Origin of the sequence: Nonomuraea sp. NPDC049649, assembly GCF_040675175.1 — a bacterium.
Taxonomy (GTDB): Bacteria; Actinomycetota; Actinomycetes; order Streptosporangiales; family Streptosporangiaceae; genus Nonomuraea.
In genome coordinates this window covers 1-56,070 of record NZ_JBFAOH010000028.1, presented here as the reverse complement: position 1 = coordinate 56,070, position 56,070 = coordinate 1, and the positions used below count along the sequence as shown (strand labels likewise).

51 protein-coding genes and 1 riboswitch (1 of these 52 only partly in view) are annotated in these 56,070 nt (G+C 72.6%); of the genes, 21 read left to right on the top strand and 30 right to left on the bottom strand.

Annotated elements, in window-relative coordinates; all coding sequences use genetic code 11:
• A protein-coding gene (locus AB0J42_RS27825; protein ID WP_364299437.1) for a hypothetical protein crosses the window boundary here: on the top strand, window positions 1-129 show its final stretch. The gene continues 168 nt to the left of window position 1, outside the view; the window shows 129 of its 297 coding nt (coding positions 169-297); its start codon lies off the left edge, out of view; the stop codon is at window positions 127-129.
• Between the two features lie 89 nt (window positions 130-218).
• On the opposite strand, the gene AB0J42_RS27820 is transcribed toward AB0J42_RS27825, so the two are convergent.
• From AB0J42_RS27820 to AB0J42_RS27810, 3 genes are all read right to left on the bottom strand, one after another.
• Window positions 219-818 (bottom strand): TetR/AcrR family transcriptional regulator, encoded by a 600-nt coding sequence (locus AB0J42_RS27820; protein ID WP_364299435.1) that lies wholly within the window; start codon window positions 816-818, stop codon window positions 219-221.
• Window positions 819-825: 7 nt separating this feature from the next.
• Entirely contained in the window at window positions 826-2,376 is a 1,551-nt protein-coding gene (locus AB0J42_RS27815; protein WP_364299433.1) for an MFS transporter, read from the bottom strand.
• A gap of 90 nt (window positions 2,377-2,466) precedes the next feature.
• The gene (locus AB0J42_RS27810) at window positions 2,467-3,675 is read right to left on the bottom strand and encodes an MFS transporter (protein ID WP_364299431.1); all 1,209 of its coding nucleotides are present in this window, start codon (window positions 3,673-3,675) and stop codon (window positions 2,467-2,469) included.
• 148 nt (window positions 3,676-3,823) lie between these two features.
• Here AB0J42_RS27810 and panB point away from each other — a divergent pair, with 148 nt between their 5' ends.
• Both panB and AB0J42_RS27800 read left to right on the top strand, forming a co-directional pair.
• On the top strand, window positions 3,824-4,651 hold the full coding sequence (gene panB / locus AB0J42_RS27805; RefSeq protein ID WP_364299429.1) for a 3-methyl-2-oxobutanoate hydroxymethyltransferase: 828 nt from the start codon (window positions 3,824-3,826) through the stop codon (window positions 4,649-4,651).
• An 18-nt stretch (window positions 4,652-4,669) separates the two neighbouring features.
• Window positions 4,670-5,455, top strand: coding sequence for a hypothetical protein (locus AB0J42_RS27800; RefSeq protein ID WP_364299427.1), 786 nt, complete (start codon window positions 4,670-4,672; stop codon window positions 5,453-5,455).
• 150 nt (window positions 5,456-5,605) lie between these two features.
• Here the strand turns inward: AB0J42_RS27800 and AB0J42_RS27795 are convergent, their stop codons facing one another.
• Entirely contained in the window at window positions 5,606-6,574 is a 969-nt protein-coding gene (locus tag AB0J42_RS27795) for a threonine/serine dehydratase (protein ID WP_364299425.1), read from the bottom strand.
• 37 nt (window positions 6,575-6,611) lie between these two features.
• Window positions 6,612-7,784 (bottom strand): aminotransferase class I/II-fold pyridoxal phosphate-dependent enzyme, encoded by a 1,173-nt coding sequence (locus AB0J42_RS27790; protein WP_364299423.1) that lies wholly within the window; start codon window positions 7,782-7,784, stop codon window positions 6,612-6,614.
• A gap of 60 nt (window positions 7,785-7,844) precedes the next feature.
• On the opposite strand from AB0J42_RS27790, the gene AB0J42_RS27785 reads away from it, so the two are divergent.
• The 6 genes from AB0J42_RS27785 to AB0J42_RS27760 all read left to right on the top strand — a co-directional run bounded on the left by AB0J42_RS27785 (window position 7,845) and on the right by AB0J42_RS27760 (window position 13,507).
• On the top strand, window positions 7,845-9,389 hold the full coding sequence (locus tag AB0J42_RS27785; protein WP_364299421.1) for a PLP-dependent aminotransferase family protein: 1,545 nt from the start codon (window positions 7,845-7,847) through the stop codon (window positions 9,387-9,389).
• Between the two features lie 72 nt (window positions 9,390-9,461).
• Entirely contained in the window at window positions 9,462-10,151 is a 690-nt protein-coding gene (locus AB0J42_RS27780) for an alpha/beta hydrolase (protein WP_364299419.1), read from the top strand.
• 45 nt (window positions 10,152-10,196) lie between these two features.
• Window positions 10,197-11,084, top strand: coding sequence for an ABC transporter ATP-binding protein (locus AB0J42_RS27775; protein ID WP_364299417.1), 888 nt, complete (start codon window positions 10,197-10,199; stop codon window positions 11,082-11,084).
• Window positions 11,081-11,800: an ABC transporter permease gene (locus tag AB0J42_RS27770; RefSeq protein WP_364299415.1), complete on the top strand. Its 720-nt coding sequence runs from the start codon at window positions 11,081-11,083 to the stop codon at window positions 11,798-11,800. Before AB0J42_RS27775 ends, AB0J42_RS27770 begins: the two co-directional genes overlap by 4 nt.
• A gap of 7 nt (window positions 11,801-11,807) precedes the next feature.
• Window positions 11,808-12,899 carry a sensor histidine kinase gene (locus AB0J42_RS27765; RefSeq protein WP_364299413.1) on the top strand — a complete coding sequence of 364 codons (1,092 nt, stop codon included), beginning with the start codon at window positions 11,808-11,810 and terminating at the stop codon, window positions 12,897-12,899.
• A 2-nt stretch (window positions 12,900-12,901) separates the two neighbouring features.
• A complete protein-coding gene (locus AB0J42_RS27760; RefSeq protein WP_364299483.1) occupies window positions 12,902-13,507 on the top strand; it encodes a response regulator transcription factor in 606 nt (201 codons plus the stop codon).
• Between the two features lie 193 nt (window positions 13,508-13,700).
• Here the strand turns inward: AB0J42_RS27760 and AB0J42_RS27755 are convergent, their stop codons facing one another.
• Window positions 13,701-14,408 carry a MerR family DNA-binding transcriptional regulator gene (locus tag AB0J42_RS27755; RefSeq protein WP_364299411.1) on the bottom strand — a complete coding sequence of 236 codons (708 nt, stop codon included), beginning with the start codon at window positions 14,406-14,408 and terminating at the stop codon, window positions 13,701-13,703.
• Window positions 14,409-14,434: 26 nt separating this feature from the next.
• Window positions 14,435-15,088 (bottom strand): NADPH-dependent F420 reductase, encoded by a 654-nt coding sequence (gene npdG, locus AB0J42_RS27750; RefSeq protein ID WP_364299409.1) that lies wholly within the window; start codon window positions 15,086-15,088, stop codon window positions 14,435-14,437.
• Between the two features lie 143 nt (window positions 15,089-15,231).
• Here npdG and AB0J42_RS27745 point away from each other — a divergent pair, with 143 nt between their 5' ends.
• A complete protein-coding gene (locus AB0J42_RS27745) occupies window positions 15,232-15,810 on the top strand; it encodes a hypothetical protein (protein ID WP_364299407.1) in 579 nt (192 codons plus the stop codon).
• Here the strand turns inward: AB0J42_RS27745 and AB0J42_RS27740 are convergent.
• On the bottom strand, window positions 15,807-16,766 hold the full coding sequence (locus tag AB0J42_RS27740) for a LysR family transcriptional regulator (protein WP_364299405.1): 960 nt from the start codon (window positions 16,764-16,766) through the stop codon (window positions 15,807-15,809). The genes AB0J42_RS27745 and AB0J42_RS27740 overlap by 4 nt on opposite strands.
• Window positions 16,767-16,856: 90 nt before the next feature.
• On the bottom strand, window positions 16,857-17,045 hold the full coding sequence (locus tag AB0J42_RS27735) for a hypothetical protein (RefSeq protein WP_364299403.1): 189 nt from the start codon (window positions 17,043-17,045) through the stop codon (window positions 16,857-16,859).
• Window positions 17,046-17,068: 23 nt separating this feature from the next.
• Here AB0J42_RS27735 and map point away from each other — a divergent pair, with 23 nt between their 5' ends.
• Window positions 17,069-17,917, top strand: a complete 849-nt coding sequence (gene map, locus AB0J42_RS27730) for a type I methionyl aminopeptidase (protein ID WP_364299401.1) — start codon at window positions 17,069-17,071, stop codon at window positions 17,915-17,917.
• Here map and AB0J42_RS27725 read toward each other — a convergent pair.
• The 4 genes from AB0J42_RS27725 to AB0J42_RS27710 form a co-directional block, all read right to left on the bottom strand.
• Window positions 17,904-18,308: an ATP-binding protein gene (locus AB0J42_RS27725; protein WP_364299399.1), complete on the bottom strand. Its 405-nt coding sequence runs from the start codon at window positions 18,306-18,308 to the stop codon at window positions 17,904-17,906. The genes map and AB0J42_RS27725 overlap by 14 nt on opposite strands.
• A 165-nt stretch (window positions 18,309-18,473) precedes the next feature.
• Window positions 18,474-20,444, bottom strand: coding sequence for a bifunctional copper resistance protein CopD/cytochrome c oxidase assembly protein (locus tag AB0J42_RS27720; protein ID WP_364299397.1), 1,971 nt, complete (start codon window positions 20,442-20,444; stop codon window positions 18,474-18,476).
• Window positions 20,441-21,049 carry a copper resistance CopC family protein gene (locus AB0J42_RS27715; RefSeq protein ID WP_364299395.1) on the bottom strand — a complete coding sequence of 203 codons (609 nt, stop codon included), beginning with the start codon at window positions 21,047-21,049 and terminating at the stop codon, window positions 20,441-20,443. The genes AB0J42_RS27720 and AB0J42_RS27715 overlap by 4 nt, the downstream gene beginning before the upstream one ends.
• Window positions 21,050-21,134: 85 nt before the next feature.
• Window positions 21,135-22,418, bottom strand: coding sequence for a helix-turn-helix transcriptional regulator (locus AB0J42_RS27710; protein ID WP_364299393.1), 1,284 nt, complete (start codon window positions 22,416-22,418; stop codon window positions 21,135-21,137).
• 476 nt (window positions 22,419-22,894) lie between these two features.
• On the opposite strand from AB0J42_RS27710, the gene AB0J42_RS27705 reads away from it, so the two are divergent.
• A complete protein-coding gene (locus AB0J42_RS27705) occupies window positions 22,895-25,708 on the top strand; it encodes a BTAD domain-containing putative transcriptional regulator (protein WP_364299391.1) in 2,814 nt (937 codons plus the stop codon).
• Window positions 25,709-25,716: 8 nt separating this feature from the next.
• Here the strand turns inward: AB0J42_RS27705 and AB0J42_RS27700 are convergent, their stop codons facing one another.
• Window positions 25,717-27,426, bottom strand: a complete 1,710-nt coding sequence (locus AB0J42_RS27700) for a helix-turn-helix domain-containing protein (RefSeq protein WP_364299389.1) — start codon at window positions 27,424-27,426, stop codon at window positions 25,717-25,719.
• Window positions 27,427-27,520: 94 nt separating this feature from the next.
• Here AB0J42_RS27700 and AB0J42_RS27695 point away from each other — a divergent pair, with 94 nt between their 5' ends.
• Genes AB0J42_RS27695 through AB0J42_RS27685 form a run of 3 tightly spaced genes read left to right on the top strand, consistent with a single transcriptional unit; the run spans window position 27,521 to window position 31,381 of the window.
• On the top strand, window positions 27,521-29,689 hold the full coding sequence (locus AB0J42_RS27695) for a molybdopterin cofactor-binding domain-containing protein (RefSeq protein WP_364299387.1): 2,169 nt from the start codon (window positions 27,521-27,523) through the stop codon (window positions 29,687-29,689).
• A gap of 19 nt (window positions 29,690-29,708) precedes the next feature.
• Window positions 29,709-29,942 carry an EF-hand domain-containing protein gene (locus AB0J42_RS27690; RefSeq protein WP_364299386.1) on the top strand — a complete coding sequence of 78 codons (234 nt, stop codon included), beginning with the start codon at window positions 29,709-29,711 and terminating at the stop codon, window positions 29,940-29,942.
• A 59-nt stretch (window positions 29,943-30,001) separates the two neighbouring features.
• Window positions 30,002-31,381, top strand: coding sequence for an NCS2 family permease (locus AB0J42_RS27685; RefSeq protein ID WP_364299384.1), 1,380 nt, complete (start codon window positions 30,002-30,004; stop codon window positions 31,379-31,381).
• On the opposite strand, the gene AB0J42_RS27680 is transcribed toward AB0J42_RS27685, so the two are convergent.
• Window positions 31,378-32,307, bottom strand: a complete 930-nt coding sequence (locus AB0J42_RS27680) for an excalibur calcium-binding domain-containing protein (protein WP_364299382.1) — start codon at window positions 32,305-32,307, stop codon at window positions 31,378-31,380. The two genes, AB0J42_RS27685 and AB0J42_RS27680, sit on opposite strands and share 4 nt — an antisense overlap.
• Before the next feature lie 160 nt (window positions 32,308-32,467).
• Here AB0J42_RS27680 and ald point away from each other — a divergent pair, with 160 nt between their 5' ends.
• Complete coding sequence (gene ald, locus AB0J42_RS27675) at window positions 32,468-33,583, top strand: alanine dehydrogenase (RefSeq protein WP_364299380.1); 1,116 nt, start codon at window positions 32,468-32,470, stop codon at window positions 33,581-33,583.
• Here ald and AB0J42_RS27670 read toward each other — a convergent pair.
• Both AB0J42_RS27670 and AB0J42_RS27665 read right to left on the bottom strand, forming a co-directional pair.
• Window positions 33,580-34,035, bottom strand: a complete 456-nt coding sequence (locus AB0J42_RS27670) for an SRPBCC family protein (RefSeq protein WP_364299378.1) — start codon at window positions 34,033-34,035, stop codon at window positions 33,580-33,582. The genes ald and AB0J42_RS27670 overlap by 4 nt on opposite strands.
• Window positions 34,036-34,168: 133 nt before the next feature.
• Complete coding sequence (locus tag AB0J42_RS27665; protein WP_364299376.1) at window positions 34,169-34,879, bottom strand: DUF3105 domain-containing protein; 711 nt, start codon at window positions 34,877-34,879, stop codon at window positions 34,169-34,171.
• A 111-nt stretch (window positions 34,880-34,990) separates the two neighbouring features.
• On the opposite strand from AB0J42_RS27665, the gene AB0J42_RS27660 reads away from it, so the two are divergent.
• Both AB0J42_RS27660 and AB0J42_RS27655 read left to right on the top strand, forming a co-directional pair.
• Entirely contained in the window at window positions 34,991-35,629 is a 639-nt protein-coding gene (locus AB0J42_RS27660) for a DUF305 domain-containing protein (RefSeq protein WP_364299374.1), read from the top strand.
• A gap of 240 nt (window positions 35,630-35,869) precedes the next feature.
• Window positions 35,870-37,267, top strand: coding sequence for an NAD(P)/FAD-dependent oxidoreductase (locus AB0J42_RS27655; RefSeq protein ID WP_364299372.1), 1,398 nt, complete (start codon window positions 35,870-35,872; stop codon window positions 37,265-37,267).
• 92 nt (window positions 37,268-37,359) lie between these two features.
• Here the strand turns inward: AB0J42_RS27655 and AB0J42_RS27650 are convergent, their stop codons facing one another.
• From AB0J42_RS27650 to AB0J42_RS27600, 11 genes are all read right to left on the bottom strand, one after another.
• The gene (locus AB0J42_RS27650) at window positions 37,360-38,412 is read right to left on the bottom strand and encodes a low specificity L-threonine aldolase (protein WP_364299371.1); all 1,053 of its coding nucleotides are present in this window, start codon (window positions 38,410-38,412) and stop codon (window positions 37,360-37,362) included.
• A complete protein-coding gene (locus tag AB0J42_RS27645) occupies window positions 38,409-39,038 on the bottom strand; it encodes an SDR family NAD(P)-dependent oxidoreductase (protein WP_364299369.1) in 630 nt (209 codons plus the stop codon). The genes AB0J42_RS27650 and AB0J42_RS27645 overlap by 4 nt, the downstream gene beginning before the upstream one ends.
• Window positions 39,035-41,095: a DUF6421 family protein gene (locus AB0J42_RS27640; RefSeq protein WP_364299367.1), complete on the bottom strand. Its 2,061-nt coding sequence runs from the start codon at window positions 41,093-41,095 to the stop codon at window positions 39,035-39,037. Before AB0J42_RS27640 ends, AB0J42_RS27645 begins: the two co-directional genes overlap by 4 nt.
• A 108-nt stretch (window positions 41,096-41,203) precedes the next feature.
• Window positions 41,204-43,096, bottom strand: coding sequence for a serine/threonine-protein kinase (locus tag AB0J42_RS27635; RefSeq protein WP_364299365.1), 1,893 nt, complete (start codon window positions 43,094-43,096; stop codon window positions 41,204-41,206).
• Window positions 43,096-44,568, bottom strand: coding sequence for a S1C family serine protease (locus AB0J42_RS27630; protein WP_364299363.1), 1,473 nt, complete (start codon window positions 44,566-44,568; stop codon window positions 43,096-43,098). Before AB0J42_RS27630 ends, AB0J42_RS27635 begins: the two co-directional genes overlap by 1 nt.
• Window positions 44,569-44,728: 160 nt before the next feature.
• Entirely contained in the window at window positions 44,729-45,301 is a 573-nt protein-coding gene (locus AB0J42_RS27625) for a Uma2 family endonuclease (RefSeq protein WP_364299361.1), read from the bottom strand.
• Between the two features lie 63 nt (window positions 45,302-45,364).
• Complete coding sequence (locus AB0J42_RS27620) at window positions 45,365-46,000, bottom strand: adenosylcobinamide amidohydrolase (protein WP_364299359.1); 636 nt, start codon at window positions 45,998-46,000, stop codon at window positions 45,365-45,367.
• On the bottom strand, window positions 45,997-46,770 hold the full coding sequence (locus AB0J42_RS27615; protein ID WP_364299357.1) for an ABC transporter ATP-binding protein: 774 nt from the start codon (window positions 46,768-46,770) through the stop codon (window positions 45,997-45,999). Before AB0J42_RS27615 ends, AB0J42_RS27620 begins: the two co-directional genes overlap by 4 nt.
• A complete protein-coding gene (locus AB0J42_RS27610) occupies window positions 46,767-47,798 on the bottom strand; it encodes an iron ABC transporter permease (protein WP_364299481.1) in 1,032 nt (343 codons plus the stop codon). The genes AB0J42_RS27615 and AB0J42_RS27610 overlap by 4 nt, the downstream gene beginning before the upstream one ends.
• 38 nt (window positions 47,799-47,836) lie before the next feature.
• A complete protein-coding gene (locus AB0J42_RS27605; RefSeq protein WP_364299355.1) occupies window positions 47,837-48,790 on the bottom strand; it encodes an ABC transporter substrate-binding protein in 954 nt (317 codons plus the stop codon).
• Between the two features lie 71 nt (window positions 48,791-48,861).
• Window positions 48,862-48,985, bottom strand: a riboswitch (cobalamin riboswitch).
• A gap of 4 nt (window positions 48,986-48,989) precedes the next feature.
• Window positions 48,990-49,844: a Gfo/Idh/MocA family oxidoreductase gene (locus AB0J42_RS27600; RefSeq protein WP_364299353.1), complete on the bottom strand. Its 855-nt coding sequence runs from the start codon at window positions 49,842-49,844 to the stop codon at window positions 48,990-48,992.
• 72 nt (window positions 49,845-49,916) lie between these two features.
• Between AB0J42_RS27600 and AB0J42_RS27595 the strand changes: the two genes are divergently transcribed.
• Window positions 49,917-51,110 carry a hypothetical protein gene (locus tag AB0J42_RS27595; RefSeq protein ID WP_364299351.1) on the top strand — a complete coding sequence of 398 codons (1,194 nt, stop codon included), beginning with the start codon at window positions 49,917-49,919 and terminating at the stop codon, window positions 51,108-51,110.
• 82 nt (window positions 51,111-51,192) lie between these two features.
• Window positions 51,193-51,777, top strand: a complete 585-nt coding sequence (locus AB0J42_RS27590; protein WP_364299349.1) for a histidine phosphatase family protein — start codon at window positions 51,193-51,195, stop codon at window positions 51,775-51,777.
• A gap of 127 nt (window positions 51,778-51,904) precedes the next feature.
• On the opposite strand, the gene AB0J42_RS27585 is transcribed toward AB0J42_RS27590, so the two are convergent.
• Together AB0J42_RS27585 and AB0J42_RS27580 are read right to left on the bottom strand one after the other, a co-directional pair.
• Window positions 51,905-54,310, bottom strand: coding sequence for a helicase-associated domain-containing protein (locus AB0J42_RS27585; protein WP_364299347.1), 2,406 nt, complete (start codon window positions 54,308-54,310; stop codon window positions 51,905-51,907).
• Between the two features lie 78 nt (window positions 54,311-54,388).
• On the bottom strand, window positions 54,389-54,892 hold the full coding sequence (locus AB0J42_RS27580; protein WP_364299345.1) for an ATP-binding protein: 504 nt from the start codon (window positions 54,890-54,892) through the stop codon (window positions 54,389-54,391).
• Between the two features lie 222 nt (window positions 54,893-55,114).
• On the opposite strand from AB0J42_RS27580, the gene AB0J42_RS27575 reads away from it, so the two are divergent.
• On the top strand, window positions 55,115-55,936 hold the full coding sequence (locus tag AB0J42_RS27575; protein ID WP_364299479.1) for a helix-turn-helix transcriptional regulator: 822 nt from the start codon (window positions 55,115-55,117) through the stop codon (window positions 55,934-55,936).
• Window positions 55,937-56,070: the final 134 nt, after the last annotated feature.

Genomic DNA, 56,070 nt, shown 5'->3' with positions numbered 1-56,070 from the left:
CAGGTCGTCGGCGAGGACAGCGCCATGGGTCATCAGTGGGAGAACTCCTACGTCGAGCTCAAGAAGTACGTGATCCATCTCGAGGCGTGTTCGTCACGGCGGAGCGCTTCGAGGACTTGGGCTACGTGAGCGACGAACTGCGCAAGGCCGCCGAGGCGGCGGGGGTGCCGCCGGACACGGTGGTGCTGGTCACCGCTTCTTACGGCTGAACGAGGGGCCTAGGCGCGGCGGGCGATGCCTTCCAGGGCGTGGTCGACGATGCGCTCGGCCAGGTCTTCCGGCAGGTCGCCTTCGGGGCCCCACCTGCCGAACCAGATCAGGGCGCCCGACAGGAGCGCCAGGCCCATGTCGATGTCAAGGTCGGGGTCGAGCTCGCCGTTGGCGCGGCCGCGGCTGAGCACCCGCCTGATGGCCGTCAGCCGCGGCTCCATCGCCTGCTTGAAGAAGCGCTTGCCGACGCTCTTGGGGCTGTCGGCCTCGCTCATCGCGACGTTGATCACGCAGCGGGCCCGGCGGTGGCCGACCTCGCGGCGTACGACGTCGAGCAGGGCGATGAGGTCGTCGCGGACCGACTCGCCCGCCAGCGGCGGGAGCGGCTCGCGCATGGTGGCCAGCGCGTCGACGACCAGGTCTTCCTTGTTGGCCCAGCGCCGGTAGATCGTGGTCTTGCCCACACCGGCGCGGGCCGCGATCGCCTCGATGGTCAGCTCGGCGACGCCCAGGCCTTCGGCGATCAGGTCGAGGGTGGCCTCGATGATCGCCTTCTCGGCCTTCTCACTGCGAGGACGGCCCGCGCGGGCCTGGGGCTGGGTGGTCATTGCGATCTCAGACTACCGCTGGTTTCTGCTGGTCCGGCTGCGGGAGGGGGCGTGGCTTGCCGGGCATCCAGCGGGCGACGACGCCGGCGCCGAAGAGGGCGATGACGGCCGCGGACAGCGCGGTGACGTGCATGCCGTGCACGAAGGCGTCGTTGGCCAGGTCCATGAGCGGCGCGCCGCGCTCGCCGAGGGAGCGCGCCACCTCGGCCGTCGCCATGATGGATTCGCCGCCGGCGTGCTGGACGTGCGCGGGCAGCCCTTCCAGGGCGGGCGCGATCTGGCTGCGGTAGCTGGACGACAGGACCGAGCCGAGCACGGCGACGCCGAGCGCGCCGGCGACCTGGCGGACGGTGTTGCTCATGGCGGAGCCGACCCCGGCCTTCTCGCGGGGCAGCGCCTCCATGATGGCGGTGGTGGCGGGCGGCATGATGTTGGCCATCGCGACGCCCTGGACGAAGAACATGGCCAGCATCACCGGGATCGGGGTGTGCAGGCCGAAGAACGTGTAGCCGAGCAGGACCGCGGCCAGCACCAGGAGGCTGACGGTGGCCGACAGCTTGGCCCCGAACCGCTGGTTCACCCGCTGGCTGAGCGGCGCGAAGATGAGCTGCGCGACCGCGATCGGCAGTGTGAGCGCCCCCGCCTGCACCGGGCTGAACCCCAGCGCCGCCTGCAGGTAGAAGGTGAGGAAGAACATCCCGCCCATCATCGCGAAGAAGACGATGCCGATCGTGGCGATGGCCGAGGTGAACCGGACGTCGCCGAAGTAGCGCACGTCGAAGGCCGGGTGGTCGATACGCCGCTCCCACCAGACGAACGCGGCCAGCACCGCCGCGCCGGCGATCACCGGCAGGACCACCTCGGGGGCGGTGACGCTGGCCAGCTCGCCGCCGCGGATGATGCCGTAGACGAGGGAGACCAGGCCGACGATCGACAGCACCACGCCCACCGGGTCGAGCCGCGACGGCTTGGGGTCGCGCGACTCGGGCACGATGGGCCCGATCAGCGCCATGCTGACGAGCACGATCGGCACGTTGATCAGGAAGACAGACCCCCACCAGAAGTGCTCCAGGAGCAGCCCGCCGGTGATGGGGCCGATGGCGATGGCCAGGCCGACGCCCGCCGCCCACACTCCGATCGCCTTCCCGCGCTCCCGTGCCGGGAAGACGTTGGAGATGATGGCGAGCGTGGCCGGCATGATCGCCGCGCCGCCGATGCCCATCGCCGCCCGTGCCAGGATGAGCTGGGCGGGGTCCTGGGCGTAGGCGCTGGCCAGGGACGACAGGCCGAACAGCACCATGCCGATGAAGAGCATGCGCTTGCGGCCGGTGCGGTCGCCGATCACGCCGAAGGTGAACAGCAGGCCGGCGAAGACCAGCGTGTAGGAGTTGATCGCCCATTCCAGCTCGCTCTGGGTGGCGCCCAGCCCGGCGACCGGGTCGGCGATCGTCTTCATCGCCACGTTGAGGATCGTGTTGTCGAGCACGACCGCGAGCAGGCTGAACACCAGCACGCCGAGGATCGCCCACCGGCGTGGATGTCCCGCGTTCTCGTCCATGAGCACACCTTAATTTCGATACGTTCGAGTTTCGCTACGCGAACGTATCGCATCATGTTTCGATACGCAACGGTATCGTTTCGTATCGGCTCAGGCAGAGAGCCCTTCCGGCACCTTCCCGGGCTCCGGCGCGGCCTGCGCGTCACGACGCCAGAACGGCAGCGCCACCAGCACCATCACCACCCCCGCCGCACCGGCCGCCACGAACGCCCAGGACGGCCCGTACAGGTCGATGACCTTGCCGGCGATCGGCGCGGAGATCGCGCCGCCGATCAGCAGCGCGGTGCCGTGCAGGCCCATCGCCTCGCCGCGCGCGCCCGCCGGCACCCAGCGGGTGAGGGTCTCGACGGTGGACGAGAGCGCGGGCGCGCAGAGCAGCCCGGACGGCAGCAGCGCCAGCACCAGCCACCACCAGCCGCCGGAGACCAGCGCCACCGGCACGGTCAGCAACCCCATCGCGGCGATCAGCGCCAGCGGCGAGAACCCGCGCGACAGCATCCCGTACAGGAACCCGCCCGCCAGCGAGTAGAAGCACCAGATGCCGACCGCCAGGCCGATCCACTGCGTGTGGCCGCTGCCGTTCATGGTGCCGACCACGGCCAGCTCGGTCGCGGTGAGCACGAACGTGGCGGCGGAGACGGTGCCGAGCAGCGCCACCGTCCGGGGGTTGAGCCAGGCCCGCCGTGGGACCACGACCTGCGGCTCGGCCAGCTCGGCCGCCGACCTGGTGGGCGGGTTGAGCACCAGCAGCCCGAGCCCGGCGGCGGTGGTGCCGGCCGCGATGGCGCCCATCGTCGGCGCGCTGCCCAGCAGCGTGATGCCCGCCACCGCGAGCGCGGGCCCGGTCATGTAGGAAACCTCGACGAACATCGAGTCGAACGAGTACGCGGTGCGCCGCTGCTCCAGCGGCACCATCGCGGCCAGGCACTGGCGGATCACCCCGAACACCGGCAGCGCGAGCAGCCCGGCCAGCGCCGCCGCGCCGATCAGCACCGGGAACGGCAGCGCCCACGCGCACGACCAGAACAACGCCTGCGCGGCCGTGGTCACGGCGAGGACCGGGCGCAGCCCGTAACGGTCCACGAACCTCCCGGCCAGCGGCGAGCCGACGGCCATGCCCGCCGTGCTCGCCGCCGTGACGACCCCCGCCGGCAGGTAGCCGAGCTTGAGCGTCTCCACGACGTGCAGCGTCAGCGACATGCCCATCGCCGTCGCGGGCACCCGGGCGAGCAGCCCCACCACGAGCAGCACGCCCACACCCGGCAGCCGGAACAGCCGCCGGTAAGGTTCGATAGCCATTGTGATTGCTTACCTCCGGGCCCATTCTTCCAGGAAGCACCGACAGTTCCGCGACAGGTTTTCGCCGCGGGCGCATCGGCTGGCATCATCGGAGTGAGTCCGGGGACGCCATCGGGGCGCCTCGAGACGTGTTCGGAGGTTGACCCTGATGTCTTCAACCACCCTGTACGGCGGCGTCACCGGCCGCCGGGTCACCGTGCGCGACCTCGCCGCGGCCAAGGAGCGCGGGGAGCGGTGGCCGATGATCACCGCTTACGACGCGATGACGGCCCGGGTGTTCGACGAGGCGGGCATTCCCGTCCTGCTCGTGGGCGACTCGGCCGCGATGGTCGTGTACGGCTACGACTCCACGCTGCCGGTCACCGTCGACGACCTGCTGCCGCTGACCGCGGCGGTGGTGCGCGGCTCGTCACGCGCGCTCGTGGTCGCCGACCTGCCGTTCGGCTCGTACCAGGCCTCGCCCGAGCAGGCGCTGGAGTCGGCGGCCCGGTTCATGAAGGAGGCGGGCGCGCACGCGGTCAAGCTGGAGGGCGGCCGCCGGGTCGTCCCCCAGGTCGAGGCGCTCGTCGCGGCCGGCGTGCCGGTCATGGCGCACCTCGGGCTGACCCCCCAGTCGGTGAACACGCTCGGCGGCTACCGCGTCCAGGGGCGCGGGGAGGCGGGCGACGAGCTGATGGCCGACGCCAAGGACCTGGAGCGGGCGGGCGCGTTCTCGGTCGTGCTCGAATGCGTGCCCGCCGAGCTGGCCGAACGGGTGACGGCCTCGCTGTCGATCCCCACGATCGGCATCGGCGCCGGCGCCGCCACCGACGCCCAGGTGCTCGTCTGGCAGGACATGGCGGGGCTGACCCCCAGCCCGGCCCGGTTCGTCAAGCGGTACGCGGACCTCGGCGCCGAGCTCGGCCGGGCCGCGCGGACCTACGCCGAGGAGGTCGTCAACGGCGCCTTCCCCGGGCCGGAGCACGCCTACCGCTGATCCCCCTACAGTGATCGCGTGGGACTCGACGCTTTCGTGCGGTGCCGGTGCTGGGAGGAAGGGCGCACCACCGAGCCGCCGGTGCCGCGCGAGCTGATCACGGCCGACGGCGAGGACCTCGCGCTCCCGTACGAGGGGAACGAGGAGCTGTTCGCCGCGTTCGACGGGTGGGTCCACTCCGGGGCGTGCGTCCACCCGGACATGGAGTACGCGTCGGCCCGCGTGTCCAACTGGAGCGGCTACCGCATGTTCCGCGAGGCGCTGGCGCGGGCCGGCTGGGAGCACTTCCCGGTGCTGCGGGCGGAGCTTCCCCAGGGCAACGGCGGCGAGCTGGAACCCGAGGCGGCCCGCGCGGTGCTGGAGGAGCTGCGGTTCTTCAGGGAGGAGGCCCGTCTCGGGTCCGAGACCGTGCTCGTGGACGACACGGGCGAGGTCGTCGTCACCTACGTCGCCGCGTACGAGGGCGTGTTCTTCTGGGACGGGACATACGGGCGCCAGGTCGGCGCCGACCCGCGCGGGCTGTTCGTGCGCGGGTCCGGCACGGAGCTGTTCCGGGCCCGGCGGTGCCTGCACGAACCGCTCGGGCCGTCGGGGCGCGGCGTGCTGCTGCGGCTCACCGACCTCGACACCGGCGAGGCGGTGGAGCTCGAACTCGGTCAGCCCGTGGCCGGACAGGACCGGCCGGTGCGGCTGGAGGTCGAGGAGCGCCCGGTCACAGCCGGGCGCTACGACTACATCCTCCGCCCGCTGACAGAGGTCTGCGAGGCGTCCGTCGCGATCGGCAACCCGGTCGAGTGGTGCTGACCCCCGGCATCACACCTTCTCACCGGAATCCCCTCGGCATCACACCGTGTTCTCCGCCCTCACCGGCATCACACCTTGTCCTCCATCTTCACCGGAATCGCGGGGCGGCGGGCCGCCGCGGAAACCGGCCAGGACCCGGTTCGTGACCGGTCATTCGGCGGTGAGCGTGGCGGGGTCGGTGTTGGAGCCGCAGAGCACCACCGCCACCCGCTCGCCGGGCCCGGGGATGTAGGCGCCCGACAGCAGGGCGGCGTACGCGGTCGCGCCGCCGGGCTCGGTGGCCAGGCGGTGCTTCTCCCAGAGGGTGCGGCGGGCGGCCACGATGGCGTCCTCGGCGACCAGCACGCTCCGGGCGCCGGCCGCGCCGAGGATCCCGTACGCGATCTCGCCGATCACGGTGGCGCCCAGCGAGTCGGCCGCCACCCCGCTCACCTCCACGGGCACCGGCCGGCCGGCCTTCAGCGCCTCATGGAAGGTCGGGATCCGCTCCGGCTCCACACACACGATTTTCGGCCGCGCCGGCCCGAAGCCCGGCGGAGGCGGCGGGCCGACCGGGTCGGGAGGCGTGGCGCCGGAGCCGAGGTAGATGCCCGCGGCCAAGCCGCCCCCGCCGACGGCGACCAGGATCGTGTCGACGCCGCCCGTCTGCTCCATCAGCTCCAGACCGGTGGTGCCCTGCCCGGCCACCACCTCGGGCTGGTCGTAGGCGTGCACCACCAGCGCGCCCGTCTCGGCGGCGCGTTTGGCCGCCGCCTCCGCCGCCTCGGAGTAGATGGCGCCGCCCTGGTTGATCCGGGCGCCGAGCGCGCGCAGCCCGGCCACCTTGACGGGGCTGGTCACCTCCGGCACGAAGATCTCCGCCCGCACCCCCAGCGCCCGCGCCGCGTACGCGACCGCCAGCCCGTGGTTGCCGCCGCTGGCCGCGATCACCCCGCTCGCCGGCAGCTGACCCGCCGCCAGCATCCGGTTGAACGCCCCGCGCACCTTGAACGACCCGGAGTGCTGCAGCAGCTCCAGCTTGAACACGAGCCCGGGCGCGACCTCCAGGACGGGGGTGCGCAGCACGTGTCCCCCGATCCGCCCGGCCGCCGCCGCCACGTCGTCGTAGGTCACCGTCACCGCTGCTCCCCGATGTTCAGGCTCTCTCTCCAGGCTCTCACGCCAGCGCCTGCTCGAAGTCCGCCCAGAGGTCCTCGGGATGCTCGATGCCGACGGCGACCCGTACCGTGCCCTCGCCGATGCCGTGCCGGGCCAGCTCGTCCGGGCCGAGCGAGCGGTGCGAGGTGGTCGCCGGGTGCAGGATGAGCGTCTCGACCCCGCCCAGCGACGGCGCGACCAGCGCGAGCCGTACCGACCGCATGAACCTCTCCCCCGCCGCGCGCCCGCCCGCCAGGTCGAACGAGAAGACGCCGCCGAAGTCGGGCAGCAGCTTGCCCGCCACCTCGTACGAGGGGTGGGTGGGCAGCCCCGGCCAGTGCACGGCCGCCACCGCCGGGTGTCCGGCCAGGCGGGTGGCGAGCAGGCGGGCGTTGCCGCAGTGGCGTTCCATGCGCAGCGCCAGCGTCTGCATCCCGCGCAGGGTGAGCCAGGCGGCGAACGGGTCGGGCGACGGCCCCAGCTCGACCGCGAAGTGCCAGAGCTTGCGGTAGAGCGCGTCGTCGGCGAAGACCGCCATGCCGCCGAGCACGTCGCTGTGCCCGGACAGGTACTTGGTGGTGGAGTGCACGACGACGTCGGCGCCGTGCTCGATCGGGCGGCACAGCAGGGGCGTGGCGAAGGTGTTGTCGACCACGCTGACCAGGCCCAGCTCGCGGGCGGTGGCGCACATCGCGGGCAGGTCGGCGACGCGGCACATCGGGTTGGCGATGGTCTCCAGGTAGACCAGCTTGGTCTCGGGCCGGGCGGCGGCGCGCAGCGCGGCGGGGTCGTGCTCGGGCACGTAGCTGACCTCGACGCCGAACCGCGCCACCAGCTCGTTGAGCATGGCCGCGGTGCCGCCGTACAGGGCCCGCTGGGCGATCAGGTGGTCGCCCGGCTTGAGCAGGCCGAGCAGCACCGTGTTGATGGCGCCCATGCCGGAGCCGGCGGCCACGGCGGCGACGCCGCCCTCCAGCCCGGCGACGGCCTCTTCCAGGGCGCGGACGGTGGGGTTGCTGTAGCGGCCGTAGACGTAGGCGCCGTCGGGGGCGGTCATGCCCTCCGCCATGACCGCCGGGTCGTCGAAGGCGAAGCCGGACGTCTGGTAGATGGGCACGCTGATCGGGCGGCTGCCCTCGACCACGGGGTGGGGCACGTGAACCGCACGAGTTTCGGGGCGGTATTCGGTCATGTAAGTAAGGATGTACGGGAAAGTCCTGCGAGATCAGATCCAATCCCACAAGATTGGTCCATGAATGGGGCCAATATCGACCAGCTCGTCGACCTGCTGGGCCGCTGGGCGTCCGGCCGCGGGCCGCTGTACCTGCTGCTCGCGACCCGGCTGCGGGTCCTCATCGACGACGGCGTGCTGCCGCCCGGCGCTCTCCTGCCGCCGGACCGGGTGCTGGCCAGACGGCTCGCGGTCGGGCGCGGCACCGTGGTGGCCGCGTACGAGCTGCTCCAGCGGGAGGGCCGGGTGCTGCGGCGGCAGGGCAGCGGCACCCGGGTCGCCGAGGTGGACCTGCCCTCCACCCGTACGGCCGACGGGGTGACGGCGAACCCGCTGCTGCTGCACATCCTGCACCCGCCCGACGGGGTGACGCTGCTGACCTGCGCCGCCCCCGACGAGCCGCCGCCGGAGCTGGCGGAGGCGTACGAGGAGGCGGCCGGGCGGCTGGCGGGCATGCGCGACCTGGGCTACCAGCCCGCCGGTCAGCCGGAGCTGCGGGAAGCGGTGGCGGCCTACTACCGGCGGCGCGGCCTGCGGACGACCGCCGAGGAGATCATCGTGACGACAGGGGCGCAGCAGGCGCTCACCCTGCTGGCGGGGCTGCTGGTGTCCCCCGGCGACCGCGTCCTCACCGAGTCCCCGACCTACCCCGGCGCCCTGGAGGTCTTCCGGCACGCCGCCGCGGCCCTCCGCCCGGTCACCCTCGACCCGCTCGTGGAACGGCTGGGCACGAACCGCCCGGAACCGCCCGGCCACCCCCGCAGGTCCCCGGAACCGGCAGCCGGCTCTCCCGGGGAGCCGCGCCGCCACCCCCAGCCGGTCGACCTCGTACCCGCCATGCGGGAACGCCCCGCGCTGCTCTACACGGTCCCGACCGCGAGCAACCCCGCCGGTTCGATCATGGAGAGCGCCATCCGCCGCAGGGTCGCCGCGGTCGCCGCCGAGCACGACATGCCGGTCATCGACGACGAGGTCTGCGCGGAGCTCTGCTTCGACGCCGAGGTTCCGGCCCCGCTCGCCGCCTACACGACCGGCGAGCAGGTGATCACGGTCGCGTCGCTGAGCAAGGTGGTCTGGGGCGGCCTGCGCATCGGCTGGATCAGGGCGCCGGCGCCGCTCGCCGCGCGCCTGGCCCGGCTCCGCGCCGTGCACGACCTCGGCGGCGACGCGGTCTCCCAGCTCGCCGCCGCCGCGCTGCTGCACCGTCTCGACGAGATCAAGCGCGCCCGCGTACGAGTCCTGCGCGCCCGCCACGACCACCTCTGCGGCGAATTACGCGACCGCCTGCCGTCCTGGTCGTTCGAACCCGCCGAAGGCGGCCAGACGATCTGGGTGCGGCTGCCGCGCGGCGAGGCCGACTCGTTCGCCCAGGTCGCGCTCCGGCACGGGGTGGCGGTGCCGCCGGGCCGCGCCTTCGACCCGCTCGGCGGCCTGGCCGACCGCATCCGGCTGCACTTCCAGCTCCCGGAGGCGGAGCTGTCGGCGGCGGTCCGGGCCCTGGCCTCGGCCTGGCACGCCTACGACGACACGCAGCGGCTCTCGTCACGGCCCACCCTCGTCGTCTGAGTCGGCTCTCGGCGGATCCGCCCAGAGCTGACACTCCGGTGGCCAGCGGCCCGCGTGCGGCAAGGTGTGGGGATGACCTTCGTGCTCGTACACAGCCCGAGCGTGGGACCGTCCACGTGGGCGCCGGTGGCCGAGGCGCTGGAGCGCCGGGGCCACACGGCGGTGGTGCCCGACCTGACCCGGATCACCGAGGGCGGCCCGCCCTACTGGCCGCGGATCGTGGCGGCGGTGCGCGAGGCGGCGCCCGGCGACGGCCCGCTCGTGCCGGTGGCCCACAGCAACGCCGGCTGGTTCATGCCGGTGATCAGGGAGGGGCTGGGCGACCGGGTGGTGGCGTGCGTGTTCGCCGACGCCGCCCTGCCGCCGGAGCGCGGGCTGGTCAAGCCAGGAGAGGAAAACGTCCTGCCGTTCCTGCGCGAGCTGGCCGGGGAGGGCGGCGTGCTGCCGCGCTGGACCGACTGGTGGAGCGAGGAGGACGTGGCGCCCATGTTCCCGGCCGGCCGCCCGGAGGTGCGCGAGCGGGTGGTCGCGGAGCAGCCGCGGCTGCCGCTCGCCTTCTACACCGACGTGGTGCCGGTGCCCGCGGGCTGGGACGGGGTGCGCTGCTCGTTCCTGTGGTTCGGCCCGCCGTACGACACGCTCGCGGAGCAGGCCCGGCGGCGCGGCTGGCCGGTCCGGCACCTCCCGGGCCGCCACCTGCACCAGATCGTCGACCCGGAGGCGGTGGCCGGGGCGCTGGTCACGCTGTCGCGAAGGTCGTGAATTCTTCACTGCCGCCGCGCGCCCGCGCCCGGCAGAGTCGGGTGCATGACAGCGATCCTGGTAAGCGGGCTCAGGAAGCGTTACGGCGCTTTCGAGGCGGTCAAGGACGTCTCGTTCGAGGTGCCCGAAGGACAGATCTTCGCCCTGCTCGGCAGGAACGGCGCGGGCAAGACCACCACCGTGGAGCTGCTGGCCGGGTTGCAGCGGCCTGACGGCGGCTCGGTGCGGGTGCTCGGCCTCGACCCGGTGGCCGACCGGGCGGCGGTACGGAGACGCATCGGCGTCATGCTGCAGGAGGCGGGGTTCTTCCCCGACCTGACCGTGGCGCAGACCGTCGACACCTGGCGCGGCTTCACCTCCGCGCCGCGCCCCCGCGACGAGGCGCTGGAGCTGGCCGGGCTCCGCGCCAAGGCCGCGACCAAGGTGCGGCAGCTGTCCGGCGGCGAGAAGCGGCGGCTCGACCTGGCGCTGGCCCTGCTGGGCCGGCCTGGCGTGCTGTTCCTGGACGAGCCGACCGCCGGCATGGACCCGGAGGCGCGCGCGAACACCTGGGAGGTGGTGCGCGAGCTGGCCCGGGAGGGCACCACGATCCTGCTGACGACGCACTACCTGGAGGAGGCGCAACGGCTGGCCGCCTCGATGGCGATCATGGAGGAGGGCGAGGTGGTGGCCGCGGGCGACATGGCGGGCACGCTCGCCGGCCTGCGCGGCCGGGTGGCGTTCCGGCTGCCGCCGGGCGTCGGGCCGGAGGATCTGCCGCTGCCGGTCACGCTCGACGGCGAGCTGGCCGTGTGCCGCGCCGGCGACCCCGACCTGGCCGCCCAGACGCTGCTGACCTGGGCCGCGGGCCGCGGCCTGCGGCTGGCGGGCCTGGAGGTCCGCACCGCCACCCTCGAAGACCTCTTCCTCGACCTGCCCAGGAGCACACGATGACCCTCGCCGCCACCTACCGGCTCGGCACCCGGCTGTTCTGGAAGGACCGGGGCATGCTCATCGGCACGGTCATCACGCCGGTGGGGCTGTCCATCGGGCTGCCGGTGCTGATGCGGAACGTCACCGCCGAGGGCGTGGCCGCCGCCGCCCACCTCTTCCACGGGATGATCGCGATGACCCTGGCGATCACCACGTTCATGACCGTGGTCGTGGCCATCACCACCCGCCGTGACCAGCTCGTGCTCAAGCGGCTGCGCACGACCGAGCTGACCGACGCGCAGATCCTGGGCGGGCAGATCGCCAGCGTCGTCACGCAGACCGTGGTCATCATCGCGCTGTCGGTCCTGGCGGTGCGGCTGCTCGCCGGGGTTCCGCTGCCCGGCGACCCGCTGCTGTTCACTGCCGCCGTCGTGCTGGGATCGGCGGTGATGGCGCTGCTGGGCGCCGCCTACACGGCCGCGATCCCGCGCGCCGAACTGGCGGCGGCGTTCGCCATGCCGGTGTTCCTGCTGGCGGGGGTGGGCGCCGGGGCGATGGGGCCGATCCCACTGCCGTCGTTCCTCCAGGCGGCACTGGACCTGCTTCCGACCGCCGCCGTGGTGTCCGCGATCCGGCACGGCGAGGTGCTGGTGCCCGCCCTGATCCTGGCCGGCTGGACAGTGATCGGGATCGCCGGGCTACGGCTCTGGTTCCGGTGGGAACCGCGGCGCTCATAATCGACTCGTGACCTCCACCTCCACCTCCGCCAGGCGCATGGCGAGCGGCCTGCTGACCGGCGTCGCCGTCGCCTACACGGTGCTCGGGCTGCTCTACTACCTGGCCGGGCCGCTGCCCGGGCTGCTGGCCACGCTGGTCATGCTCGCTGTCGTGGGCCTGCACTACGTGAACATGCGGGCGGGCCTGCGCGGCGAGCGGCCCGCCCGCTTCCCGCTCACGCTGGTGCTGCAGGCCCTGGTCACCTTCGTGCCCGACTACCTGCTGCCGTCCGGCTACTCGTCGGTGGCGGCGCCGCTGCTGGCCGGGAGCGTGCTGGTCTTCCTGCCGCTGCGCTGGGGCGTGCCGCTGGTCGGCGTGATGACCGTGTACGTGGGAGGCGCGCTCTGGATGGGCCCGAACTTCGCGGTGGTGACCTTCTTCTACGCGCTCTCCGTGCCGATCACCGGGGCCATGATCTACGCCCTGGTGCGGCTGGCCCGGGTCGCCGCCGAGTTGGAGGAGGCCCGGGCGGAGCTGGCCGAGGCCGCCGTGCTGAAGGAACGGCTGCGCATCTCCCGCGACCTGCACGACGGGCTGGGCCGCAGCCTCACGGCCATCGCGCTCAAGGGCGACCTGGCCTCCCGGCTGCTCGACCGCGACCCGGAGTCGGCGCGGAGCGAGGTGACGGAGCTGGTCAGCGTGGCCCGGGAGGCGGCGCAGGACGTGCGGCAGGTGGCGCGGGGCTATCGCGAGCTCTCACTGGCGGGTGAGGTGGACCGCGCGGTCGCGCTGCTGGAGTCGTCGGGGGTGCGCTGCCAGGTCCACCTGGCCGACGCGACACCGCCGAAACGGTCCGACGATGCGCTGGCCTGGGCGGTGCGGGAGGCGGTCACCAACATCGTGCGTCACAGCCGCGCCACCACCTGCACGATCACCACGTCCGTCCGCGACGGGCGGCTCCGGCTGGAGGTCGCCAACGACGGGGCCGGGGACGCTCCGGTGGTCAGCCGGGGCGGCCTGACCGGGCTGGCCGAACGGGCCGCCCAGGCAGGAGGCACCCTCACGGCGGGGCCCGGCGAGGCGGGTGGTTTCCTGCTGGTGGTGGAGGTACCGGCATGACGGTGATCAGGGTGATGCTGGCCGAGGACATGCACATGATCCGGGCGGCGCTCACCGCGCTGCTCCGCCTGGAGCCCGACATCGACGTGGTCGCCGAGGTCACGCGCGGCGACGAGATCGTCCCGGCCGCGCTGAAGACCCGCCCCGACGTCGCGATCGTGGACATCGACCTGCCGGTGGTCGACGGCATCACCGCCGCGGCGGAACTGCGGGAACGGCTTCCGGACTGCCGCGTGCTCGTGCTGACGGCGCTCGGCCAGCCCGGACACGTGCGGCGCGCGCTGGCGAACGGGATCGAGGCGTTCCTGGTCAAGGACGCCCCCGGCGACCGGCTCGCGGACGCCATCCGGCGCACCGCCGCCGGGCTGCGGGTGCTCGACCCCGAACTGGTGTCCGCGGCGATGGAGTACGGCGAGAGCCCTCTGACTCCGCGCGAGTCGACCGTACTCAAGGAAGCCTCCCGAGGGGCGTCGGCGGAGGAGATCGCCTCCCGCCTGCACCTGTCCCCCGGCACCGTCCGCAACTACCTGACGAGCGCCATCACCAAGACGGGCGCCCGCAACAAGATCGACGCCGTCCGCATCGCCCAGGACGCCGGCTGGCTCTGAGCAGGACACCATCCGCGCGGAACGGCCGCCAGAGGCAACGCAAGCGGCAGGCAGAGGGAGACACCACCTCTGAGCGACTGCTACAGGCCCTGTGACGGAGGGGACACCACCCTCCTCACTGGCTCTGAGCGACGCTACGGCTCGCACAGGCGGAGGTAGGCACGGGCCGCTAAAGGACCGGTGGGCACGACTGTCAGAGACCGCGGAGGCGGAGGTAGGCGGCGAGTTCGGCGGCGCCGTCGAGCATGGCGCGGCTGCGGCGGCGCAGTCTGGAGCGCCACTCCGAGAGCGCTTCCTCCAGGGGACCGGCGCCGTCCGCCTCCCGCACGGCGGCGACGGCGCGGGCGATCCGCGCCAGCGGGTAGCCGCCGCGCCGGAGCTGGCGGGCCAGGTGCGCGTCGCGTACGGCGGCGGGCGGGTAGCGGCGGTAGCCGGTGGCGGGGTCGCGTTCGGCGTGGAGGATTCCGGCCCTCTCCCATTTGCGCAGGGTGGCGGGGTGGAGGCCGAGCTGGTGGGCGAGGGCGCCGACGGTGGGCGCGCCGCTCATCGGGCGGTCCCCGGCCGGGTCGAGGGCGGCGAGGGCGGCGGTCACCTCGTCCAGGGTGGCCCGGTCCCGGAGGAGTTCGGCGTGGCCCTGGTCGACGAGGCGGGCGACGGTGTCCTCGTCGCCCGCGTTGGCGGCGCGCAGGATGGCGGCCGCGCCCCGGTGCCCGAACCCCGGCCGGAGCGCGAGGAAGGCCCGGAGCGCCTGAGCGTGGACCGGCGTGTAGTGGCGGTAGCCCTGGTCGCCGCGGGGCGCCGGGGGCAGGATCCCGTCGTCCTCGTAGTTCCGCACGGCCTGCGCGGACAGCCCATGCTCGCGGGCCAGGTCGCTGGGCCGGAGCCGGTCGGCGCGCCGCACCGTCACCTCCCGTGGAGGGACTGTCGTCAGATGTCGGTGATGCGGATGCCGGCGTGCGCCTTGTAGCGGCGGTTGACCGAGATGAGGTTCGCGGTCAGCGCCTCCACCTGGAAGGCGTTGCGGAGCCGCCCGCCGTAGACGCCGCGCACGCCCGGGATCACGTCGGCCAGCGCCTGCACGGTGTCGGTCGCCTCCCGGTCGTCGCCCAGCACGAGCACGTCGAGGTCCACCTTCTCCACCGCCGGGTCGAGCAGCACGACGGCCGACACGTGGTGGAACGCCGCCACCACGCGGCTGTCGGGAAGGACCGCCGCGGCCTGCTGCGCGGCGCTGCCCTCCTCGACGGGCAGCGCGTAGGCGCCCCTCTTGTCGAAGCCGAGCGGGTTCACGCAGTCGACCACGATCTTGCCGGCGAGCTGCGGGGCCAGCGACTCCAGCAGCGCCTTGTGGCCGTCGTAGGGGACGGCCACGATGACCAGGTCGGTCTCGGCCGCGACGACGGCGTTCTCCGCGCCGGTGGCGCCGCCGCCGATGGACTCGGCCGCCTCACGCGCCCGTTCGGCGCTCCGCGACCCGATCATCACCTTCAGCCCGGCCAGCGCGAACCGTCGCGCCAGCCCCTTCCCCTGGTCTCCGGTGCCGCCCAGAATGCCGATGCTCAGCCCGCTCACGTCAGTCATAGGACGCATCATGCCAGCAGGCCTTTCACACCTCTGAACCGAGGTGCGATATGACCCATTAACCCGGAATGTCACGCCATGGCCAGCGGAGATCACCGCCAAACCTCTGACCCCGGCCGCACCCGTCAGGCACCATGGAGGCCATGGACTCAGGGGCTGTGGCAGACCTGCGCGAAATCCTCGCCGGCACCGTATGGGTGGAACGCACCCGCGAACTGGGCAGGGCGCTGCGCACCACCCGCTCCCCCGGCGGGCTGCTGCTGGTCGGCACGCCCGACGACGAGCCCTGGCACCTCACCGCCCACCTCGCCGACGAGGCCCGCCTGTCCGGGCTGCCGCAGCTCGCGCCCACCCTGGTGCGCTGGTCGCCGCCCCCCGGCGCCCCCGCCCACCTGCGGGTGGGGCTGGAGCGGATCGAACGGGCGGCGCGCGGCGAGACGCTGTTCGTGGTGGCCGGGGAGCAGGCCCCCGTCCCGCTCCTGGAACGGGTCGACGACGCCCGCCGCATCGGCGCCACCATCCTGGCCCTGGAGGGCGGCGACACGGAGCTGGCCGGGCTCGCCCACGACGCGATCACCGTCCCGCAGCACGCGCCGGTCAGCTTCGACGGCGCCCAGCACCTGGTGAGCACCGCCGCCGGCGAGATCCCCCAGCGGCCGGGCCTGCGCGACCGGCTGGCCCGCCTCCTCGACAAGCTGAGCGGCCCGCAGGTCACCGACTAACCGGCCGCCTCCTCGCGGGGCCGTCCGAGACGGGCGCTGAGCGTCGATTCCAGCTCGGCCGTGGCCCGTTCGATGGCCGCGATGACGACCGACTGCACCGGATCGGGCTCGCCCGACCGGGTCCGGCTCACCCGCGTGACGGCGTCGATCCGCCGGGCGCCCACGTCGCGGATCTCGCTGACCAGCACCTCGCCCTCCGGCACGTCCAGCAGCGCCAGCGTGGGCACGATCGCCACCCCGCGCCCCGCCGCCACCAGCGCCAGCGTCGGGACGAAGTCGGTGATGACGTGGACCCGGCGCGGCTCGAACCCGTGCAGCCCGGCCAGCCGCTCCAGCGCCTGCCCGCACGCCAGGTGCGGCTCGCACGCCACCCACGCCACCTCGGCCAGTTCGGAGACCCGGCGGGGCGGCTCAGACCAGTCCGGCGGCACCACGACGCGGTACTCGTCCACGAACAGGGCGCGCGTGGCCAGCGACGGCTGGGGCAGCACGGGCCGGTTCATGTCCTGCTCGGTGATGAGCACGTCCACGGCGCCCAGCCGCAGCTCCTGCAGCGCGGGCGGCCCGAACACCTCGTGGATGGCGGGCTCGATCTTGGGATGGCTGGCGGCCAGGTCGCGCAGCGCGGGCACCAGGATGTGCTGGATCACGGTGGGGAACGCGGCGATGCGCACCGGCCCGGCCAGCCGCTCGGTGAAGCGGGTCAGCTCCCGCCGGGCCTCGGCCAGTTCCTCCTCGACCCGTTCGGCGTATCCGGCGAGCACCCGACCGGCCGGGGTGAGCGAGACGCGCCGCTGCGAGCGGTCGATGAGCGCCAGCCCGACCTCCCGTTCCAGCTGGGCGAGCTGCTGGGAGACGGCCGAGGCGGTCAGGTAGAGCGCCTCGGCGGCCCGCGTGACGCCGCCGCGCAGGTGGACCTCGCGCAGCACGCGCAGCCGCCGGGGGTCGATGTCCATGAAGCGAGCGTACGCGTGTCTTACGCGCTCTTTAACGGCCTTTATGACGGCAGAGCGGCGGGGAGCCACCGGGCTTCCCCGCCGCACTCGTCATTGGTCCTCTTCTTCGTCCGCCTCTTCCCACGCCTTGTTACGGGCGTCGGCGCGCTCCAGCGCGCCCGCGGCTTCCTGCTCGGTCGCGTACGGTCCCATCCGGTCCTTGTTGGGGCATCCCATCTCGGGTTCGACCCGCATGTGCTTGAGACAGAACCACCACTGGCCATCGGTCACGAGGTCCATTCTGCCCCGTAGACTCGTGTTTCATGACGACACTGCTCCAGCCCGGCCGAGTTTCGCCCATGCGAAAGGTTCCCGCCCACATCGTGCGGCCGGAGTACGTCGGCAAGAAGCGCCCCAAGACCGGCGAGCCCGACGTCAAGACCCCCGAGATCATCGAACGCATGCGGGTCGCGGGCCGCATCGCCGCCCAGGCGCTCCAGGAGGTGGGCAAGCACGTCCAGCCGGGCGTCACCACCGACGAGCTCGACCGGATCGGCCACGAGTTCCTGATCGACCACGGCGCCTACCCCAGCACGCTGGGCTACAAGGGCTACCCCAAGTCGCTGTGCACGTCGATCAACGAGGTGATCTGCCACGGCATCCCCGACGACACGGTGCTGCGCGAGGGCGACATCGTCAACGTCGACATCACCGCCTACATCGACGGGGTCCACGGCGACACCGACGCCACGTTCCTGGTCGGCGAGGTCGACGAGGAGTCGCGGCTGCTGGTCGAGCGCACCCACGAGGCGATGATGCGCGGCATCCGGGCCGTCGCGCCGGGCCGCCAGCTCAACGTGGTCGGCCGGGTGATCGAGGCGTACGCCAAGCGGTTCGGCTACGGCGTGGTGCGCGACTTCACCGGCCACGGCATCGGCACGACCTTCCACTCCGGCCTGATGGTCCCCCACTACGACGACCCCTCGCTCCGGGTCGAGCTGGTGCCGGGCATGACGTTCACGATCGAGCCGATGCTGACGCTGGGCACGATCGAGTACGAGATCTGGCCCGACGGGTGGACGGCCGTGACGAAGGACCGCAAGCGCACGGCCCAGTTCGAGCACACGATCGTGGTCACCGAGACGGGCAGCGAGATCCTCACCGCGCCCTAGGCACGACCCCCGTCACGGTGGTGCCTTCCCCGGGCACGCTGTTGACCGACAGCGACCCGCCCAGGTCGGCGAGCGCCGCACGCATGCGCCCGATGCCGCCGCCTTCCTGTGGCTGCCGGAAGCCCTTGCCGTGGTCGCTGACGGTCATCCGCAGGCCGCCGCGGCCCACCGTGACGGCGATCGACACGGTCCTGGCCTCGCTGTGGCGTGCGACGTTGTCGAGCGCCTCGGCCAGCACCGCGAGCACCCCCCTGGCCACCCGCGGCGGCACGTCCGAGCCCGGCAGCGCCCACGTCTCGACCGATATCCCCGTCCGCCTCGACCACTCCGCCAGGTGGCCCTCCAGCGCTTCGGCCAGACTCTCGCCCCCGCGCATGCGCGTCTCTTCCATGTGCCGATCCAACGCCTTCCTGAGGCCTGGGCATTCCGGCTTCACCGCCGGCGCGGAAACACGGAGCTCAAACCCCCCGTGGCGGGCTCGCGTCTCCCCATCCCGAAAAGGCTACCCGGCGTTCTCCGGGCGTGCCGCTGAAGTCAGCAGGCCCTTCCCGAACGGCTACTCGCGTTTGTCGAGCTCGTTCAGCCTGGCCAGATAGTCGTTGTACGAGCTGAGCTCCGGGTCGCCGGTCCGCGCGGCGGTACGGTCGGCGCGCCGGGCCTTGCGGTCCTCGCTGCGGTACCACTGCGTCGCGATGGCCAGCAGCACGATGAGGGTCGGGATCTCGCCGAAGCCCCAGGCGATGGCGCCGCCGTTCTGCTGTTCCAGCAGCAGCGGCCCGCCCCAGGTCCGGCCGAGCTGCTCGTAGTAGATGGGCGCGATGAGCGTGCCCATCATCATCAGCGCGATGCCGAAGAACGCGTGGAACGGCATCGTGACGAAGAGCAGCAGCAGCCGGCCCACGTACGGGAGCTGGTGGGGGCCGGGGTCGACGCCGATGACCACCCAGAAGAACAGGCAGCCGCTGAGGAGGAAGTGGAGGATCATGAAGACGTGCCCGAGGTGCTCCTTCATCGCGGCCTCGAACAGCGGCGTGAAGTAGAGCGCGTACGTGGACACGATGAAGATCGCGGTGGCGATGCCCGGATGGGACACCACGCGCACGTACCCGCTGTGCAGGATCGCCATCAGCCACTCGCGCGGCCCGCGGTCGCCGCGCCGGGCGGCGGGCTTGAGCGCGCGGAGCGCGAGCGTGACGGGGGCGCCGAGGACCAGGAAGATCGGCACGATCATGGCCAGCGTCATGTGCTCGATCATGTGGACGTCGAACATGACCTTGGCGTAGCGTGCCAGCCCGCTCTGGGTGGTGAAGACCAGGATGGCCACCCCGGCGAACCACGACGCGGTGCGGCCCCAGGGCCAGGTGTCGCCGCGCCGCCGCAGCCGCAGGACGCCGGCCCCGTACAGCCCCGCCAGCAGGGCGGCCAGCAGCGCGAAGGTCAGGTCGAACCACCACAGCGTGAAGATGTTCCCCATCGTGAGCGGCGGCGGGACCGGGTGGCCGAGGAGCTCAAAGGCGCGGTCGGGGGGCAGGCTGACCGGCGGGGGCGGGGTGCGCGACAGCGCCACCGCCAGCCCGGTCGTCGCCGTCATGAGCAGCAGCTCGCCCGCCGCGAGCCGGGTGAACGCGCGCGGGCGCCCGGCGTCGAGGTCGACGAGCGTGCGCTGGCGGTGCCACCAGCCGACGTAGCCCAGCAGCACGAACCCGACGATCTTGGCCACGATGAGCACGCCGTAGCTGGACGTCCAGAGGTCCGACAGCGACGCGAGCCGGGCGATCACGCTGAACACGCCCGACAGGCCCACCCCGAGGTAGATCCAGACCGCCATCCGGGAGAACCGGTTCGCGGCCACGTCGAGGTGCGGCTGCTTGAGCACCGCGTGCAGGGCCAGCACGGCCAGCCCGCCCACCCACAGGCCGAGCGTCAGCATGTGGAGGGTGACCGAGGTGATGGCCAGGCCGTGGTTGGGCGAGGAGGCGGAGTGACCGGTCAGCGCCGGCGGCATCAGCGCGGCCAGCCCGAGCAGCAGCAGCCCGGCCGTCGCCCCGGCGGTGATGACGCCGCGCGAGAACAGCGCGATCGACAGGGAGAACAGCACCACGAGCGTGAGCGCGATGCCGGGGCTCTCCTGCGTGGCGTAGCCGACCAGGAAGTTGCGGTTGAGGACGGCGGGGACGGGCCGCGCCCACACGTCGCTCACGCTGAAGATCATGGTGACGAACGCCGTGCCGGCCCAGACGAGCCCGGTCCAGGACGCGGCCCGCACGTAGCCCTGCGCGGTCTTGCCGAGCACGCCCTTCTCGTTGGGCAGCAGCATGGCGGCGGCCAGCAGCAGCCCGACCGTGGCGAGGCCGGCGACGTCCATGGCCAGCTTGGAGACGGGCAGGCCCCATCGGGTCAGGACACCCGACGTGGGCACGCCGAGGATGACCCGGGGGAACGCCGCGCCTCCGGCGATCATGGAGATGACGAGGGCGGCGACGGCGGCCGCCGCGGCTGCGAGCGCGAGACGCGCGGCCCTGGTCACGACTTCTTCTTCCGCGTGCTGACCGCGAAGCCGATGCCGATGCCGGCCAGCGCGCAGATCACGAGCAGGAGCCAGACCGGGACGGCGGCGGCGTCGCTCTCGGCGGCCGCCTCCTGCGCGGGCTGGGCGTCGGCGGAGGACTCCGCCGCGGGAGACGGCGGGGCGGCCGCGCTCTCCTCCACCGGCGGGCTCTCCTCCACCGCGGCCGGAGTGTCGTCCGCGGCCGGGCTCGGCGGCGGGGCGGCGCCCTTGACGGTGAACGGCACCTCGCCCTCGATCGGGTGACCGTCGGAGGAGACGACCCGGTAGCCGATGGTGTACTTGCCGTCGGGCAGCTCACCCTTGAGCTTCTGGGTCACCTTCACTCCGTCGAGTTCCGGGTCGCCGGTCTGGTGCTGGGTGTCACCCGGCCCGCGTACGACCACGAACGGCATGCGGACCTTGCCGGTGAACTCCAGCGTGATCTCGTCCACGGACTCGACCGTGGCGTCCTTGGCGGGGGCGCTGCTCTTGAGCGAGTCGTGCGCCAGCGCCGGCCCGGCGGTGACGAGGACGAGCAGCGCGGCGAGAGTCGCGGTGACGGCCGCGAGCGGGGAACTCTTCATGGCACCCACCAGGCTACCGAGCACCCCGCTCGCTCCGTACCCCGATCAGAGACCCTTTCAGGTAATCGGGAGGAGCGGGCCGGGGTCAGAGGCCCGCGCAAGCCAGCGCCCGCTGGTAGGCCTCGACGCCGGCCTCCGTGTCGCCGATGTCCTCCAGGGTCTCCGCCGTCGCGTACCACGAGCGGGCCGACGCGTAGGAAGGCGGGACCGATTCGAGGGCCTCGCAGATCTTCCGCAGGTGTCTGCCGGCCTCGGCGGCCTCACCGCGCGCGCTGTGCGCCAGCCCCAGCAGCAGCTGCGTGGACGGCACGTGACTGACGCCCGTGTCGGTGAGGATCTCCTCGGCGGCGTGGCCGTGCTCCAGCGCCTTATCGACGTCACCGGTCACGAACAGGACCTGCGCCAGTTCGGTCAGCGCCAGCGCGCGGTCGATCACACTGGTGGGGCTCTCCTCCTGCACCTGCACGGCCTGGTTGAGGTGATCCAGCAGCGAGGCCGCGTCCTGGGGCCGCGCGCGGTGCTTGAGCTGGGCGTAGGCCGTGCGCATCCTGGCGAGCAGGCGGGGGTCGTCGGTCTCGGAGGTCAGCGCCAGGGCACGCTCGGCGAAGACTAGCGCCTCTTCGCGGTGACCGGTGTGGTCGGCCGTGAAGGCGGCGTTCCAGTTGGCCGCGGCCAGGGCGCGGGGGGTGCCCAGAGTCTCGGCGGCGTCGAGCAGTTCGGCGGCGAACTGCCGGGCGCGCAGGTGGTCCCCGCGCACGAGGTAGGCGGCCAGCAGGGTGGCGCCCAGCTCGACCAGCGGATCCGACCAGGCGGGCCGGTTCGGCCCGCAGAGGATCCGCTCGCCGATCTCGACCGCCTCGGTGAGCCGGTTGCTCTGCCGGTAGACCCTGCACAGGGCGATGGCGATCTCGATCTTGCGCTCGGCCGGGACGTCCTCGCCCTGCAGACGCTGCAGGATGGCGATCGCCTCGTCGCTGTCGCCGCACGCCTCCGTGGCGAGGGCCAGCCCGAATTCCGTGTCTTGACGGAGACTGGTCAGACCTGTCAAGTTGTTGTCAGCGAGCAGCTCCGCGAAGCGGTTGCGGGCCTCCGCGACCTCACCGTTCTCCAGTGCCATCCGGGCATAACCGAGGGAGAGTTCGATGTCCTCCATCTGCTCGGCCGTCACACCGTTGATCAGATAGGAGAGCGAACAGTCGAGTTTCTGAGCCAGCAGTTCGAGGACGGCGGGCGTGGGAGTGCGCTTGCCGCTCTCGATCAGGGAGACGTAGCTGTCGGACAGCTCGGGGTGCGCGAGCTGTGCCTGTGACAGGCCACGCTGACGCCGCACGGTCTTGATACGCAGTCCGACTAGATCAGATGTGGTCACGGTCGCCGCTCCCTGAAATGATAAGTTCCACGCAAGTCCCGCCAGACCCACGAGGGAGCTCCTCATGCGAACGCGCCTCACGATGTCCGCACTCGTCGCCTTGCTCGGGGCCGTCATGGCCGTTGCAGGCAATAGTACGGTCGCAAACGCGGAAACGTCTGCCCCAGATTCCGAGGCCGGCTTTTACACCAGTCTCTTCAACGACAGCTATTGCTGCTGAGCTGACAGGACGAGCGCGGCGACAAGGCCGCCATGCCAGAACAGCGCGCACCGCAGGGATCCCCTGCCCCGGCGAGCAGCGTAACCGCGCCCTCGTCGCCGCTGCTCGTCAGTGCTTCCGCGACCACCCGCACACGGCATCGTAGGCGGGGCATCTACATTTCCTCTAGACATCGCCCTGCCGGCCTGATCGGCCCTGCTCCCCACGCCGGTCCGGCCCGCGCCGCCGAGGTCCGCCCCACGGATGGGAGAGTCCGTTGGCCGAAGGCGTCACCGTCCGGCTCCTGGGACCGGTCACCGCCGTGCGCGGCGGCATGGAGATCGGTCTCGGCTCACCTCGCCGGCAGGCGCTGGCGGCCATCCTGGCCGCGTCGCCCGGGCAGGTCGTGCCGATCTCCCGCATCATCGACGGCATCTGGGGCGACGATCCGCCCCGGACGGCCGAGCAGAGCGTCTACACGTACGTGGCCGGGCTCCGGAACGCGCTGGAGCCGTCCCGCGGGCGGCGCGAGCCCTCGAAGGTCCTGACCGGGACCGCCGGCGGCTACCGGCTGCGGGTGTCCGAGGTGGACGCCATCGTCTTCACCGAGCGGCTGGACCGCGCGCGCCGGGCCATCATGCGCGGGGATCACGCGGCCGCCCTGCCCGACCTCGAGGAGGCCCTGGCCCTGTGGCGGGGGGAGCCGCTGCCCGGGGTGCCCGGGCCCTTCGCCGAGGGTGAGCGCGCCCGGCTCGGCGAGGCGCGGATCGCCGCCCACGAGTGCCGGGCCGAGGCGCTGCTCGGGCTCGACCGCCCGCAGGACGCGCTGACGCCGCTGCGGGCCCTGACCCACCACCATCCGCTGCGCGAGCGCCCGCGCGAGCTGCTGATGCAGGCGCTGCTGGGGTGCGGCAGGCGGGCCGAGGCCCTGGTGGTCTACGAGGAGAGCCGGCGGGTGCTCCGCGAGGAGCTGGGCGTGGAGCCCAGTGAGGCGCTGCGCCGTTCGCACCGTACGGCCCTGCAGTCCGGCGACCCGGGCGACGGGCGCTTCCCGCTGCCCCGCCAGCTGCCCAGGGACCTGGACGGGTTCGTCGGCAGGACCAAGGAGATCATCCGGCTCAAAGGGCTGCTGGCTCCGTGGGACGACGCCGAGCCGAACCCTCTCGTGGTCATCTCCGGGCCGCCGGGCGTGGGCAAGTCCGCGCTGGCTGTACGGATCGCCAACCTGGTCAAGGACCGCTACCCGGACGGCCAGCTGTACGTGAACCTGCGCGGGGCGACGGTCGGGCTGCCGGGTCTCGCCCCGCTGGAGGTGCTCGGCCGGTTCCTGCGCGCGTTCGGCGTGGACGGGGACGCGATCCCCGCCGACGTCGACGAGGCGGCGGCGCTGTGGCGCAGCACGCTGGCGGGCAGGCGGGCGCTGATCCTGCTCGACGACGCGGCCGGGCTCGGGCAGATCCTGCCGCTGCTGCCCGCCCCGCGCGGCACCGCCATCGTGGTGACCAGCCGCGAGACGCTGGCCGCCGGCGACGACTGCGTGCAGCTGCACCTGCCGCGGCTGTCGCTCTCCGAGTCCGTCACGGTGCTGGCCAGGCTGGCCGGGGCCGAGCGGATGGCGGCGCACCCGGAGGAGACGGCGGGCCTGGTGCGGCTCTGCGACGGCCTGCCGCTCGCGCTGCGCATCGCGGGCGCGCGCCTGGCCGACCGCCCGAACTGGAGCGTGGCGGCGCTGACCGGCAGGCTCCGCGACGAGCGCCGCAGGCTGCACGAGCTGGCATCGGGCGAGCTGGCGGTCCGGGCCAGCCTGGCCGCGAGCTGGAGCGCGCTCACCGGCAGCGCCGGCCCCGTCGACCGGACGGCCGCCCGCACGCTGAGCCTGCTCGGTCTGCTGCACCTGCACGACGTGACGGCGGAGGTCGCGGCGGCGCTGCTCGGCGCGCCGGCGGACGAGGCCGAGCGGGCGCTGGAGCGGCTGGCCGACGCGCACCTGCTGGAGCCGCTCGCCGATCCCGGCCGCTACCAGTTGCACGACCTGGTCCGGCTGTTCGCGGCCGAGATGGCGCCCGACGACGCCGCCGGGCCGCTCGCCCGGGCGCTGAGCTACTTCATCGCCTCGGCGCGGCTGGCCGTCACCACCATGGACCCGCACCGGGTGCAGGCCGAGGGCCCAGAGGTGACCTCGTCGGGGCCGCACCCGGTGCGCGGCCCCGACGAGGCGATCGCCTGGCTGGCCCGCGAGGAGACCAACCTGGTGGCCGCCGCCGGGCAGGCGATGGCGAGCCCCGACGCCGGGCTGGCCCGGCTCGGGGTGGCGCTGTGCTACTCGCTCTTCTGGTATCAGCAGTACGCGCACGAGCCCGTACCGCTGATCAAGCTGAACCGGAAGGCGCTGGAGGTGTGCGAGCGGCTGGGCGACCGGCTCGGCGTCTACCACGCGCACGGCCACCTCGCCTGCGGCCTCGCCTTCCAGGGAAGCGCGGAGAGCAGGACGCACCTGGAGGCGCAGCTCGTGCTGGCGAAGGAGCTGGGCGACCGGTTCAGCGAGCAGCGCACGCTGGGCAACCTGGCCAACTTCCTGGTCGAGCGGGGGCGGCCCGAGCAGGCGCTCGGCTTCGCGGGACGGCAGCTCGCGCTGGCCCGGCGGATCGGCGCGGAGGTGGGCGTGCGGTACGCGCTGATGATGACGGGGCGGGCCTGGCAGAAGCTCGGCCGCCTGGCGGAGGCGCGCGAGCATCTCGACAAGGCGCTCGCCGCCGCCCTGCGGATCGGGGACACCGGTCAGGAGATGAGCATGCGGATGATCCTCGGCGAGGTCTGCCTCGACGAGGGCGACCCGGCCGCGGCGGCGGACCACCTGGGGCGGGCACTGGCGGTGTGCCGCACCCACGGGAACCGGTTCGGCGAGCTGCAGTGTCTCGTCCACCTGTCCCGGGCGCACCGGAGCCTGGGCGACCCCGGCGCCTCCCTGCCGTACGTCGCCGAGGCGGTGCCGCTGGCGGGCGAGCTGGGGAACGCCGAGTGGCGGGGTGAGGCGGAGAAGGAGCAGCGGATCGTGCACGAGCTGGTCGGGGTTCCCGCCGTGCGGATGTGACGGCCGGTCTACTCCGCCTTCAGCGCCAGGAAGAGGTCGACCCGGTCGGCCATCGCGGACAGGTCCCTGCCGGTCAGCTCCTCCACCCTTTTGATGCGGTAGCGGACGGTGTTGACGTGCACGTGCATCCGCTCGGCGCAGGCGTTCCAGGAGCCGGCGCAGTCGAGGAAGGTGGCGAGTGTGCGCACCAGCTCCGACTGGTGGCGGGCGTCGTAGTCGAGCAGCGGGCCGAGCACGCGCCGGGCGTACGAGCGGCGCACATCGCCCGGGACGGTGGCCAGCAGCAGCGCGTGCGTGTAGATCTCGTCGGACGTCACCACCCCGCCGCCGCGCGCCTCGGCCAGCCGCCTGGCGTGCCCGGCCTCCTCCACGCCGCCGCGGAGCGCCGCCGCCCCGGTCAGCGCGCCGCTCAGCCCGAGACAGACCCGGACGTCCGGCGCCGCCGACAGCACTCCCGCCCCGGCCCGCAACCTGTCGGCCAGATCGGTCACGTCCAGCTCGCGCAACGGCACCACCGCCACCGCCCCGCCGCCGCCGGGCGCGGCGACGACCTCGCGTCCCAGCAGCTCCTCCAGCACCTGGCCCCCGAGCCCGCCCGCTTCCTCCCCGCCCGCGCCGGACGTGGGCTCGCGGTCCCCCGCCGCACCCGGCCGGGACGAGGCAGACGTACGGGGCGGTGTCCCCGCCGCACCGGACCCGTACGGGGCGGACATACGAGGTGGCGTCCCCGCCGCACCGGACCCGTACGGGGCGGACGTACGAGGTGGCGTCGCGGGATCGCGGTCCTCAACGGACGTACGAGGTGGCTTGGAGGAATCGTGGTCCTCGGGATCGCCGAAGGTCGGCGGGGTGGGGGTGACGGTGGCGGAAACGACCGCGTACGGCTCTGATGTGTCCAGGCCGCAGGTGCGGAAGCGGGCGTTGAGGTCGGCGGTGTCGGCGTCGGCGAGGGCGGCGGTCAGGAGGTGGGCGGCGAGGCGGCGTTCCACGCGCCGGCCCGCTTCGATGCGGCTGCGTTCGAGCGCGACGCAGGCCGCGAGTTCGTAGCCGAGGTCGGCGCGGTCGAGCAGGTCGCCGTCGCAGGCCAGGAGCCAGCCGCCGGCGCGGTGGCCGCGTCCGACGGTGAAGAGGGTGTGGTCGCCGGCGCGGCAGGGCAGCCGGGGAGCGGTGAGGTAGGCGCGGGCCAGGGCGGCGGGGTCGTCGGGGGTGCCGACGATCACCGTTCCGGCGGCGGAGAGGACGGCGCCGGTGACGCCCAGTTCGGCGGCGGTGAGGGCGAACAGCTCGGGCAGGTCGGCGCCCTCGGCGACGGCGGCGACGAGCCTGCGGTGGCGGCCCAGCTCGGCACGGGCGTCGCCGCGGAGGTGCGGCGTGACCCGTTCGGCGAGGGTGCGGAAGGAGACCTCGGTGGGGACCTCCAGGAGCGGCAGCCCGGCCTGTTCGCACGCCGCGACCAGGTCGGCGGGGATGTGGCCGAGCCAGGCCTGGCCCGCGCCGAGCGCCGCCACCCCGGCCTGGACCAGGGCGGAGACGAACCGGGCCGAGTCCTCGGGCCGCTGCCGCCAGAGCAGGCCGGTGAGCACCAGTTCGCCGCCCGACAGGTAGCGCCCGGGCTCCGGGAGGTCGGTGATGTGGACGGTGGAGAAGTCGCGATCCGGGTCGCCGGTGAGCAGCCGGAGCCGCGGCTCCCCTACCGACAAGAGATCACGTATCCGCATTTGTAGGAATATACAAGCTAGCCACTCGCCTGGCTTACCCCGATTTCACCTGCCACTCCTATCGGCCGTGCCCGTCCGATGCTCTACTCGAAGGATGACGGAGACGGCGAGTGCGCTGGACCAGGGCGTCGGCCGGAGCGCGCGGCGGCCGGACGCGGTGCTGAAGGTGACGGGCGAGTTCGCGTACGCCTCCGACCTGTGGCTGGAGGGCATGGTGTGGGGCGCGACGCTGCGCAGCCCGCACCCGTCGGCGTGGATCCGCTCCATCGACATAGGCCCGGCGCTGGCCATGCCGGGCGTGCGCGCGGTCCTGACGCACGAGGACGTGCCGGGCGAGAAGTTCTACGGGCTGGACCGCAAGGACCAGCCGGTGCTCGCCGTCGACCAGGTCCGCTACCAGGGCGAGCCGGTGGCGCTGGTGGCCGCCGACCATCCGGAGCTGGCGCGGCGGGCGGCGGACGCGATCGTGGTGGACTACGAGGTGCGCGAGGCTGTGACGGACCCGCGCCTGGCCACGGAGCTGGTCCGCTACCAGCCGGTCCGCAGGGGCGAGCGGTTCGAGGCCGACGTCGTGGTCACCGGCGAGTACGAGGTCGGCATGCAGGACCAGGCGTTCCTCGGCCCGGAGTCGGGGCTGGCGGTGCCGGCCGAGGACGGCGGCGTCGACCTCTACATCGCCACCCAGTGGCTGCACGTGGACCGCGACCAGCTCGCCCCCTGCCTGGGGCTGCGGCCGGAGCAGGTGCGGCTGACGCTGTCCGGGGTCGGGGGCGCGTTCGGCGCCCGCGAGGACCTGTCGATGCAGGTGCACGCCTGCATGCTGGCGCTGCGGCTGAACCGCCCCGTGAAGATCGTGTACGGGCGAGAAGAGTCGTTCTTCGGCCACGTGCACCGCCATCCGGCGCGGATGCGGTACGAGCACGGCGCCACCCGCGACGGCCGGCTCGTCTACGTCAAGGCCGAGATCCTGCTGGACGGCGGCGCCTACTGCTCCTCCTCCCCCGCCGTGGTGGGCAACGCCGCCTCGCTCGGGGTCGGCCCGTACGAGGTGCCGAACGTGCTGGTGGAGGCCACCGGCGTCTACACGAACAATCCGCCGTGCGGGGCGATGCGCGGGTTCGGCGCGGTGCAGGCGTGTTTCGCGTACGAGTCGCAGATGGACCTGCTGGCCGAGGCGTGCGGGCTGTCGCCGGTGGAGATCCGGGTGCGGAACGCGGTCTCGCAGGGCTCGGCGCTGATCACCGGGCAGGTGATCGACTCGCCCGCGCCGCTGGCCGGCATGCTGCGCGAGCTGGAGTCGTTCCCGCTGCCCCCGCCCGCCGAGGACGACCTGCGCGCGCGGCCGGGCGGCGTGTCGCAGACCACGCACGGCGAGTCGGTGCGGCGCGGCGTCGGGTACGGGGTCGGGATCAAGAACATCTGCTTCTCCGAGGGCTTCGACGACTACTCGACCGCCCGCGTCCGGGCCGAGCTGGTCAACGGCGAGCCGCACGTCACCGTGCACACCGCCGCCGCCGAGGTGGGCCAGGGGCTGGTCACCGTCCAGGCCCAGATCGCCCGGACCGAGCTGGGCGTGGAGCACGTGACGGTCGCGACGGCCGACACGTCGGTGGGGTCGGCGGGCTCGTCGTCGGCCTCGCGTCAGTCGTACGTGACAGGAGGGGCGGTGAAGGCGGCCTGCGAGGCCGTGCGGGAGCGGTTCGCGGGGCTGCCGGCGCGGGAGGCGCTGGAGAAGTTCGGGCCGATCGAGGAGACGCGCGAGTACCGGCACCGGCCCACGTTCCCGATGGACCCGGTCACCGGGCAGGGCGACTCGCACACCCAGCTCGCGCTCTGCGCGCACCGGGCGGTGGTGGACGTGGACGTGGAGCTGGGCCTGGTCAAGGTGGTCGAGCTGGCGGCGGTGCAGGACGTGGGCCGGATCCTGAACCCGCAGGCGCTGGAGGGCCAGATCCACGGCGGGTCGGCGCAGGGGCTCGGGCTGGCGCTGATGGAGGAGATCCAGGTCAGGGACGGCAGGGTGCTGAACCCGTCCTTCACCGACTACCTGATCCCCACCATCCTCGACATGCCGCCCATGACGCTGAAGATCCTGGAGAATCCGGACCCCGCCGCACCGTACGGGCTGCGCGGCGCGGGCGAGCCGCCGACGCTCTCCTCCACCCCCGCGATCGCGGCGGCGGTGCGCGCCGCGACCGGCCTGCGGTTGACGCGCGTTCCGATCAGCCCCGAAGATGTCGCCTTGGCCCACAACGGGCCTTGAGCGACTACGGGGAGGACCCATGGCGGACGCGCGCGAGGCGGCGAAGGCGGAGTTCCAGCGTTTCGACGCCGACGGCGACGGGCTGCTGACGGCCGACGAGATCAGGAAGGCCAACCTGGCCCTGGGCGGCCTGGGCGCCACGGAGGCGGAGATCGAGGCGTTCATCGCCGCCGCCGACCGCGACGGCGACGGGCGGATCACGCTGGACGAGTTCGCCGGGCTGGTCGGCGGCGGCAAGCACGAGAAGGCATGATCGCCTCCCTCGCCGGGTAGGCATCGGGCACTCCCCCGCGTCGTCGAAGGGGGAGGCCGGTGCTCGACAGGTTCTTCGAGCTGTCCGCGCGGGGCTCGACCGTCGGCCGTGAGGTACGTGGCGGCATCACCACGTTCATGGCCATGGCGTACATCATCCTGCTCAACCCGATCATCATCGGGGGCGCGCAGGACGTCACCGGCGCCAAGCTGACGATCGCGCAGCTCACCACGTCGACCGCGCTGGCCGCGGCGATCGCCACACTGCTCATGGGGCTCGTCGGCAACGCGCCGCTGGCGCTGGCGGCGGGCCTCGGGCTGAACGCGGTGGTCGCCTACCAGGCCGCCCCCCACATGACCTGGGCGCAGGCTATGGGCCTGGTCGTGCTGGAAGGCGCGGCCATCATCGTGCTGGCCGTGACCGGCCTGCGCACCCTGATCATGAACGCGATCCCGCTGGCGCTCAAACACGCCATCAGCGTCGGCATCGGGCTGTTCATCGCGCTGATCGGGCTGGTCGACTCCGGGTTCGTGACCCGCGGCTCAGGCACGCCGGTGCAGCTCGGCGCCACCGGGCATCTGACGGGGTGGCCGGTGGCGGTGTTCTGCTTCGGGCTGCTGCTGATGATCGCCCTGTACGCGCGGCGCACGCCGGCGGCGATCCTGCTCAGCATCGTGATCACCGCGGTCGTGGCGATCGTGGTGAACTCGGTGGCCACGATCGACCAGGCCGACTGGGGCGTCGTCGCGCCGAAGGTGCCCGAGTCGGTGGTGTCGGCGCCCGACTTCGGGCTGATCGGGCAGGTCGACGTGTTCGGCGGGTTCGCCACGGCGGGCGCACTCACCGCGACCGTGGTGCTGTTCACACTGGTGCTGTCGGGGTTCTTCGACGCGATGGGCACGATCATCGGCGTCAGCGACGAGGCCGGGCTCGTCGACGAGCAGGGACGGGTGCCGCGGCTGGGCCGGATCCTCACCGTGGACGGCGTGGCCGCCATGCTGGGCGGCGTGACGAGCTCGTCGGCGAACACGGTGTTCGTGGAGTCGGCGGCGGGCGTCGGCGAGGGCGCGCGGACCGGGCTGGCGAGCCTGGTCACCGGGGCGATCCTGGCGCTGTCGCTGCTGTTCACCCCGCTGGCGGCGGTGGTGCCCGCGGCGGCGGCCGCGCCCGCGCTGGTGCTGGTCGGGGCGCTGATGATGATGCAGAGCAGGAACATCCCGTGGCACGACCCGGATCTGGCCCTGCCCGCCTTCCTGACGATCGCGCTGATGCCGTTCACGTACTCGATCACCAACGGGGTGGGCGCCGGGCTGATCGCCTACACCCTGATCAAGGCGGCGCGGGGGAAGTTCGGCGAGGTCTCGTGGCTGCTGTGGGTGGTGTCGCTGGTGTTCCTGGCCTACTTCGCGATCGACTGGGTGGGCGGGTTCTTCGGCTAGCGCAGGTCGCCGGAGTTGCAGGCCACGCCGTTGCCGTCGAGGTCGGAGTACCAGGCGTACTCCTCGTGCGTCCCCTTGGTGTAGGGGCCGAACCCGGCGGCCGTGGCCTCCTCGCAACTGGCGAAGCGCTGGTCGGGGGTCCTGGTGTTCCCTGCCGGGTTGCGGGTTCCGGTGGAGTCGCCCGGGTTCGTACTGGTCGGATCACCCGTACCGGCCGGGTCGCCTGTGCCGGTGGGGTCGCCCGTACCGGCCGGGTCGCCTGTGCTGGTGGGGTCGCCCGTACCCGCGGGATCGCCTGTGTTCGCCGGGTCGCCCGTGCCGGCGGGATCGCCGGTGGAGGGCGCCGCCGCGTCGCCGAGCAGGCGGGTGGCCAGCTCCTCGGCCTCCTGCTGGGTCATCCCCGCGATGCTCAGGCTGTCGCCGTCCATGCTCTGGGTGACGATGGGCGCGGCCAGGACCGTCCGCGGCACCAGGATGACCGCGACCTGCCGCTGGTCGGGGACCTGCTCGTCGATGAGGTCGACGAGCTTCTGCTTGAACGCGGGAGCGACCGCGATGCGCACCGAGTACGTCCCGTCGCGCTCGCGGACCGCCTCGATGGTCTGCACGGAGTGGACCGTGACGCCGTCCTCCAGCAGGTAGCAGGTGGTCTGCTCGTCGTCGAGCGCCGCCTCCTCGCCGGGGCAGGGCGCGGGCTTGGTCTCGCGTACGGGGGCGAAGTGGATCGGCGTGGACAGCCGCTTCGGCGGGGTGCCGCCGAGGAGCGGGGCGTCGGGCGTCCTGGTCATCAGGACGGCGACGGTGGCGAGCACCCCCGCGATGATCACGATCAGGACGAGCGAGACGATGAGTATGGCGGTGGTGGCTCTGCTCGCTCTCGGCGGTCCGGGATCCGCTGCGGTAGGCGGTTCTTCCGGCTTGTCCATCGATCGACGTCCCCATCCTGACTACGGGCTTCGGTGAGCTTATCGGGGACCGGTGGATGCCGGGTAATCAGCCGAATATTTCTCGTTTCTGTGTTCAGAGGCGGAGAAGCGAGAAAGAATTACGGCGAATGCGCGCTTGCCCAGAAACAGGAGTAGGCCCATGAAGGTCGGTGTTCCGCGCGAGGTCAAAGACGGCGAATACCGGGTGGCGCTGACCCCCGCGGGCGCGCACGAACTCGTGCGCCACGGCCACCAGGTTCTCGTCGAACGGGGCGCGGGCGAAGGCTCGACGCTCCCCGACGCGGACTTCGCGGCGGCGGGCGCGACCGTGCTGCCGGACGCCGACGAGCTGTGGGCGGAGTCCGAGCTGGTGCTCAAGGTCAAGGAGCCGGCCCCGCAGGAGTACCACCGGCTGCGCAAGGGCCAGGTGCTCTTCGCGTACCTGCACCTCGCGGCCTCGCCGGAGTGCACGCTGGCGATGCTCGGCGCGGGCGTCACCGGCATCGCCTACGAGACCGTGCAGACGCCCGGCGGCCGGCTGCCGCTGCTCGCCCCCATGTCGGAGGTGGCGGGCCGGCTCGCCCCGCAGGTGGGCGCCTACCACCTGATGCGCTCGCAGGGCGGCCGGGGCGTGCTGATGGGCGGCGTGCCCGGCGTGCGGGCCGCGAACGTGGTGGTGATCGGCGCGGGCGTGTCGGGCATGAACGCGGCCGCGATCGCCGTGGGCATGCAGGCCGAGGTGATGCTGATCGACAAGAACATCGACAAGCTGCGCCAGGCCGACCTCATCTACCAGGGGCACTGCCAGACGGTGGCGTCCAACACGCTGGAGATCGAACGGGCGGTGCTGGAGGCCGACCTGGTGATCGGCGCCGTGCTGGTGCCCGGGGCGAGGGCGCCCGAGCTGGTGCCCGACGACCTGGTGGCGCGGATGAAGCCGGGCTCGGTGCTGGTGGACATCTCCATCGACCAGGGCGGCTGCTTCGCGGGCTCGCGCCCCACCACGCACGCCGACCCGACCTACCAGGTGCACGGGTCGATCTTCTACTGCGTGTCCAACATGCCGGGCGCGGTCCCGCACACCTCCACGTTCGCGCTCACCAACGTGACGCTCCCGTACGTGCTGGAGATCGCGGACCTCGGCTGGCGCCGGGCGCTGCGCGAGGACCCGGCGCTGGCGTTCGGCCTGAGCACCCACGAGGGCCACCTGACCAGCCGCCCGGTCGCCGAGGCGCACGGCCTGGAGTGGACGCCCACCCGGGAGATCCTCGCCTAGCCTTCTTCGAGGACCGCCTTCAAGTGCTGGTTGCGCCGGACGATCAGAGCCGTCAGGTAGCGCCGCAGCACCGCCTTCTCGGCGATCCGGCCCAGCACGCCCAGCGGCGCCGCGAACTCCACCACGTCCCGCATGACCGTGCCCCCGTCGCCGTCGTCCTCGAACCGGTGCTCGTGCCACCAGCGCCGGAACGGTCCCGCCACCTGCTCGTCCACGAAGCGCGCGGGGGCGTCGCAGGCGCTGATCACCGACGTCATCCGCCAGGTGACGCCGAAATGCCGCGCCCGCCACGTGACCTCGTCGCCGGGGCCCATCCGTCCCGACGTCACCCCGCCCACCGCGCGCTCTCCCGACGCGCTCATGGACGCCACATGGACGTCCACGGACAGCGACTCCTCGAAGACCCTCCGGGGCTCCGCCCGGACCGCCGTCACCACCTCGATCCGAACCACCCCGCACATCCTCCTTCGGCGAGATCACGCGCTTACCGTCGGAGGTCGCCCTGGTGGGTGCGCTCCGCGGCAGGGTCCATCCCCCGGCACACGCGAAAGGCCCGGCGCCGGGCCGGGCCTTTCGATCACGTCGTCACTGCTGGGACTCGGTCGGCTGTGGGCTGATCGAGTCCATCGGGGTGTCGCCCTGCGTCGTGGGCTCCGGCGGGAGGGGGGCCTGGTCGGCGGTGGTGACGATGGCGTGCTCGCCGCCGCAGGTGGCGCCCGGCTCAGGCGTGTCGGGGCCGTTCTGGTAGCGCTTGATGAACGCGGGCAGCCTCGGGTCGTCGGGGCTGTCGAGCTTGAGCTGGTTGTTCCAGGTGGTGGCCACGATCGGCGCCGGCAGGCCCTCGAACGGGCTGACCAGCATGTAGTCGCGCTGGCCGGTGGTCGAGGCCACGTCCCTCAGCTTCTCAAGCTGGTCGGCGGGCAGGTCGGGCCGGTAGGTGATCCAGACCGCGCCGTGCTCCAGCGAGTGGACGGCGTGCTCATTGTGGATGGGTTTGTCGTAGATGTCGCACTGCTGCCAGTAGTTGTTGTGCTCCCCGCCCATCGGCGGGGTCTCCTTGTACGCGACCTTGTCCCACACGTGCTGGCCACCGTCGTAGCTGGCGGTCACGACCTCGTCCATCGACGTCTCACGTGCCTGTTTGACCAGATAGAAGCCCACCAAGCCGACGAGAAGGACGATGACGAGCCCGCCTGTCCCCCACATCAGGAGTGCGGTGCGGCGTTCTTTGCGCCTCTGCTCGGCTCGCATCCTCTGCAGATGCTCCCGCCGTGCCTGCGCCTTCTCCTTCGTCATCGTTCCTCCATGGGCGTCTCAACACGGGTCACCTTATGCCCTTCGGGCGTATGCGGTGAATAAGCATCCGATCACGAACTCCCGCGGTTTCACGGGTACGCTGGACGGGCCATGGAAAAGCCTGTTCGCAAACCGCTGTTCGCCATCGTCGCCGCGATCGTGCTCGGCGCCGCGGCCGTCCTGTTCCTCTTCGGCGGCCGGGGCACGCCCGGCGACACCTCCGCCGAGGCCGGTTTCGCCCGTGACATGGCGACGCATCACGCGCAGGCCGTGGAGATGTCGTTCATCATCCGGGACAAGAGCCAGTCCAGGGAGATCAGATCCCTGGCGTTCGACATCATCAACACCCAGGCCAACCAGCGGGGCATGTTCCTCGGCTGGCTGCAGCAGTGGGGCGTCTCGCAGGCGACGGACCTGCCGGAGATGGCGTGGATGAGCGGCCACGCGCACGCCTCCGCCGCCAACTGGAAGCCGGGAGACCCGATGCCGGGCATGGCCACCCGCGAGGAGCTGGCCAAGCTGCGCGAGCTGGAGGGCACCGAGGCCGAGGTGCTGTTCCTGCAGCTGATGATCCGCCACCACGAGGGCGGGGTGGAGATGTCCGAGGGCGTGATCCGGATGTCGAACCGGGACGAGGTGGTCAGCCTGGCCCGCAAGATGGTCACCGGGCAGAAGGGCGAGATCGACCTCATGAACAAGATGCTCAAGCACCGCAACGCCGAGCCCTTCCCGTCGATCCTCAGGTCCTAGAAGGCCGGCGAAACCCCACCACCCCTGTGTGTCCGACAGGTCGTGCGGGGTGCTGGAGAAAATGGGTGGGTGGGGCGCCCTCGAAAGACCCTCCCTGGGCTTCCGAAGGTCATGAGGGCGCCGAGGGAGATCGAGCGGGGCCCCGGGAACTCCACGGCCTCCTGGGCAGGTATCGGGAAACGGCCCACGCGCGCCGTCGCCCGCGGGCCGGTGTCCTGGTCGGGTCGGGGGAGGTGGGTGGTGAGCGTGGACGCGGTCGTGGTGGGGTCCGGGCCGAACGGGCTGGTGGCGGCGGTCAGGCTGGCCGAGGCCGGGCGGCGGGTGCTGCTGCTGGAGGCGGCCGAGTCGTTCGGCGGCGGGCTGCGGTCGGCGGAGCTGACGTTGCCGGGGCGGGTCCACGACATGGGCGCGACCGTGATGGCGATGGCGCTGGCCTCCCCCGCCATGCGCGACCTGGAGCTGAAGGGCGTGGAGTACGCCCATCCGCCGCTGCCCGCCGCCCACCCGCTGGACGATCGCCCGGCGGTGCTCGTGCATCGGGACGCGGACCGTACCGCGGAAGGGCTGGGACGTGACGCGGCGGTGTGGCGGGCGACGGCGGGGGCGGCGGCGCGGGCCGGGTTCCCGCTCATCGACCTGCTGCTGAAGCCGCTGGGGCCGTGGAAGGCACGGCCGAAGGCGTTCGCGGCGGCGGCCCGGTTCGGCGCGGCGGCGGCGCTGCCCGCGACGACGCTGGGCAGGCTCGCGTTCCGCACCGCGGAGGGGCGGGCGCTGCTGGCGGGGATGGCCGCGCACTCGCTGCTCGACCTGCGGGCGCCGATCACGAGCGGGTACGGGCTCATGCTGGCGGCCACGGCTCACCTGGTCGGCTGGCCGGTGGTGCGGGGCGGCTCCCAGCGGCTGGCCGACGCCCTGGTGGCGCGGCTGCGGGAGCTGGGCGGCGAGGCGGTGACCGGTCATCGGGTGCGGCGGCTGGACGAGCTGGACGCCGGGACGGTGGTGCTGGACGTGTCACCGCGGGAGTTCGCGCGGATGGCCGACCTGCCGCCCGGCTACCGCGACCGGTTGCTCCGGTTCCGTCACGGTCCGGGGGTGTTCAAGCTGGACTGGGCGCTGGACGGGCCGGTGCCGTGGCGGGACCCCGCGGTGGCGGGGGCGGGCACCGTCCACCTGGGCGGCACGCTGGAGGAGATCGCGCTGAGCGAGGCGGAGACGGCCGCCGGCCGCCACTCCCCCAGGCCGTACGTGCTGCTGGTGCAGCCGTACGCGGCCGACCCGACGCGGGGCGGGCACACCCTGTGGGCCTACTGCCACGTCCCCAACGGCTCCGCCGCCGACATGACGGGCCCGATCGAGGCGCAGATCGAGCGGTACGCGCCGGGCTTCCGCGAGCGGGTGCTGGCCCGGCACGCGATGGGCCCGGCCGAGCTGGAGGCGGCCAACCCCAACCTGGTGGGCGGCGACATCGGCGGCGGGCTGGCCAGCCTGGCCCAGTTCGTGAAGCGGCCGGTCTGGTCGCCCGCGCCGTGGCGCACCCCGCTGCCGGGGGTGTTCCTCTGCTCGTCGTCGACGCCGCCGGGGCCGGGCGTGCACGGGATGGGCGGCTGGCAGGCGGCCCGTCTCGCGCTCGCCCGCTGACCGGTGCCCGCGGCCCCGGGGCCGGCACGCGGGTCACGCCGGCGCCGGGGGCCGGGGCGAGGGTCACGTCGGCCCCGGGGCCGGGGCGAGGGTCAGGTGGCGGCCAGCTCCTCGGCGAGGGCGGTGGCGAAGGCGTCGACGTCCTCCTCGGTGGTGTCCCAGGCGCACATCCAGCGCACCTCGCCGGCGGCCTCGTCCCAGGTGTAGAAGCGGAAGCGCTTCTGCAGCCGGGCGGTGACGTCCCGGGGCAGTCTCGCGAAGACGGCGTTGGCCTCGACGGGGCGCGGCACCTCGACGCCGGGCAGCTCCCGCACCGCCGCGGCGAGCCGCCGGCCCATCGCGTTGGCGCGCCGGGCGTTGCGCAGCCACAGGTCGCCCCCGAGCAGCGCCTCGAACTGCGCCGACACGAACCGCATCTTGGACGACAGCTGCATGAACGTCTTGCGGATGTAGTCGACGCCGGTGGCCGCCTCGGGATTGAGCACCACGACCGCTTCCCCGTACAGCAGCCCGATCTTCGTGCCGCCGAACGAGAGCACGTCCACGCCGGCGTCGGTGGTGAGCGCCCGCAGCGGCACGTCCAGCGCGGCGGCGGCGTTGGTGAGGCGGGAGCCGTCGAGGTGGACGAGGAGGCCGAGGTCGTGCGCGTGCGCGCAGACCGCGGCGATCTCGTCGGGGGTGTAGACGGTGCCGAGCTCGGTGGTGTTGGAGATGGACACCACCTTGGGCTGGGCGCGGTGCACGTCGCCGAACCCCCACGCCTGCCGGTCGATCAGCTCGGGGGTGAGCTTGCCGTCGGGCGTGGGGACGGTGAGCAGCTTGATGCCGCCGGCGACCTCGGGGGCGCCGCCCTCGTCGGTGTTGATGTGGGCGGTCTCGGCGCAGACGACCGCCTCCCAGTGGGCGGTCATCGCGCGCAGCGAGACGACGTTGGCGGCGGTGCCGTTGAAGACCGGCCAGGCCCGCGCCCGCTCGCCGAAGTGGCGCCGGAACACGTCCTGCAGCGCCTCGGTGTAGACGTCGTCGCCGTAGGCGGCCTGGTGGCCGCCGTTGGCGTCGGCGATGGCCTGGAGGATCTCGGGGTGCACGCCGGCGTAGTTGTCGCTGGCGAAGCCCTTGAGCCGGGGGTCGTGCCGGACGGTCACGTGGTGAGGTCCAATCTGGTGCCGTTGAGCTGGTCGGCGGGCTGGTCGTAGAGGCGGCCGATCGCCTCGGCGAGGTCCCGCACGTCGGTGAAGCCGGGGAACTTCGCGTCGGGCTTGGCCGCCCGCATGGCGTCGTTGACCAGGGCCTTGACGACGAGGATGACGGCCGCGGACGAGGTGTCCTTGAGCGCGTCCGCCAGGGAGAGCGTCCACGCCTCGGCGGCGGCCTTGGCGGCGGCGTAGGGGGCGCCGCCGGCGGTGGGGTGCTCGGCCGCCTTGGCGGAGACGATCACGAACCGGCCGTTCTCGCTCCTGCGCAGCAGCGGCTCGAAGGCCAGCGAGACGTGCTGGAGCGTACGGACGAGCAGGTCGTGCAGGACGTCCCAGTCGGCGAGATCGGTCTCGGCGAAGGAGGGCGCGCCCCGCCAGCCGCCGACCAGGTGGATCACGCCGTCGACGCGGCCGTGCTCGGACTCGATCCGGGCGGCCAGGTCGCGGACGGCGTCGCGGTCGAGCAGGTCGACGTGCTCCTTGTCGACGCCGATCACGGTGTGGCCCTGCTTGGCGAAGTGCTCCGTCACCGCGGTGCCCGTGGGGCCGGCGGCGCCCGTCACCAGAATGATCATGCCCTGATCCCCCTCGTCGACTCGACCACGTCGGCCAGCTTACGGCGCAGCGCCTCGTAGAACATGCTCAGGGGGAACTCGTCGGGCAGCACCGCGTCCACCTTGGCCTTCCGCTCCGCGGGCAGCGCGTCGGCCCCCTTGGCCCAGACGGAGGCCGGGTCGGCGGGGACGTAGGCGCTGACCAGCTCGTGCGCCGCCAGCCAGTGCGCGACCTTGGAACGGTCGATGCTGTCGCGGTAGAGCTTGTCGACCTCGCCGCGCAGGTCGGCCACGCCGCCGGCGACCCGGTCCCAGTCGATGGACAGGCGGTTGTCGGTCCACCGCACGATGTCGTTGCGGTGCAGGTAGGCGAAGAGCAGCTGGCCGCCGAGCCCGTCGTAGTTGCGCACCCGGGGGCCGGTGATCGGGAACCGGAACAGCCGGTCGAACAGGATCGCGTGCTGGACGAGCCGGGCGTGCGGCACGCCCCGCCGTTCCAGCTTGACGGCCTCGCCGTAGGCGGTCAGGTCGCAGCGCAGCTCCTCCAGCGCGTACAGCCAGTACGGCATCCGCTGCTTGATCATGAAGGGGTCGAACGGCAGGTCGCCGTGGCTGTGCGTGCGGTCGTGCACGAGGTCCCAGAGCACGAACGTGTCCTGGGCGAGCCGCTGCGAGGCGAGCAGGCGGGCGGCGTCCGGCGGCAGGTCGAGCTTGAGCGTGTCGACGGCGGCCCTGGACACCCGGCGGAACCGGGCGGCCTCGCGGTCGGCGAAGATGCCGCCCCAGGTGAAGCGGGCCGGGGCCTGGCTGACGCTGACCGTCTCGGGGAAGAGCACGGCCGAGTGGGTGTCGTAGCCGGAGGTGAAGTCCTCGAACGCGATCGGCACGAACATCGGGTTGTCGTAGCCGCCCGCCTCCAGCTCGGCCAGCCAGTCCGGCCAGATGGTGCGGATCCAGACCGCTTCCAGGTTGCGGTCCGGGTTGCCGTTCTGGGTGTACATGGGGAACACGACGAGGTGTTCCAGGCCGTCGATCCGCTGGGTGTCGGGGTGGAAGCGGTCGAGCGAGCGGAGGAAGTCGGGCACGCCGAGGTCCTGCGCGGCCCACTGGGCGAGGTCGTCCTGGACGGCCTGGAGGTACGCGGCGTCGTGCGGGAAGTGCGGGGCCAGCTCGCCCACCTTGGCGGCGACGGCGGCGACCAGCTCCTTGGCCCTGCCCTTGTCCTCCGGCACCGAGCCGTCCTTGACCTGGAGCGGGCGCAGCTCCTCCACCAGGGCCTTCAGCTCGCCGAACAGCGCGGCCTTGGGGCCGGAGCCGGCGACCGCGGCGGGCTCGTCCGCCGGTACGCGGGCGGCCCAGGTGACGACGTTCCCCCAGAGCCCGCGGTGGTCGTAGTCGTCGATGGAGTCGTCGCCGAACAGGTCGGAGTCGGCGAACACCACGACCCTGCCCTTCCCGTACGGGAGCGCGACGGCCAGCGGCGCGCCCGCGGGGTCGGCGTCGGGAGAGGTGGCGAACAGGACGGTGGCGTTCTCGGCGGACAGCACGCCGGCGCGGTAGAAGCAGGCGGCCTTGACTCCGGCGAGCAGGCCGTCCCCGGTGGCGGGCGGGGCGACGACCCAGGAGGCGACGCCGCCGTGCGCGTTGCGGGGGTCGCGGACGGTGGTGTGCTCGACGGTGACGCCGAAGCGGGACAGCAGCTCGGCCAGGTTGTTGCCGTACTTGTCCTGCTCCTCCTCGGCCAGCACGACCAGGCCGCCGCCCTCGGCGACGAAGGCGGTCACGGCGTCCAGCTCCCCGGGGGTGAACACGGGGCTGCCCCGGCCGGTGGTGCGCTCCCAGCGTTCGCCCGCCGGGTGGGCGATGACCAGCACGTCGTGGTCTTGGAGCGTTCCCGCGTCGAGCGGGCCCTCGGTGTGAGAGGTGACCGTGTGGCCCAGGTGGCGCAGCAGCGCGGCGGCGCGGGCGTAGCTGGAGTCGTCGGGGTGGGCGGGGTTCACGGCTTCGGCGATCTCGCGCCGGATGGTCCAGGACTCGCTGTGGGCCTCGTCGAACAGCACTCTGGGGAACGCGTGCATGAAATTTCTCCTGTTGCTACCGCCGTATGACGAAAAATATACACATACGTCCCCGGCGGCACGCAAAAGCCTCCCGTATGGTGAGATCGGATTCGCTGGAACAGGCGGTCAGGAGACCTGGACGCTCTGCCGCACCCGCACCTGGGTCTCGCCGTCGCAGCGGTGCTGGGCGCAGAAGTACATGATCAGGATCGGCTTGGGCCGGTGCTCGATGACGTAGCCGACGAAGCCGAGCTGGTTGCCGCTGTTGCGGTCGCGCAGGGTGCCGTCGTAGCGGGTCGCGTCGCTGTTGCCCGCCCGGTCCGGGACCGGGGCCGTCACCTCGACCTCGCCCGGCAGCAGGCCCTCCAGCGTGGCCTTCGTCTGGTCGCGGGAGGCGTCCACGGCGAGCGTGTCGGACACCTGGACGTACACGCCGACGGCGCTCTCCGGGTCGTTCGTGATGACCGGGTTGACCTGCGACCAGTCGGCGCTGGCGCCGGAGACGAACATCGACTCGAACTCGGCGGCGCGGGGCGAGGCGAGCGCGAACAGGTCGGCGTGCGTGCGGGCGGTCCACGCGGCGGGATGCTCGAACGTGACCGGGGCGGCGGCGGTGTTCTCGAAGCGCACCCACGACTCGCCGCGCTGCATCACCACGATCATCACGACCAGCGCCAGGGCGGCGATCGCCGCGGTGATGGTGGCCGCCACGATGGGCAGCCTCCCGGGGCGGCGCCGGAGCCTCGTGGACGGGCCGGTCGGCGGCCCGCTCCCCGGCCCGGTGACCGGCCCGTGCCCGTACTGCACGCCGGGACGGGGACCGGAGTGCGGCCCCGAGTCGGCGCCGACGCCGTAGGGCAGTCCCTGTACGGAGCCCGTACCGTACTGCGGCCCGGAACCGGCGCCCGGGGAGTAGTGCGGGCCGGAACCCGGCCCTGCGCCCAGGCTGCCAGGACCCGCACCCGGGCCGGAAGGAGGGCCGACACCCGGGGCAGAAGCGGAGCCCACGCCCGGGCCGGACGCGGGACCCGGGCCCGGGCCGGAGTGGGGGCCCGAGCCCGCTCCCACTGGCGGCTCGGACCCGTAAGGGGCACCTGATCCGTACGGGCCGGGACCGTAGGCGGGACCCGTGCCGTAGTGCGGGCCGGAACCGCTGAGAGACCCCGGCCTGGCGGGCGGCGTGCCGGTGATGGCCCCGTGCAGCGCCTCGATGAACGCCGCGCAGGACGGGTAGCGCTGATCGGGCACCTTGGCCAGGGCCCGCATCATCACCCCGTCGACCTCCGGAGGCAGCTCGGGCCGGAGCTGCGTCAGCGGCACCGGCTGCTCGGCCAGGTGCGCCCAGAGCAGGGCGATGTCGTTGTCGCGTTGAAAAGGCAGCCGCCCGGACAGCCCCTCGTACACCACGCACGCCAGCGCGTACTGGTCGGCCCGGCCGTCGATGTGCTCCTTGTTGATCTGCTCGGGCGACATGTAGCGGGGCGTGCCGATGAACTGGTCGGTCTGCGTGAGCCCGGAGATGGACGTGCGGTGCTTGGTGATGCCGAAGTCGGTCAGGTAGACGTGGTCGCCCGCCAGCAGGATGTTGGCCGGTTTCACGTCGCGGTGGATCAGGTCGTGGGTGTGGGCGGCGTCGAGCGCGGCGGCCACCTGGGCGAAGATCCGGGTGCCCTGGTCGAGCGGGAGCGGCCCCCGGTCGTAGATGAACCGGCGCAGGTCGAGCCCGTCGACGTAGCGCATCGCGATGTAGAGCACCCCGTCGGCGTCGGCGTTGGCCTCGTAGATGGGGATGATGTTGGGGTGCTCGATGCTGGCGACGGTACGGGACTCCAGGATGAACCGCTGGCGGAAGCGGTCGTCGACGCTCAGCACCGGGTTGAGGATCTTCAGGGCGACCCGCCGGCTCAGCCTGGGGTCGAGGGCCAGGTAGACCACGGCCATGCCGCCCTTGCCGATGATGTCCTCGACGTAGTAGCCGGCCACCTCCTGACCGATGAGACCTCTGTCGTTCACGTGCATCACGACGTCTCGGCGGGCTGGCCGCAGTAGCCGCAGAACCGGTGGGCCTGGCCGAGCCGCATGCCGCAGGCGGTGCAGAACTTGACGGCCGGCTCCTGCGCGGTCAGCACCTGCTGCTGCTGCGGGACGGCCGGGAACTGCAGCGAACGGCGCACCATGACCGTCTGGTTGGCGCCCTCGTCGTAGCCCTGCTGGGGGACGAACGGCGGCAGGTGGTCGTCCGGCCGCTCCCCGCCCCGGTGACGCCGCCACAGCAGGAACGCGCCCGCGGCGGCGGCCACGAACAGCACGCTCGCCGCGGCGATGAACGGCCAGAGCGGCACCCCGCCGGAGGCCGGGGCCGCCGCCCGCTTGGTGCCCGCGTCCTCGGGGCCGCCCCGCTTGGCGAGCGCGATCTTGAGCAGGTCGGCGGCGACCACGTTGCCCGGGTAGAGCTCCAGGACGCGCTGGAAGCCCGGCGCGGCCTCGGTGTAGTACTTGGTGTGGTAGCGGGTCAGCGCGTTCTCGAAGGCGGAGTCGATCGCCCCCCGGCGCGGCGCGATCCCGGCCTTCGACAGCGTCGAGGTGATCTCCCGTACGCCGATCATCCTGGCGTCCTTGCCGCCGCCGATGAGCAGCCCGACGACGTGGCCGTCCTTGTCGCCGATGACGGGGGCGCCGATCATGCCGCGGTCGGCCAGGCCGCCCAGCTTGACGGGCTCGTCGGCCTTCTTCTCCGGGTCGGCGAACGGCCTGCCGGTCGCGCCCGCGCCGCCGCCCTTGCCCAGGTGGGCGATCTCCACGGTGGTGCGCACGTTCGGGCCGGGACGGCCGAGGAAACCGGCCACGCTGGTGGGCGCGCCCTCCTGGTCGGGCACCTTGTCGGCGAGCGGGGCCGTGGGCATGCCGACGCTGCCGACCGCGCGGGCGGTGGGCATCAGCACGGCGGGGGTGTCGGGGCCGGAGCCGGACCGCACCAGCTCGGCCTCGAAGCCGTCGGCGTCGGCGGGCGACACGTTGGGGAAGATCGTGATGTCGGTGGTGACGTCGATGATGCAGGTCGCGGTGGACCTCTTCGGCGGGTAGCAGTCCTTGAGGTGGCGGTCGAGGATCGGGTCGTCCAGCGAGTGGCGCTTGGCGTCCTGCGGGATCTTGACGTCGTGGTGCTCGGCGAACACCTTGTTGGCGGCCGTCACGGCGACGGCCTCCTCGTCGGTCTTGACCACCCGGGTGAGCGTGACGATCGCGCCGTCGGGGTTGACGACGATGCCGGTGCCCTCGCCGATGGGGAAGTCGTAGGAACGCTCGACGTGACGTAACTGGCTGACGTGGTCGAGAAGCGTGATCTCGACGTGGGAGACCGCCTCGACCCGCACCACGGCGGGGGTGACCAGGTCGGTGATGCCGCTCGGGTGCTCATGGGCCGCCGCGGGTATCGCGAGGAGAGCGACCGTCACCGCGACACCGCTTGTCAGCGCTGTGAGACGTGCCATCACCGCTCCCACACGAAGGGTTACAACCAGGGTCCCAATCACCTGTCGTAAGTCAATAGAGCCGCGTATGAAGAAGCGGTTGCAGTACTTCCCCCGACGTAAGAACCCCTCACGACGCCCTATCGCGCCACACCCGCCCGGCGTTACATCCCTTGAGAAATCACCCGAGCTCGGCAGGGTCGAAGCTGACGGGGAACGGCTTCGCCAGATCGGCGGTGGTCCCGGCCTTGTAGGCGGTCGGCGGGCCGTACTCGTCGCCGTCCAGCTCGTACACGTAGAGCGTGGGTCCCTCGTCGAGCTCCACCCGCCAGTAAACGGGAATCCCGGCCGCCGCGTATGCCTCCACTTTGAGGGCCCTGTCGCGTGCCTTGGTGCTCGGGCTGACGATCTCGACCGCGAGCAGCAGGTGCTCGGGCGAGAACATCAGCTCCACCTGCTCGGTGGACGCCATCGGCACCACGACCAGGTCTGGGATGAAGAAGTCCTTGTCGCTCACCCGCAGGTTCACCGTCGACAACGGCTCAAGCTCCGGAGGTGAGGCGTCGTCGAGGACCCGCTGGAGGCGGAAGATGACGCGCTGGTGGAGGGGGGTAGGGGCAGGGCTCACCAGTAGGCTCCCGTTGAAGAGCTCGTATCGGTTCCCGTCGTCGGGGAACTTGAGCAGGTCATCGACAGTGAACGGCGGCCTGCCCGGAAGAACCGTGCTCGTGGTCGTCGGTTCGCTCGTCGCCATGATGGTCACCCGCCCAGTATCGGGAATCCGGCCCTTTCCCACATGCTACTTACCCAGATTTCCTTACCTTCGGTAACCGGGCCGCCACGAAGAGGCGCCTTCCTTGACGGCGGTGTGGACGGCGCGGGCGAGCCGGGAGCCCCACTCCGAGCGCGGCCCGCAGAAGACCTCCTGTGGCCCCGAGTCAGGGACGGCCAGGCAGACGGCGTCGGAGGCGGTGCCCGTGCAGGGGTAGCCGGCTTCCAGCAGGGCCTGCGTCTTGGCCTCGGTCATGGTCATGACGGCGTTCACGAGGGCGGCGTCCGTCATCGCGACCGGGAGGATGGCGACGATGTTGACGGTGCCGGCCAGCGGGGCCAGCTCCGGGTCGGCCGCGCCCTCGGGGGCCGCCGCCCAGGTCGGGACCCGTAAGCCGACCGTGGCCACCGCCTCGGCCCCGCCGTCGACGGCGCGGGTGTAGCGGTCGACGGAGGCGGCCGTCATCATGCCGACCCCGTCACCGCCCGGCCCGAGCTCGGTCAGGTGCTCCACCGGGTCCATCCGCGAGTATCCGGCCACGACCTGGGCGTTCAGCACCCACGTACGCGGCCCGATGCCGCCGCCGAGCATCGCCGAGGAGATCATCCGCCAGCCCGGCCCGAACTCCCAGAGCAGCGATCCGAGCCGGTCGCCGTCCTCGACGCGGTAGCCGAGCTTCACGTCCCTCCTCTGACCAGGTGTACGACGGGCCGCCCGCCGGGGCCCGGCTCGATCATGACACGGGCGTCGAAGTGCTCGCCGACGAGGGGGCCGGTGAGCACGTCGGCGGGGGCGCCGCGGGCCACGGACCGGCCGCCGGCCAGCAGCAGGAGCGTGTCGGCGTACTGCCCGGCGAGCGTCAGGTCGTGCAGGGTGCTGATCACGGTGAGGCCGTCGGCGGTCCGCAGCCGGTCGACGAGTTCCAGCACCTGCTGCTGGTGGCCGAGGTCGAGCGCGGTGGTGGGCTCGTCGAGCAGCAGCACCGGCGCCTGCTGGGCGAGCGCGCGGGCGAGCACCACCCGCTGCCGCTCGCCGCCGGACAGCTCGCCGACCCGGCGGGCGGCGAAGGAGGTCAGTCCGAGCCGCGCCAGCACGCCCGCGGTGATCTCCCGGTCGCGGCGGCTCTCCCGTCCGAGGTAGGGGATGTACGGGGTACGTCCGAGCAGCGCGTAGTCGAAGACCGTCATGTCGGGCGGCAGGGCGGGCGTCTGCGGCGCGTAGGCGATCAGCCGGGCCCGTTCGCGGGGTTTGAGCCCGTGGCCGGGCCGCCCTTCGATGGCCACCTCCCCCTGGTGGTCGAGCACGCCCATGACGGCCTTGAGCAGCGTGGACTTGCCGGCGCCGTTGGGCCCGATGACCGCGAGCCACTCGCCCCGGTGCACGTGCAGGTCCACCCGGTGCAGCACGTCGCGCCCGCCGAGCCGTACCGACAGTGATTCGGCCCGGATCATGTCGCGGTCCCCCGCGTCATGCGCAGCACGGCCACGAAGAACGGCGCGCCGACGAACATGGTGACGACCCCGATGGGCAGCTCGGCGGGGGCGATGACGGTCCGCGCGAGCAGGTCGGCGAGGACCAGGAAGGTCGCGCCGCCGATCAGCGAGAGCGGCAGCACGCTGCGGTAGGAGCCGCCGGCGAGCCGCCGCACCACGTGCGGCACGACGATGCCGACGAACCCGATGAGCCCGCTGACCGCCACCGCGGCGGCGGTGGCCAGGGAGGCGGCCAGCAGCACCACGAACCGGACGCGGGCCGCCCGCACACCGAGCGCGCCGGCCTCCTCGTCGCCGACCGCGAGCACGTCCAGCATCCGCCCGTGCACCATCAGCACCGCCGCGGCGACGGCCGCGTACGGCAGGACAAGCCGGACCTGTTCCCAGCCGCCGCCGACGTCGCCCAGGATCCAGGAGTAGACGCGCCGCAGCTCCTCGACCCCGAGCTGCTGCACGAACGTCTGGACCGCGGTGAGGAACGAGGTGACGGCCACCCCGGCCAGCACCAGCGTCGCGGTGCCCCCGTTCCTCCCGGCGGCGCTGCCCAGCCCGTAGGCGAGGAAGACGCCACCGACGGCGCCGACGAACGCCGCGACGGGCGTGCTGGGCGCCGAGTCGGGCAGCAGCACGACGGCCACGGTGGTGGTCAGCCCGGCCCCGGCGGCGGCGCCCAGCAGGTACGGGTCGGCCAGCGGGTTGCGGAAGACGCCCTGGTATCCCGCCCCGGCCATGGCCAGCAGCCCGCCGACCACGGCCGCCAGCAGCACCCTGGGCAGCCGCAGCTCGTACAGCAGCCCCTGTTCGACGGGCGCCAGCCCGGAGTCGACGGACACCAGCGGCAGCCAGTCGGCGACCTGGAGGACGACCTGCCAGGGCGCGATGTCGGCGGCGCCGCCCAGCAGCCCGGCGATCATGACGGCGGCCAGCAGCGCCAGCCCCACGAGCAGCGCGCCCGGGCGGGCCCGGGCGGGCTTGACCTGCGCCACCGGGTCCTGCGCCCGCCCGGTGGCCTGCTCGGCGAGCACTACTCCGAGGCCGTCTTCGCCACCGCGTCACCGATGGCCTTCGCCAGGTCGACGACGCGCGGCCCCCAGCGGGAGGCGATGTCGTCGTCGAGCTCGATGACCCGGTCCTTCTTGACGGCGGTGAGGTTCTTCCAGCCGGGGCGCTGGGCCAGGGTCTCCTTGTTCTGCCGGCAGCACTTCACGTCGGCCAGGAAGATCAGGTCGGGGTCGGCCTGGGCGATGAACTCGGCCGACAGCTTGGGGTAGCCGCCCGCCGCGTCCGGTGCCTCGTCGGCGATGTTGGTCAGGCCGAAGAGGGCGTAGATCTGGCCGATGAACGTCTTGGACGTGAGCGAGTACGGGGTCTCGTCGAGCTCGTGGTAGTAGGTCAGGCCCTTCCCGGCGGCGGCCCCGGCGGCCAGCTCGTCCAGGGCGGTCTTCATGCCGTCGACCACCTCCTCGGCCTTGGCCAGGTTGCCGGTGGCGGTGCCGAGGTCGAGGATCTCCTGGTACGCCTCGTCGAGGGTTTCGGCGGCGGGCTCGTGCAGGACGGGGACGTTCACCTTGGTCAGCTCGGCGACCACGTGGTCGATGTCGTCGCTGACCACGACCAGGTCGGGCTTCTGGGCGACGATCGCCTCGACGTTCGGCTTGAAGCCGGACAGCTCGGTCCTGGGCGCCTCGGGCGGGTAGTTCGACTGGTCGTCGACCGCGATCACCTGGGGGCCGGCGCCGATGGCGAAGAGCGACTCGGTGTGGACGCTCGACAGGGAGACGATGCGCTCGGGCTTCTTCTCGATGGTGACCTTGCCGTTGGCGGCCTCCACCGTCACGGGGAAGCCGGCGCCGGTCTCGGTGGTGGCGGTCTGGCTGGTGGCGGGGGCGGGGTTGGCTGTCGTGCCGGTCTGGCCGCAGCCGGCCAGGAGCAGCGTTCCCAGCAGCGCGCCCGCGAGGGCCTTGCGTACGGGCCTCACGAGAGAGTCCTTTCACACTGTCGGAACCGAGAGACCCGCGATAAGCGACGGATCACCCTTTTCCACGAGGGATGATGACGTCACGCAGTGGCAGGCGACCTGGCTATGACAGTTGCGGGACAGCGCCGGACTCTCACCGGACTTCGCTGCGGCACTGCGCGTCGGACAAACGCTATCAATCCTCCTTTAGGCGTCGGCGTCAAGGGGTACGGAGCTGGATCTCCGCCTCCTCGATCACCTGCTGGAGGTGGAGGCCGCGGGCGGCGTCGAGCGGATGCCCGCCTTCCCGGACCGTGCGGGCGAACTCCTCGGCCACCAGGGGCAGCGGATCGCCGCCCGGGGTCAGCACCGCGGTGCCCTTCCTGCCGTACACGGCCGCGGTGGCGGGCGGCGGGTCGCCGGCCGCGGCCTGGGTCAGCGAGATCTCGCTGACCGCGCCGCCCTCGTGCTCCAGCAGCAGCCCGGTCCAGCGCAGCGGGTGGCCGTGGGCACGCACCCCGGTGATGCGGCCGAGCGCGGCGTCCATGAGGTCCAGCATGTGCGGCCCGGCGTCGAGCAGCGCGCCCCGCTCCAGCCGCCACGGGGTGGCGAACGGATGGTCGCCGGTGAGGACGCCGGAGATGTTCGCGGCGTGCCCGCCGAACGGCTCGATCTCACGGCACCGGTCAAGGAAGGCCCGAGTGCCCGCCGCGTACCGCAGGGTGAGCACGAGCTGGCTCGGCACGCCCGACTCGGCGACCGCGTCGGCGAGGCGGCGCGCGCTCGCCAGCGAGTCGCCGAGCGGTTTCTCCAGCAGCAGCGCCTTGCCCGCCCGCGCGGCCCGCACCGCGAGCTCCGCTTGGACCGCGGGCGGCACGCAGAACGCGAACGCCTCGCACGCGTCGAACAGCTCCTCCAGCCGCTCGTACACGGGCGCGCCGAGCCGCGCGGCCGACTCGGGCCTGCGCGCCCAGACGCCGGCCAGCCTGGTGTGCGGGCCCGCGGCCAGCATAGGCGCGTGCGCCATCTCGGCCCACGGTCCCGCTCCGACCAGCCCGACGGCCACCGGCTCCATCGTGATCCCTTTCCACGTGATCAGTCCCGATTCGTGACCCTACTCGGACACGCGCGATGACACGATGCCGTCATGATCACTTCCAACCGGCCTCTCGTGCCCTTCGTCGCGGGTGCCGTGGTCCTCCAGATTGCGTTATGGGCCGAAACGAGCCTGGCCGGCGTCTTCCTCGTGTTCCTGGACATGGATGGCCTCCTCGACGTGTTGCCGGTGATCCTGCTGGCAGGCCTGCTGGCGCTCCTGCTGCCGGTGCCGCTGGGCGTGCTGGTGGACCGGGTGGCACGCCGGTCGGCGCTGGTCTGGTCGGGAGTGGCCGGGGCGGTCGCGCTCGGCTCGCTCGTGCCCGCCGTCCTGACCGGCACGGTCACGCAGGTTCACCTCATGCTGGCGCTCGGGGCCGTGATGCTGGTGGCCTTCACGAGTGTGCTGTCGGTGGAGGCCTACCTCCCGGCGGTGACCGGGCGGGACCGGTTCGTGCCGGTGAACGCGCTGCTGTACGGGGTCGCCTCGGCGGGGGCGCTGATCTCCGCCGCAACCATGGGGCCGTTGTACACGCCGCTCGTAGTGACGGTGCTGGCGGTGCCCGCCGCGGGGTTCGTGGTCGCGGCGCTGCTGTTCCGGCAGGTGGACGTGGCCGAGGAGCCCGCACCGCCGCGGGCGGGGCTGTGGGGGGAGGCGGTGGAGGGGGTCCGGTTCACGCTGACGCATCCGCAGCTCCGGGCGATCGCCGTCTACCTTGTGGCGCTGTCGTTGCTGCAGCGGCTGATCGCCCGGCCAGCCGGGAGCGCGGAGGTCCTGGAGTCGATCGTCCTGCTGGCGCCCCTCGTAGGGGCGCTCGCCGCCGTCCTGTTGCACCGCCGCACGGAGGCACTCCGGCTGGCCTGGCTGGCCGTCGTGGTGACGTCGCCGTTCGCGCTGCTGTTCGCGTTCCCGTCCGGGGCCATCGGGTACACGCTCGGTGAGGCGCTGCCGCTGGCCGGAGCGGCGACGGCGGCGATCGCCCTGCTCAGCCACCGGCAGGTGATCACGCCGCCCCGGCTGCTCGGCCGCTCGGGCGGCACGCTGCTCACGCTCGTCGCCCTGGCTGCGATCCCCGGCGTCGTGCTGAAGGGTATGGCTGACCAGTATCTGGGCGATCTCGGTTCGTCGCTGGTGCCCGCGCCGGCCGCCGCCGGGGTGCTGGCGGCGGCGGTCCCGCTCATCAGATCGAGTCGGTACGAGCCTTCCAGCGACGTAGAGGAGGACACGCCGGCCGCGGGCTCCTGACGCCCGGTGCCGAGCAGGGCATGCCTGCCGCGGACACCCGGCTGCTTGAAGCGGCCTCGGAGCGGTGCCGGATGATGGGGTGATGGACGAGATGGTGCTGCTCCGCCACGGCGAGACGGAGTGGAGCAGGACGGGCAGGCACACCGGGCGGACCGACGTGCCGCTGACCCCGCGCGGCGAGGAGCAGGCCAAGGCCCTCATCCCGGTGCTCAGGGAGATCTCGTTCGGGCTCGTCCTGGTCTCGCCCGCGCAACGTGCCACCCGGACCGCCGACCTGGCCGGGCTTGGTTCGTACGAGGTCGACCCCGATCTGTGGGAGTGGGACTACGGCGGCTACGAGGGCGTCACCACCCCCGACATCAGGAAGGAGCGGCCGGGCTGGTACCTGTGGCGCGACGGCGTGCCCCCGGGCAAGACGCCGGGCGAGAGCGCCGCCGAGGTGGGCGCCCGCGCGGACCGGGTGATCGAGCGGGCCATGCAGACGGACGGGCGGGTGGCGCTGGTCGCGCACGGCCACCTGCTGCGCGTGCTCACCGCGCGCTGGCTGCGCCTGGACCCGGCCGACGGGCGGCTGTTCCGGCTGGACACCGGCACCTACTCCCGGCTGGCCTTCGAGCACGGCGAACCGGTGATCAGGACGTGGAACGCCCCGGCCGGCCGGCTCTGAGGTGCCAGAGGATCGACGGACACCCGGCCGGACGAGGCGCGACGCCGCCGTCTTCGGGCGGGGTGCGGGGAGCGACGGACGCCAGGCCGGACAGAGGCGCGACGTCCTTGGGCGGGAGCGGCGGGCGTCAGTAGGCTCCCTTGACCTCGACGATCTCGGCGAGGGGGAACTCCAGGTAGTCGCCCGCCTCCTCGCACCAGGCGTCCAGCGCGCCGCCGCGCAGCTCGCCGTGGCTGATGGTGGCGGTCAGGCCGTCGGTGAGTTTGATGCCCGCCCGGACGCCCCGGTCGACCACGAAGCCGAGCAGCGACTGCTGCGCGGTCGGCAGCCGGGTCGCCATCCGGCCGATGACGGCCCAGGTGCGGCCGTTGCGTTCGCCCGCCTGGCGGCTCTCGGCGATCAGGCGGCGGGCGTGCTCGTGCGGGTCGGGCGGCGGCTCGGCGATCAGCGGCCCGCCGGGCAGTTCGGCGTCGGGCAGTTCGGCCACCTGCCCGCCCGGCAGGAGGATGAGTTTGCCGCTGCGGGGCTCCTCGGCGCGGGTGCGCCGGATGGCGATCTCGCCGGTGTCGGCGACGGGTACGGGCGCGTACCCGGCCTCGCGGAGGGCGGCGAGGGTGCGCTCGGCGCCGGTGGCGGCGACCAGCACGGTGGGGGCGAGCAGCCGCAGCCCCAGCCTGGCCAGCCGCCGGTGGGCGGCGATCTCGGCCAGCAGCGCGGGGTCGGAGGCCTGCACGACGCAGCCGACCGTGGTGACGGTCACCTCGCCGTGGCGGCGGGCGACGTCGTGCACCAGGTACTCCAGCGGCTGCGGGATGGCGCCCACCCCGGACAGTTCCTCCAGCAGTTCGTCGGCGTCGTAGCCGCGGTCGAGGGCGCGGCGCACGCTCTCGGTGGTGAACCGCCACACCGAGGCCGCGCCCCGCGACTCGCGCTCGGCGACCCGGTCGAGCAGCTCGGCCAGCTCCGCCGACGGCGGGCCGGTCACCACCGCGGTGAGGTCGGGCCCGAACAGGGCGCTCCTGCGCACGCTGGCCAGCGCCCGGACGGACGCCTCCACCAGCGCGGGGTCGTGCTCGACCAGCGGGGCGGAGTCGTCGCTCTCGCCGCCCGCCTTGGCGGCCAGCCCGGCCAGCGCCCGGCCGAGGTCGGTGAGCGCGTCGTTGGCCACCAGGCCGAGCAGCCGGGACTCGTCGAGCACCGCCGAGGCGCACCGGTCGAGCAGGTCGGGGTCGGTCAGCGGGGCGTGCCAGCGCACGTTCGCCACCAGGCTGTCGCGGTCGGCGACGGCGGTGCCGGCGGGCAGCCGCAGCAGCGCCGCGAGCACGGCGTGGCGGATGCGGGCGATCGCGGCGCCGGCCTGCTCGTCGCCGAGGACCGTGCCGTACCGGCCGTCGATCTTACGGAGCGACGAGCGTTCCATCCGCCACCAGGCCGACAGCAGCACCCGCAGCCGGGCGGCGCTCTCGTCGAGCCGCCAGCGGTCGAACCGCTCGGTGGGCACCAGGCCGCCGGACTCCTCGTCCCAGGCGAGCAGCCGCGCCACCGCGCAGATCTCCAGCAGCAGCCGGGTCTCGTCCTCGTCGCAGCCGGTCTCCTTGGCGATCCTGCGCACCTCGCGCACGCCGACGCCGCCGGTCTTGAGCAGCGGCAGCGGTGTCTTGGAGGTGTTGTCGAGCAGGGCGGCGCAGCGCTCCACCACGTGCGGCGCGGCGAGCGTCATCAGGTGGTCGACCTCCTCGGGGTCGACGGGGATCACGGCCACTTCGGGCGGGTGCGGCGTGAACGGCGGGCGGAAGCCGGGGCCGCGCCGGCAGAGCGCCACCTCGCGCGGCATCTCGGCGACGTTCCAGCTCGACCGGTAGAGCAGGCCGTGGTCGGCCGCCCACTTCTCGGGCGTGCCGGTGGTGACGAACCTGCCGCCGTCGACGTCGCGTACGGGGCCGCGCCAGGCGAACTCGTCGAGCAGCGCGGCGGTGCCCTCGGGGGCGTGGCGCAGCAGCGCGGCCACGTGGTCGGGGTCGGCCAGGGCCGCGCTCACCCGGGCGACCGTGCGGCGCTTGCTGGCCTGGGGCGGCAGGCCGAGGTTCTGGGACAGGGCGCGCAGCGCGTCGCGGCTGATGGTCCACGAGTCGAGGTAGTGGCCGAGCGGTTCGCCGAGGCCGAGCGGCTCGCTCCAGTTTCGGGCCACCGCCTCGGCCAGGCGGATCTCGCCGTCGTCGGCGGGGCAGGCCAGCGCGTGGTCGTAGAGGTGGCCGAGCCAGCGGTCGACGTCGGCGCGCGGCGCCCCCAGGAACTCGGCCAGCCGGTCGGCGGTGGGCCGGGTGAGGACCAGGCAGGCCTCGGCGAGCTGCAGGCAGGGAAGGGGGAGGGTGCGCAGCGCCGCCATCACGGCGAAGCCGTTGGTGAGCCGCTGGGCCAGCGTGTCGAGCCGCCGGGGCCAGGGCGCGGCCAGGGCGTCAGGCCGGTGCGTCAGAACGCGGGCGAGCCTGTCTTCGTCGAGGGTCCGTAGCCAGCCGAGCAGGTGATCGTCCATCGTTCTGCACTTCCATGGGGTCGCGCGTGGAACTCACCGTGAGCCATGACCATCCACGGTAGTGCAGATCACTCCCGGTCAGGAGAGGACCGCCCACACGATCTTCCCGTGGGGCGAGAGCGCGGACCAGCCCCAGCGAAGGCTCAGTGAGTCGACGATGTGGAGACCCAGGCCGCCGGTGTCGAGAGGGCCAGAGTATCGCAGCGCGGGCACCGAGGAGCAGGGATCGGCGAAGGCGCTGGTGACCAGATTGCCGCGGCGCACCAGCGACATGTGCACGGGACCGAGCCCGCAGGGGTCGCCGGGGCGCAGGCCGTGCCGTAACGCGTTGGTGGCCAGCTCGGACACGACGAGCTGCATGTTCTCGGCCGGTTCGGTCAGGCCCCAGGCGGTGAGGACGCCGGCGGCGTAGCTGCGGGCGCAGTGGACGGATTGGGCGCTGGGAGGGAGCACGATCGTGGCGCTCGCGGCCGGCCCGGGTTCGAGGAGGTCGCTCGCCGCCTCCGGCCACCAGCCGACGGGGGGCCACCAGTCGAACGTGGTCCACTGGCCGGCTGCCGTGGTGGATTGCACATTGATCATTGTGCGCCAAACTCTCGTGCAGTTGCAAGAGCGAATGCACGTGCAGACACCGCGTGCATTCGCTACGGTTTCCCCAAAAGGTCAATCTGGTGGGAAAGGGGATCTTGGCCGCGGCCCATGATCTTTCGGCCGTGAAGTGACAGACTGAGTGCCAAGGAAACGACCAAGGAGCACCACGTGTCCATCGATCCGCCCGGTTCCGCTTCGACCGTACGGCGCATCATGCTCGGTGCGAGCCTGCGGCGCCTGCGCGAGAAGCGCGGGCTCACGCGCGACCAGGCCGGATTCCACATCCGCGCCTCCGAGTCCAAGATCAGCAGGATGGAGCTCGGGCGCGTCGGATTCAAGACACGTGATGTCGAGGACTTGCTCACGCTCTACGGCGTCGTCGACGATGCCGAACGCCGTGCTCTTCTGGAGATGGTCCGAGAGGCCAACACTCCCGGCTGGTGGCAGAACTACTCGCAGGAACTTCCGAGCTGGTTCACCACCTACGTGGGGCTGGAAGAGGCCGCGAGCATGATCCGTACGTACGAGGTGCAGTTCGTGCCCGGCCTGCTGCAGACGGCCGCGTACGCGCGATCGGTGATCCAGCTCGGCAATCCCGACGTGCCCGACGAAGGAATCGAACGCCGCGTGCATCTGCGCATGCAGCGGCAGGAGCGCTTCACCAAGAACGACGGCCCCCGGCTCTGGGCGGTCATCGACGAGGCGACGCTCAAGCGGACCATCGGCGGGCGCAAGGTGATGGCCGAGCAGCTCCGCCATCTGCTGGAGGTCGCCGCCCTGCCCAACATCACCCTTCAGGTGATGCCCTTCAGGTACGGCATGCACGCCGCTGAGGGAGGCGCTTTCAGCATCTTGCGGTTTCCCGAGTCCGACCTGTCGGACGTCGTCTACGTCGAACAGCTCTGGGGTGCCCTGTACCTGGACAAGCGCGAGGACATCGACCCGTACCTCACGGCCATGGAGCAGCTGTGCGTGGAGAGCACCACGCCCGGGGGCACCGTCGAGCTCATCGGCGGACTTCTCAGAAAGATGTAGATGAATCAGACCTATAACGGCATGCCCGCAGGCGACCTGTCCGGTACTACATTCACAGATCTTGGCGTTCGGCTGCGTAACTGCCTGTAGTAGGTCCATCGTCATGCTGTGACCTGTTCTCTCACCTACGATCT

Coding starts and splice junctions, on each gene's coding strand:
- AB0J42_RS27820 (WP_364299435.1), bottom strand. CDS start 818: ATGACCACCCAGCCCCAGGCCCGCGCGGGCCGTCCTCGCAGTGAGAAG.
- AB0J42_RS27815 (WP_364299433.1), bottom strand. CDS start 2,376: ATGGACGAGAACGCGGGACATCCACGCCGGTGGGCGATCCTCGGCGTG.
- AB0J42_RS27810 (WP_364299431.1), bottom strand. CDS start 3,675: ATGGCTATCGAACCTTACCGGCGGCTGTTCCGGCTGCCGGGTGTGGGC.
- panB (WP_364299429.1), top strand. CDS start 3,824: ATGTCTTCAACCACCCTGTACGGCGGCGTCACCGGCCGCCGGGTCACC.
- AB0J42_RS27790 (WP_364299423.1), bottom strand. CDS start 7,784: ATGACCGAATACCGCCCCGAAACTCGTGCGGTTCACGTGCCCCACCCC.
- AB0J42_RS27785 (WP_364299421.1), top strand. CDS start 7,845: ATGAATGGGGCCAATATCGACCAGCTCGTCGACCTGCTGGGCCGCTGG.
- AB0J42_RS27780 (WP_364299419.1), top strand. CDS start 9,462: ATGACCTTCGTGCTCGTACACAGCCCGAGCGTGGGACCGTCCACGTGG.
- AB0J42_RS27775 (WP_364299417.1), top strand. CDS start 10,197: ATGACAGCGATCCTGGTAAGCGGGCTCAGGAAGCGTTACGGCGCTTTC.
- AB0J42_RS27770 (WP_364299415.1), top strand. CDS start 11,081: ATGACCCTCGCCGCCACCTACCGGCTCGGCACCCGGCTGTTCTGGAAG.
- npdG (WP_364299409.1), bottom strand. CDS start 15,088: ATGACTGACGTGAGCGGGCTGAGCATCGGCATTCTGGGCGGCACCGGA.
- AB0J42_RS27745 (WP_364299407.1), top strand. CDS start 15,232: ATGGACTCAGGGGCTGTGGCAGACCTGCGCGAAATCCTCGCCGGCACC.
- AB0J42_RS27740 (WP_364299405.1), bottom strand. CDS start 16,766: ATGGACATCGACCCCCGGCGGCTGCGCGTGCTGCGCGAGGTCCACCTG.
- AB0J42_RS27735 (WP_364299403.1), bottom strand. CDS start 17,045: ATGGACCTCGTGACCGATGGCCAGTGGTGGTTCTGTCTCAAGCACATG.
- map (WP_364299401.1), top strand. CDS start 17,069: ATGACGACACTGCTCCAGCCCGGCCGAGTTTCGCCCATGCGAAAGGTT.
- AB0J42_RS27725 (WP_364299399.1), bottom strand. CDS start 18,308: ATGGAAGAGACGCGCATGCGCGGGGGCGAGAGTCTGGCCGAAGCGCTG.
- AB0J42_RS27715 (WP_364299395.1), bottom strand. CDS start 21,049: ATGAAGAGTTCCCCGCTCGCGGCCGTCACCGCGACTCTCGCCGCGCTG.
- AB0J42_RS27700 (WP_364299389.1), bottom strand. CDS start 27,426: ATGCGGATACGTGATCTCTTGTCGGTAGGGGAGCCGCGGCTCCGGCTG.
- AB0J42_RS27695 (WP_364299387.1), top strand. CDS start 27,521: ATGACGGAGACGGCGAGTGCGCTGGACCAGGGCGTCGGCCGGAGCGCG.
- AB0J42_RS27690 (WP_364299386.1), top strand. CDS start 29,709: ATGGCGGACGCGCGCGAGGCGGCGAAGGCGGAGTTCCAGCGTTTCGAC.
- AB0J42_RS27680 (WP_364299382.1), bottom strand. CDS start 32,307: ATGGACAAGCCGGAAGAACCGCCTACCGCAGCGGATCCCGGACCGCCG.
- ald (WP_364299380.1), top strand. CDS start 32,468: ATGAAGGTCGGTGTTCCGCGCGAGGTCAAAGACGGCGAATACCGGGTG.
- AB0J42_RS27665 (WP_364299376.1), bottom strand. CDS start 34,879: ATGACGAAGGAGAAGGCGCAGGCACGGCGGGAGCATCTGCAGAGGATG.
- AB0J42_RS27660 (WP_364299374.1), top strand. CDS start 34,991: ATGGAAAAGCCTGTTCGCAAACCGCTGTTCGCCATCGTCGCCGCGATC.
- AB0J42_RS27645 (WP_364299369.1), bottom strand. CDS start 39,038: ATGATCATTCTGGTGACGGGCGCCGCCGGCCCCACGGGCACCGCGGTG.
- AB0J42_RS27640 (WP_364299367.1), bottom strand. CDS start 41,095: ATGCACGCGTTCCCCAGAGTGCTGTTCGACGAGGCCCACAGCGAGTCC.
- AB0J42_RS27635 (WP_364299365.1), bottom strand. CDS start 43,096: ATGCACGTGAACGACAGAGGTCTCATCGGTCAGGAGGTGGCCGGCTAC.
- AB0J42_RS27630 (WP_364299363.1), bottom strand. CDS start 44,568: ATGGCACGTCTCACAGCGCTGACAAGCGGTGTCGCGGTGACGGTCGCT.
- AB0J42_RS27625 (WP_364299361.1), bottom strand. CDS start 45,301: ATGGCGACGAGCGAACCGACGACCACGAGCACGGTTCTTCCGGGCAGG.
- AB0J42_RS27615 (WP_364299357.1), bottom strand. CDS start 46,770: ATGATCCGGGCCGAATCACTGTCGGTACGGCTCGGCGGGCGCGACGTG.
- AB0J42_RS27600 (WP_364299353.1), bottom strand. CDS start 49,844: ATGGAGCCGGTGGCCGTCGGGCTGGTCGGAGCGGGACCGTGGGCCGAG.
- AB0J42_RS27595 (WP_364299351.1), top strand. CDS start 49,917: ATGATCACTTCCAACCGGCCTCTCGTGCCCTTCGTCGCGGGTGCCGTG.
- AB0J42_RS27590 (WP_364299349.1), top strand. CDS start 51,193: ATGGACGAGATGGTGCTGCTCCGCCACGGCGAGACGGAGTGGAGCAGG.
- AB0J42_RS27585 (WP_364299347.1), bottom strand. CDS start 54,310: ATGGACGATCACCTGCTCGGCTGGCTACGGACCCTCGACGAAGACAGG.
- AB0J42_RS27580 (WP_364299345.1), bottom strand. CDS start 54,892: ATGATCAATGTGCAATCCACCACGGCAGCCGGCCAGTGGACCACGTTC.
- AB0J42_RS27575 (WP_364299479.1), top strand. CDS start 55,115: ATGCTCGGTGCGAGCCTGCGGCGCCTGCGCGAGAAGCGCGGGCTCACG.